Here is a 57,671-nt window from a genome sequence, read left to right on the forward strand (position 1 = left end):
GGCGCAGGCCTATAAGCTCAATCTTTCGCTGATGCGGACCGCACAGGCCATGGAAGCGCTGCTGATCGACGTCAGCGCCTGAACCGGCAACGTCGCTGCGAAGACGGGTCGTTACGTTAGAGAAGCGCGACCGCCGCGACGATGCCCCAGATCATGATCGACAACCCGCCGGCGATGACGATCTCGCTGCCCGGCGGCAAGGTGTTCTCGCGTCGTCGCAGCGGCACGGCGCGTTTGAGCGACAAGGACTTCATGTTCGGCTCCTCAACGGGAACGACGACTATTGTCGTCATGCCCGAATAGTCTTTGCAAATCATAAACCATCACGGACACAACCATCGAACGCCGCCTTGGTTCAAAAGCGCGACACTTGCCGCGCGCACGCGGCGTGGATAGAAGCGACGTCGAGACGGGTTCCCGGAGACGGGATCCAAGGGAAAGCGGTGCGTTGGCGCAAGCCGGCAAAGCCGCTGCTGCCCCCGCAACTGTAACCGGATAGCCGGCGCCTCATTCAGCCACTGGGTCTCGACCTGGGAAGGCGAGGTGCATCAGGCCGTGACCCGGGAGCCAGGAGACCTGCCTGTCCCATGTCGATCCACTGCGCGGGCGGGGTGCACCGGGCGGACGAGGGGATTCCTTCGAGCGAGCGACGTAACCGGGCCATGTGGCCGGGTGTCGCGCCGTTGCGTCATCCGGTGACAAGGTCCCTCGCACAGGGACGTTACCTATGACCATCTTCAGAACCGCACTCTTCGCCACCGCCGCGTTCGTCGCGGCACCGGCCTTCGCCCAGACCACGCCGCCGGCCGATCCGCCATCCGACAACCGCGACGTAATCACCGTGAACGAACCGCCCATGTCCGGCAACCAAGGCGAAATTCTCCTCGTCGAGCCGCGTAACCCCGACATTGTCGTCGCAGCCGGTGTGCCGCAATATGCCCGCGAGGTGGGGCAGGCCGTTACTGTGCTGACCCGTGCCGATATCGAGCGGCGCCAGGCGGTGTCGATCGCCGACCTGCTCGCCACCACGCCGGGCATCACTGTCTCGCGCAACGGACCCGTTGGCGGCTTCACCGCGCTGCGTATCCGCGGCGCGGAGGGCGAGCAGACGCTCACCATCATCGATGGCGTGCGTGTCAACGATCCGTCCTCGCCCGGCGGCGGATTCGATTTCGCCAACCTGCTGTCGGGTTCGGTCGATCGGATCGAGGTGCTGCGCGGGCCGAATGCGGTGCCATGGGGCAGCCAGGCGCTCGGCGGCGTCGTCAACATCGTCACCGCCGCGCCGAGCTATGGCGTGCAGGGCCGGGGCAATGTCGAATATGGATCGAACAACAGCCTGTTTGCCAATGCCGCCATCGCGGGTGCCAATGATCGCTTCTCGGGCGCGCTGACCGCGGGTTATCTGCGCAGCGACGGCATCTCGGCGGCGGCCAGCGGCACCGAGCCCGACGGCTATCGGCAATATGGCGCGAGCGGTCGCCTTGGCGTCACCATCGCCGAGGGCATCGGCATCGATCTGCGCGGCTATTATGCCCATAGCCGCGTGGAGCTAGACGGATATGCCTCCTCGCCGCCCTATGCCTTTGGCGATGATCCGGAATATTCGACCACGCAGGAAATCTATGGCTATGTCGGCGCGCACGCCGATCTCGCCAATGGTCGTTTCAAGAACCGGGTTGCCTTCACCATCGCCGATATCAATCGCGACAATTTCGATCCGACCTATGGCAGCGCGGTCAGCTTCTTCGCGCGCGGTCGGACGCAACGCTACGAATATCAGGGCGATTTCCGCGTCGTCGATCAGCTTCGCCTCGTCGCCGGTGCCGAACATGAGGACAGCCGCTTTTTCGACGGCAAGGGCCAGGCGACGGGTGTGACCAGCTTCTACGGCGAAGCGATCGTCACCCCGATCCGGCAGTTGACGGTAACGGGCGGCATCCGCCACGACCAGCACCGCGCTTATGGCAGCCACACCAGCTTCGGTGCCGATGCCGCACTGGCGCTCGATAGCGGCACGACGTTGCGCGCCAGCTATGGCGAGGGCTTCAAGGCGCCGACCTTGTACCAGCTCTACGCTCCTTTTTATGGCTACAGCGATCTCCAGCCGGAGACCGCGCGCAACTATGATGTCGGCGTATCGCAACGCTTTCTCGGCGGTGCGGGCACCGTCGGCGTGACGTATTTCCACCGCGATACGACCAACCAGATCGATTTCGATTCGCTGCTCTTCGCCTATCGCAACATCGCCCGGACGCGCGCGCAGGGCATCGAAGCCGAACTGTCGCTGCGTCCGATCCACGACCTGACCTTCACCGCCAATTACAGCTACATCCATGCCGAGAACCGCGTCGTCGGTGCCAATTTTGGCAAGGATCTCGCCCGGCGGCCACGCCAGACGGTCAATGTTTCGCTCGACTACAAGCTGCCCTTCGGGCTCTCGATCGGCGGCACGATCAGCCACGTCGCCGACAGCTTCGATAATGCTGCCAACACCAAGCGGCTCGACGGTTATGTGCTGGCCGGCATCCGTGCCGAAATGCCGATCGGCGCGCATTTTGCCATCTATGGCCGCGTCGATAACCTGTTCGACGAGCGCTATCAGACCGTGTCGGGCTATAATACGCTTGGCCGGGCGGCCTATGGCGGCGTGCGCGTGAAACTGTGATGAAACGGGCGATCCCGCTGCTGCTCGTCGCGCTGGCCGGCTGCGCCGGCCCGGTTGCGCCGGGCGGCGGCGGGCCCGCTCCCCGAACCATCGTCTCGACCAACCCTTGTGCCGATGCGATGCTGGTCGAGCTCGTCGCGCCGGAACGTATCGCGGCGATCAGCCACTATTCGGTCCGGGCCGAGGCGAGCTCCATGCCACTCGCCGTCGCACGGCGCTTCGCCACCACCGCCGGCACCGCGGAGGAGGTGATCGGGCTCCACCCCGATCTGGTCGTGACCTCGAGCTTCACCCCGCCGGCGACGCTTGCCGCCTACCGGCAGGCGGGACTGAAGGTGCTGACGCTCGATTCACCGACGACGATCACCGCGAGCGAGGCGCAGATACGCGTGCTGGCCGCCGCAGTCGGCGCGCAGAGCGAGGGCGAGGCAATGGTGGAGCGGATCGAGCGCGCAGTCACTGCATCTTCCCTTCCCCGGCGAAGGCCGGGGCCTAGTATCGGGCCGGACGTAGCTGGGCTCCCGCCTTCGCCGGGGAAGGGAAATGAACCCACCGCCCTTCTGTTCATCGCCGGCGATCTCGCCAATGGTTCGGGCACCTTGCTCGACGAACTCATGACCCGCGCCGGCTTGCGCAACGCCGCCGCCGATTACGGCCTGCGCTTCACCGGCACGCTGCCGATCGAGACGATCGCCGCGCACCCGCCGCGCGTCATCCTCGCGCCCGACGCCTCGCGCACCGCAACGCTGCGCAGCCGCGTCCTCGCCCGCACCGGCGCGACCGTCGCGCAGGAGTATTTCCCGCGCAAGCTGGTCAATTGCGGCGGCCCGAGCATCGTCCCGGCGCTCGAGCGTCTCGCCCAGGTCCGTCGGAGTCTGACCTCGTGACGCGCCGCCTTACGTTGCTGGTCGTGCTCGTCGCGCTGGCCTTCCTGCTGTCGCTCGTTGCCGGCAAATACTGGATCCCGCCGTCGGTGTGGTTCTCGGCCGATCCACGCTGGGCGATCGTCACCGAACTGCGCCTGCCGCGTGCCGTTCTCGGCCTCGCAATCGGTGCCGGGCTCGGCCTGTCGGGTGCGGTGCTGCAGGGGTATCTGCGCAACCCGCTCGCCGATCCGGCGGTGGTCGGCGTATCGTCGAGCGCCGCGCTCGGGGCGGTCGCCGCGATCGTGCTCGGTGTCGGCGGCGGCACCTTCGGCATGTTTGCCTGTGCGATGCTCAGCGCGGCGGCCTCGATGGCGCTGCTCGCCGCGCTGACCTGGCGCGCGCAGAGCAGCGTGCAATTCATCCTTGCCGGCACGGTGCTCGCCAGCCTGTCGGGCGCACTGACCGCCTTTCTCATCTCGCTCGCGCCCAATCCCTATGCCGTCGCCGAGGCGATCGAGTGGCTGATGGGCGCGCTGACCGATCGCAGCGCCGATGACGTCCGCCTCGCCGTGCCGTTCATCGCCCTCGGCTCGCTGCTCCTGCTGTTCACCGGCCGTGCGCTCGACGCGCTGACGCTGGGCGAGGCTGCGGCGCGCTCGCTCGGCGTGCGGCTTGGTCGCGTCCAGGCGCTGATCGTGCTCGGCACCGGGCTGACGATCGGTGCGAGCGTCGCGGTCACCGGCGTGGTCGGCTTTGTCGGGCTCGTCGTGCCGCATCTGCTCCGGCCGGTGTTCGGCCATCGGCCCTCGGCGCTGCTGCTGCCGAGCGCGCTCGGCGGCGCGGCGCTGGTGCTCGTCGCCGATAGCCTGTGCCGGCTCGCGCCCGGCGCGGGCGAGGTGCGGCTCGGCGTCGTGATGGCACTGATCGGCGCGCCCTTCTTTCTCGTACTGCTGCTGCGTGGCGGAGGACGGTCATGGAACTGAGCGTCACCGATCTCGGCGTGGTGCTCGGTCGGCGCCAAGTGCTCGACGCCATTTCCGCCATGCTCGTGCCGGGGCGCATCACCGCGATTCTCGGCCCCAATGGTGCCGGCAAGTCGAGCCTGATCAAGGCCATGGCGGGCTTGCTTCCGGCGCATCGCGGCTCCGTGACGATCGCCGGCCGGGCCGTTGCCGACATCGAGCCGCGCGAGCGCGCCCGGCTGATCGGCTATCTCCCGCAGGACGGCACGGCTGCGTGGAACATCCGTGCCGCCGAGCTCGTCGCGCTCGGCCGCCTGCCGCACCGCGCACCCTTTGCCGGCCCGTCGCCGCACGATTTCGATGCGGTGATGCTGGCGATGGAAGCGACCGAAACCGCCCATCTCGCCGATCGCCCGGTCGGCGAATTGTCCGGCGGCGAACGCGCCCGCGTGCTGCTTGCGCGCGTCCTCGCCGGCGAACCGCGCTGGCTGCTCGCCGACGAGCCCCTCGCCAGCCTCGATCCGGCGCATCAGCTCGACATACTCGACCGGCTACGCACCGTGGCGAAAGGCGGGGCAGGGGTGGCGATCGTCCTCCACGATCTCGCCCACGCCGCACGCATCGCCGACGACGTGTTGCTGCTCAATCAGGGCCATGTCGCCGCCTTCGGCCTGGCGGCGGAAGTTCTCACCGAGGCGCGCGTCGCTAAGGTGTTCGCGGTGAAGGTGCGCTGGATCGACACCGAGCATGGCCGCATGCTGGTGCCGGTGGGACGGGGTTGACCCTTGCGGTCTCATCCATAGGCCCCTGATCCGAGGGCTTTCGCCGCTCTGGTACTTTCAAACAAGATTGCGCGTTGGTGTCCGGTCTGCGGCCCAGCGGCTTTTAAAATAAAGGAAATTACGGGCGGCGCGCAAAATGATGCAACCAAAATACAAGATCAAGAATACCAGGATTCCCCAGTATAGCGAAGAAGGTCTGCTTATGACGAAATGAGGCCCGAAGGAACTGGGATATTCCTCTAGATAATCGAATACAGATATATGAATTGTCGTCAATAAGAGGCAAATCATTGCCAGTGACGCTAGGCCAATTCGATATGAAATTAAATCTACCACGCTGTCCTTTGCGGCATGGAGAGTAATATTTTTTATATCAGAATAATTCCAAATTATTATAAGCAGAAATGGCGCTAAGTAAATTAGCAGACTTTCCCCATGGCTATTTAGATTCGAATCCGTGATGTTTGTATAAGACTCAACTGGCCAAATCCACCGAGACTCATAACCAATTCCCCAATATGGTGTTATGAGATTAAAGACGAAGAAGAATAAAACGATAAATAGCGAGGAAAACCAATGTCGCAGCCATATCGTTATGCCAGGCGTCGGGGGTTGCTCGACCGCTGAGATCGAACGCCATAGGTCCATGGCTGGCTTCTTAAGCGCCATTGGAAGCAGCTGACGTTGCATGAATGCATTGCCCCGCAATCGTTTGATCGACGATATGCCCGTGATGATGTTGGGCAGCAATACGACTTGGCCGGTAACCTATCTTCTCGCCACGACCTCGCACCGTTCCGTCGAGCTCCGCAACCCCGCGTCGAGCACCGCCATCACCGCCAGCGCTTCGCGCGCTGGCACCGGGTTCGGCCCCTCGCCACGGATCGCCGCCGCCAGCGCGGTCCAGAACAGCCGATAGTCGCCGCGCTCATTGATCAAGGGTGCGCTCGATCCATCGCCCCGCGTCAGCACCCCGTCACCCGCATCCAGTCCCCAGCCGTCGCCGCCAGGCACGGCACCAGCGACGGTCGCCGCCTCCTGCGGATCGACCCCGTGCTTGATCCAGCTGCCGCGCGTGCCGTGTACCGCGAAGCGCAGGCCGTTGGCCGCGACCAGCTTGCTGGCATGCAGGATGACCCGCCGCGTTGGATAACGCAGCACGGCGTGAAAGTAATCGACCGCCGGCGCGCCATCGCGCAACGTCGCCAGATCGGCGTTGATCGCTTCCGGCATACCGAACAGTTGCAGCGCCTGATCGACGAAGTGCGGCCCGAGGTCGAGCCACGCGCCGCCCTCGCGCGCCTCCTTCCACAGCGCGGCGGGTTTCGGGCGCCAGCGGTCGAAATGACTTTCCATCTGCACGATGTCGCCGAGCGCGTCTTCGGCGATCAGTCGGCGCAGCGTCAGGAAGTCGGCATCCCAGCGCCTGTTGTGGAATATTGTCAGGATACGTCCGCCCGCTTCGGCCGCCGCCGCGACGCGTCGCGCATCGGCCAGCGACGTCGCGAACGGCTTGTCGACCAGCACATGCTTGCCCGCCGCAATCGCCGCCAGGGCATGTTCGGCATGGAGCTGGTCGGGGCTCGACACGATCACCAGGTCGATCCCCGGCAGCGCGAGCAACGCCGCGACATCGGGCACGACCTGCATGCCGGGCAGGTCGGCGTGCACCTTGGCCGCGTCGCGCGACACGACCGCGCGCAGCGCCATGCCCGGGGTCACGCCGACATAGGGCGCGTGGAAGGCGCGGCCGCCCAGGCCATAGCCGATCAATCCGACGCCGATCTCATCCATCATCTTGCCTCGCCAGCTCTTCCGTTGTGCTTGCCACCAGTTCGCTGGCGACCGCCACCGCTAAACGCACTTTTTTCGGCGCCCGTTTTGCCACATTTCTCCATCAAGCCGACGCTCTGGCCCGGAGAGCGAAATGGAATTGCTGCAGCCGCTGCTTGATCCACCGGTGGCACTCGTGCCGTTCGAGGATCGCCATATCGAGCCGCTGCGCGCGGCCTGTGCGGAAGATCCCGACATCTGGGAGATCTATCCGATTTCGCTGTATGGCGCGCATTTCGATCCATCGCTTGCCATGCTGGGGGCACTGCCGCGCTGGCAACGTTTTGCCGTGCTGAACGGATTGATCGTCGTCGGCATGACCAATTTCATCAATCTCGATCCGGTCGCCGGCGTGGTCGAGATTGGCGGCACCTATATCGCGCCGTCGGTGCGCGGCACGACGTTCAACGCGCGGATGAAGAAGCTGCTCATCGAGCATGCCTTTGCCAACGGGATCGGCACGGTGGAATTCCGGGTCGACACGCGCAACGCCCGGTCGTTGCGCGCCGTGGAAAAGCTCGGCGCCCGGCGCATCGCGACGCTTGAGCGCAACCTCATCACCTGGACGGGCTATGTCCGCGATACGGCGCTTTTTGCGCTGACTCCGGCCGATTGGCAGCGTAGCACGGGTGCGCCCGGCTGACGCGCGCTGCGCGCTTTCCTCTCAGACTTCACCAAGGTGCAGATTGTCCGGCCACCGCGCTGCTGTACTTTTAGCCACGTTGCGGCGTCGATCGGCAAGCGCTGGCCCCCCAATGCCTTGCCCGCTACCGGCCGACGCCGCGGCACCGGAGTAGTCGGTCAGGCCTTGCCGACCCCACGGCGCACCGTGACTTCGGTCGAACTGCCCGGGGTCGGCACGACGACGAAGCCGGCCTCGCGTTCGAGTGCGAGCGCGGCGTGGTTCTCGCGGCTCTCGATCGATTCGACCATTTCGATGCCCTCGGCGGCGGCATAACGCATCACGTGCTCGACCAGCGTCCAGCTGACGCCGCGATTGCGGAAGCCGGCGTGGATCGAGATGGCGAGCTCGCCGCGCACATGGTCGGGGTCGGACGCGAGCATCGCGCTGGCGATCAGCGTGCCGTCCTCGGTAAAGGCGAGGAAGTTCATCGTCCGCCGATAATCGACCTGGGTCATCGCGACGATCTGCGCGTGCCCGACCTCGCGCGCTGCGGTGAGGAAGCGAAAGCGCAGATCCTCGGGCGCGACCTGATGGAAGAATTGCGCGAGCGCGCCTTCGTCATCGGGCAGGACCGGCCGGACATGGATCTTGAGCCCGCTGCGCGTGACGAGATCCGCCGCCCATTCCATCGGTACGGGCCGGATCACCAGCCGCGACGCGCGCGGCGCCTCGCTGAGCCGCGCGCGGGCATCGACCGCGATCACCCCCTGCGGCGTCGCCAGCATCGGGTTGATGTCGAGTTCGACGATGTCGGGGAAATCGACCGCGATCGCCGACAGCGCTTCGAGCGCCGCCACGATCGCATCCATGTTGCAGGCCGGCACGTCGCGATAGCCGGCGAGCAGCCGCGCGATCCGCGTCTTGCCGATCATCGTGCGCGCGAGGCTGTCGTCGAGCGGCGGCAGGCCGAGCGCCCGATCGTTGAGGACCGCCACGGCCTTGCCGCCCGCGCCAAAGGCGAGGACCGGGCCAAACGTCGCGTCATCCGCGATCCCCAGCAGCAGTTCCTGCCCGGCGCCGGACACCATCGCCTCGACCTCGAAGCCCGTGATCGCCGCCTCGGGATGTTCGCGCCTGATCCGCGCCTCCATCGCCTCGGCGGCAGCCACCGCCTCCGCCGCGCCGGCAAGGTCGAGCGCCACGCCGCCGACATCGGATTTGTGCGGCAGCTGCGGCGACACCAGCTTGACGGCATAGGGCGCGGGCAGGGCGTCGCACGCCGCGGCGACTGCCGCCGCATCGGGCGCGAACCGGCCCGGCGCGACCGGGATGCCGTAGGCGGCGAGCAGGTCCCGCGTTTCGAGCGCGCTGAGCGCGTTCCTTCCCTCTGCGCGCGCATTGGCGATCACGGCATCGGCGCGTGACCGGTCGGCTGTCGGGATCGTCACGCGCGACGGCACCCGCAACAACGCCTGTCGCGCCCTCGCCGCCTGGAGGAGATAACCAAAGCCGCGCACGGCATCGTCGAGATTGTCGAACAGCGGCACGCCCGCCGCGTCGAACAGGAAGCGCACCGCATCGGCATTTTGCGGCCCCATCCAGCAGGCGATGACCGGCTTGGCGCGGTCCTCCCCGCCTTCGTCGAACGCGGCGATCACCGCATGGGCGATGTCGGTGCCGGCGGCGACGGCGGTCGGGCAGTGCATCACCAGCAGCGCATCGACGCCGGGGTCGGCCAGCATCGCGCGGGTCGCCACGGCAAAGCGCTCGGCATGCGCGTCGCCGACGACATCAACCGGGTTGGCGCGCGACCAGCCGGGCGGCATTTGCGGGTCGAGCGCGGCGATCTTCGCGTCCGACAGCGTGGCGAGCGTTCCGCCGGTCGTCAGCAAGGCGTCTGCCGCAAGCACGCCGGCGCCTCCGCCATTGGTGACGATCGCCAGCCGATCCCCGCCGCTCGGGCGATAGCGGCACAGCACCTGCGCGGCATCGAACAGATCGGACAGGCTGTCGACGAGCACGATCCCGGCACGCTCGAACGCGGCGGAATGGACGTCATAGGCGCCGGCCAGCGCACCGGTGTGCGAGAAGGCCGCCCTGACGCCGGTCGCCGAGCGCCCCGCCTTGATCGCGATCACCGGTTTGATCCGCGCTGCCGCGCGCGCCGCCGACATGAACTTGGCAGGGTTGGTGACGCCCTCGATATAGAGCAGGATCGCGTCGGTCCGCGCGTCGCTGGCGAGCATGTCGATGACGTCGCCGAGATCGACATCGGCCATGTCGCCCATCGAGATGACGCTCGAAAAGCCGATATGGCGGTCGGCCGCCCAGTCGAGCATCGAGGTGACGAGCGCGCCGCTCTGCGACACCAAAGCGAGCCGGCCGGCTGCGGCGCGACGCGGTGCGAACGAGGCGTTGAGCGCGGCATAGGGCATCAGCACGCCGAGGCAGTTGGGGCCGATGATACGCAATTGATGCGGTTGCGCCGCTTCGAGGATCGCCGCTTTCGCTGCGGCATTCTCGAAGCCGGCGGTGATGACGACGGCGACCTTCGTGCCGAATGCACCCAGCGACGCGATCACCTCCGGCACCGTTGCCGCCGGTGACACGACGATCGCCAGGTCGGGAACCTCCGGCAGCGCGGCGATGCTGTCGACCCAGTGGACGCCATCGATCGCGACGGGCCTTGGATTTACCGCGAACACCGTGTCGCCGAACCCGCCAGCGAGGATGTTGGCGAGCACGCGCTCGCCGAGCGAACCCGCGCGACTCGAGCCGCCAATCACGACGACGCTGCGCGGGTGGAAGAGCGACATGAGGTTGCGAATGGACATGACAGGGTTTCCCGCGACCGGGGCGAACGCGCCCGGCGATGGTCGGGACTTCACGCCAAAGCGCGGCGCTGGGCCATTAGTATAGAACCGTATGTCCGTCGCCGGACGGTTCGCTATCCTCGGGGCAGAAAGTCAGGGATCCACTTGGGAGCGAACAATGGCACGGACGATGGTCGCAGCTTCGGCACAGTTCGCATCCTTCGCCATGCGCCAGCCGCGCGTCGCGATCGGCGGTGCCGGTCTGGGAAGCCTCGTATTGATCGAGCTGATCGCCACGATGCTGGCGGGTTCTCCGCTGGGCTGAAGGCTTCGAGCATTAAGTCTTAAGCACCCTATTCCCGCCCTCCCTGAGCTTGCACCGCAGGCGCAGGGCTACCCCTATCGTTACGCGGGCGGCGAATCTTCCGGTACCAGCACCGCAGCGCCCTCGAGCCGCCCCGCGCGCAGATCGCGCAGCGCCTCGTTCGCCTGGCCAAGGGGATAGATGGTGGTCGTCGTACGCACGGGCACCTGTGCCGCGATATCGAAGAACGCCTTGCCGTCCTCCCGCGTGAGGTTGGCGACCGAGAGGATCGAACGCTCGCCCCACAGATCGGCATAGGGGAAGGACGGAATGTCGCTCATATGGATGCCCGCGCACACCACGCGGCCGCCCTTGCTGACCGCGCGCAGCGCCGCGGGCACGAGGTCGCCGTCCGCCGCGAACAGGATCGCGGCATCGACCGCGACCGGCGGCGGCTCGTCCGACCCGCCCGCCCAGACGCAGCCGAGCGCGCGTGCGAAGGCCTGAGTCTCGGCATCGCCGGGCCGGGTCAGGGCATAGACCTCGCGGCCCTGCCAGCGCGCGACCTGCGCGACGATGTGCGCGGCGGCGCCGAAGCCGTAGAGGGCGAGGCGGCGGCCTTCGCCGGCCATGGTCAGCGCACGGTAGCCAATCAACCCTGCGCACAGCAGCGGAGCCGCTTCGACATCGCCGAACGCGTCGGGGATCGGGATGCAGAAGCGCGCGTCGGCCGCGACGTGCGTGGCATAGCCGCCGTCGCGCGACGCGCCGGTGAAGACCGGATGGTCACAGAGATTTTCCCGCCCCGCGCGGCAGAAGGGACACTGGCCGCAGGTGCTGCCCATCCACGGCACGCCGAGCCGATCGCCCGGCGCTATGCCGGTGACGCCGGCCCCGATCTCGATGGCGCGGCCGACGATTTCATGCCCCGGCACGATCGGGAAATGCGCCGGCACCTCGCCATCGAGGAGGTGGAGGTCGGTACGGCACACACCGCAGGCCGCCACCGCGAGGACGACCTCGCCGGGGGCGGGCTGCGGGATCGGGCGCGCGACCGGAAGGAGCCGTTGGCCGACCGCGTCGAGCTGCATGGCATATCCCTGGGTCATGCGGACGACCGTGCCAGTCGGGCGGCGCGCTTCCCATCCGGGAAACCCCGCACGCCGCGCGGCGCTGGAACGGCATGCGCGAAATCCGAACCGCGAGACGCGTAGCAGCGCTATCTTCCTTCCTTCCCCGGCGAAGGCCGGGGCCCAGTTGGGGGCCGCTGCGACGGGCGTTGCCGCTCATCATTTCTGCCATCCCAGCTGGGCCCCGGCCTCCGCCGGGGAAGGGGGAGGAGATGCGACGAAATGGGTCAGATCTTCAGCAGAAGCGTTAGGTACACTTCCCGATAGGAGCGCCGGCACGCGGCTCCTAGCGTCCATCATGGTCGTACGAAGGACGTGCTCATGGCGCGCGAGCAGCCTTCTCACCAAGCAGGAGTAGCCGCGATGAAACCTGCCACGGCGGCGCGCCCCAGCGACACCATCGCGACCGACGTCGTCGCCTTTCTCGAACACCGCGCCTTCGGCGCCGATGCGTTTGTGCGGCGCATCGACACGCATGCCGCCAGCATCTTCCTCACCGGCGAACGTGCCTGGAAGCTCAAGCGCCCGGTGCGGCTGGGCTATCTCGATTTTTCCACCCTCGCGCGCCGGCGTGCGGCGCTCGCGGCGGAACTGCGGCTCAACCGTCGCACAGCACCTGATCTCTATCGCGCGCTGCACGCGATCACGCGCGAGGCCGATGGCAGCCTGGCGATCGACGGGCAAGGCGAGGCGATCGACTGGCTGCTCGAAATGCAGCGCTTCGCCGACGACGCGCTGCTCGATGACTGCGCGCGACGCGGCGCGCTCGATCCGGCGCTGCTCGCCAGCCTCGCGGCGCGCATCCAGCTTTTCCACGCCGCCGCCGAGCCGGTGAACGACGGTAATGGCGCCGGGCGCCTCGCTGCGGTGATCGACGGCAATGGCGTGGCGCTGGCGGGCTTTCCCGCGTTGTTCATGCCCGAGGCCGTGGCGGCGCTGCTGCGCCAACAGCGCGAGCGGCTGGGTGCCTGCCGCGACCGGCTCGATCGGCGCGCCGCACGCGGGCGGGTGCGCCACTGCCATGGCGACCTGCACCTCGCCAATATCGCGCTGATCGATGGCGCGCCGACGCCGTTCGACTGCCTCGAATTCGACGACGCGCTGGCGACGACCGACATCCTTTACGATCTCGCCTTTCTGCTGATGGACCTGTGGCATCGCGGGCTGCACGGCGCGGCCAACCTGCTGTTCAACCGCTATCTCGATCTGTCGGGCGACGATGAGGACGGTCTCGTCGCGATGCCGCTGATGCTTTCGGTACGCGCCACGATCCGCGCGCATGTCTCGGCGAGCCGCGCGCGGCACTCGGGCCTGGACGCGGATGCGATGCTGGCGCGCGACTATTTTGCGCTGGCGCAGCGGATGCTGGTCGCCGTGCCGCCACGGCTGGTCGCGGTCGGCGGACGGTCGGGGACGGGCAAGTCGATGCTGGCGCGCGCGATTGCCGGCGCGATCGGCGTGGCGCCCGGCGCGCGCGTCCTGCGCTCCGACGTGGTGCGCAAGCGACTGGCGGGGGTGTCGCCCGAGACGGCGCTGGCGCGCGGCCGCTACACGGCGCAAAGCGCGGAAGAGGTTTACACGGCGCTTGAAGGGCAAGCCCGTTTGCTGCTCTCCGAAGGAACCAGCGTGATCGCCGATGCAGCCTTCCTCCTGCCCGAGCAGCGCGCTGCGATCGCGCGCGTTGCGGCGGTGGCGGCCGTGCCGTTCGCCGGGCTGTGGCTTGCCGCGTCGGAGGCGGTGCGCGTCTGGCGCGTGACGGGGCGCAGCGGCGATGCCTCGGATGCCGACGCGACGATCGTGCGGCGCCAGTCGCGCCAACCGGTCGGCCCGATGCTCGCCTGGCACCGCCTGTCCGCCGGGCGCGACGCGGCGACGGTCGTGCGATCGGCAAGACGCGCGTTGCGGTCGGCGCTGCGGGTGCCGGCATGATCCCCGATCCCTTCTGGGCCGCCGCGCCCGACCAATTGCTCGCCGCGCTGGCTGCCAGCCCTGACGGGCTCTCGGCGGGCGAGGCGGCCGCGCGACTGACACGCGATGGTCCGAACCAGCTCGCCACCGCGCCACGTCGGCGCATCCTGATCGACCTGCTGCGTCGGCTCGCCAACCCGCTGGTCGCGATCCTGCTTGTCGCGGCAGGCATCGCCGGCGCGACGGGCGACGTGCCGAGCTTCGCGATCATCGTGCTGGTGGTGCTGCTGTCGACCGCGCTCGATCTGATCCAGGAGCATCGCGCCGAGGCGACCGCCGAGGCGCTCAAACGCTCGATCGCGCTGCGCGCGACGGTGCGGCGCGACGGCCAGCCGATCGATCTTCCGGTGCGTGAGATCGTCGCCGGCGATGTGGTGATGCTGGCGGCGGGCGACCTCGTCCCGGCCGACGGGATCGTGCTCGCCGCGAACAGCGCGCAGGCCAATGAGGCGCTGCTGACCGGCGAGCCCTATCCGGCCGAGAAGCGTGCCGACCCATCGACCAAGGCCACCGCGATGGCCGACGCGCACAATGCGCTCTTCCACGGCACCTCGCTGATCGGTGGCACCGCGACGATGCTTGTCGTGGCGACTGGATCGCGCACGCGCTTCGGCGCGATCGCCGGGTCGCTTGCCGGGGCGCAGCCTCCCAGCGCGTTCGAACGCGGCATCCATCAGCTCGGCTTCCTGATCGTGCGGCTGACTTTGTTCCTCGTGCTGTTCGTGCTGCTGACGCACCTCGCGCTCGGGCGCCCGCCGCTGCAATCCTTCCTGTTCGCGATGGCGCTGGCGGTCGGGCTGACGCCCGAGCTGCTGCCGATGATCATGACCGTGGCGCTGTCGCGCGGCGCGCAGCGCATGGCGCAGGCCAAGGTGGTGGTGAAGCGGCTCTCCTCGATCCACGACCTGGGCCAGATGGACATTCTCTGCACCGACAAGACCGGCACGCTGACCGAGGCGCGGATCGCGCTGGTCGGTCATCCCGGTATCGACGGCGCCGACGACGAGCGCGTGGTCGAGCTGGCGGCGGTCAATGCCCGCTTCGAGACCGGCCTGCGCAGCCCGCTCGACGAGGCGCTGCTCGCGCATGTCGCCACACGGTCGCTCGACGGCTGGGCCAAGCTCGACGAGCGGCCGTTCGATTTCGAGCGACGGCGGGTTGCGGTACTGGCGGAAAAGGCGGGCGAGCGCGTCGAGATCGTCAAAGGCGCGCCCGAGACGTTGCTCGCGCTGTGCACGCAGGCGCAGGACCGCAGCGGCGCGATCGTGCCGCTCGACGATGCGCTGCGCAGCCAGCTCGTCGCCCTGCATGACGATCGCGCGGCGCAGGGACTGCGGTTGCTGGCACTCGCCTGGAAGCCGGCCGCAGGGCAGGTCCGGATCGGCAGCGATGGCGACGATGCGCTGATCTTCGCCGGTTACTGCGTGTTCGTCGATCCGCCCAAGCCCAGCGCGACATCCGCCGTCGCGCGGCTCGAAGCGGCGGGAATCCGGGTGAAGGTGATATCGGGCGACGCCGCCGCGGTGATCGAGCATCTCGTCGCCGCGCTGGCGCTGCCGGTCGATGGCGTGCTGACCGGCGAGGAGATTGCCGCGCTCAGCGACCAGGCGCTGGGCGCGCGCGTCGAACATGTCGATCTGTTCGCGCGGGTCACGCCCGACCAGAAGACGCGCATCGTCCGCGCGTTGATGGCGCGGGGGCACACCGTCGGCTTCATCGGCGACGGGATCAACGACGCGCCCGCGATCCGCGCCGCCGATATCGGCCTGTCGGTCGATGGCGCTACCGATGTCGCGCGCGAGGCCGCCGACATGATCCTGCTCGATACCGATCTCGGCGTGCTGGCCGACGGCGTCGCCGAGGGGCGGCGGACCTATGCCAACATCATGAAATATATCCGCATGGGCACCAGCTCCAACTTCGGCAACATGCTGACGATGGCGGTCGCCTCCTTATGGCTGCCCTTCCTGCCGCTGACGGCGGTACAGGTGCTGATCAACAATCTGATCTACGACATGTCGCAGATCGGCATCCCGTTCGACAATGCCGATGCCGGCGATCTCGCGCGGCCGCATGGCTGGGACATGCGCGGGCTGGTGCGCTTCACCGCGATCATGGGGCCGCTCTCCTCGCTGTTCGATATCGCGACGATCCTGCTGCTGGTGCGTGTCTTCCATGTCGACGTCGCGACCTTCCGCGCGGCGTGGTTCGTCGAATCGATGGCGACGCAAATCCTCGTCGTGTTCGTGATCCGCACGGCGCGTCCGGTATGGCTGAGCAAGCCGAACATCGCGATGACCGCGACCGCGCTCACCGGCCTTGCCGTCGCGCTGGCGCTGCCGCTGCTGCCCTGGGCGGGGGTGCTGGGGTTCGCGCTGCCGAGCGGCGCGGTGTTCGGCACCATCGCGCTACTGGTGCTGGGCTATCTCGCCAGCGCGGAGCTGCTCAAACGCTTTGCGCTGCGCGCCGGTTGAACGCGCGGCCGGACGCGCCCTTGGTATCAATACGCAGTGCCGGAGCGATGCGCGCGTCCTAGGCGCTCGGGACAGGCCGCAGCGGCCGCGAGCGAAGGACGAGACCATGAACGACATCGCATCGCGCGGATACGTATCCGGCGCCAATTCATCTTCTCTACAAACCGCCTGGCGCTGGTTCGCCGGGCTTGGCGTCGCGCTGATCCTGCTCGGCCTGTGCGCTTCCGCCAACCTGTTCCTCGCGACCGTCGCGACGATCTATTATGTCGGCGCGCTGATGCTGTTCGGGGGCGTGCTCCAGATCTTCCATGCCGCGGCCGCGCGAAACTGGGGCGTATGGTTGTTCGGCGGCATCCTCTATCTGCTCGCCGGGCTGGCGGTGTTCAACGATCCGCTGTTCGCGGCGGCGTTCCTCACGCTGTTGCTGGCGGTGTCGCTCGGCCTGTCGGGCATGGCGCGCTTGTGGTTCGGGCTGCGCGTCGACTTGGCGGGGCGCGGCTGGCTGATCGCCTCGGGCGTCGCGAGCATCGCGGCGGCGGTGCTGATCGGCCTGGGCTGGCCGGTCAATGCGATCTGGATTCTCGGGTTCGTGCTGGCGATCGACCTGCTGTTCCAGGGCGTCGCGCTGCTTGGGACCGGGCTGGCGATGCGCACCGCACTGCGCGGCTGACCGCGCGTCAGCTTGCCGCGTCGAGCGCCTGCTCGACCGCGGCGAGCTGGCGCAGCGTCGGCACGAAGCTGTCGGGATTGAGCGAGATCGAGTCGATCCCCTGTTCGACCAGGAAACGCGCGAATTCGGGATAGTTGCTCGGCGCCTGGCCGCAGATGCCGACCTTGGCGCCGCAGATATGCGCGCGCCGGATGAAGTCGGCGATCAGCTGCGTTACCGCCGGGTTGCGCTCGTCGAACAGCGGCGCGAGCACGTCGGAGTCGCGGTCGATGCCGAGGACGAGCTGGGTCAGGTCGTTCGAGCCGATCGAAAAGCCGTCGAAGCGGGCGGCGAATTCCTCGGTGAGCACGATGTTCGAAGGAATCTCGCACATCATATAGACTTCGAGCCCGTTCTGACCGCGGACCAGCCCGTTGGCCGCCATTTCGGCGAGGACGAGGCGCGCTTCCTCGGGCGTGCGGCAGAACGGCACCATGACCACGACATTGTCGAGCCCGATCGTCTCGCGCACCTGTTTCAGCGCACGGCATTCGAGCGCGAATCCCTCGCGGTAGCGCTCATGATAGTAGCGCGACGCGCCGCGAAAGCCGAGCATCGGGTTTTCCTCGGCCGGCTCGAAGTCCGCGCCGCCGAGCAGACCGGCATATTCGTTGGTCTTGAAGTCCGACAGCCGGACGATCGCGGGGTGCGGGTGGAATACCGCGGCGATCCGCGCGATGCCGAGCGCCAGCGTCGACACGAAATAGTCGCGCGGGTCGGCAAAGCCCTGCGTCAGCGCGGCGATCCGTCGGCGTGTTACCGGGTTCGATACGCGCTCGGGATGGACCAGCGCCATCGGGTGAACGCGGACATGGTTGCTGACGATGAATTCCATCCGCGCCAGGCCGACCCCCTTGGCGGGCAACCGCCACCAGGCCAGCGCGGCCTCGGGATCGGCGAGGTTGAGCATCAGCTCGGTGCGCGTTGTCGGCAGCGCGTCGACCGCGATCTCCTCGCTGCTGAACGGAAGCAGCCCGGCATAGACCCGCCCTTCCTCGCCCTGCGCGCAGGAGATGGTAATCTGGTCGCCATCGGCGAGCACGCGCGTGGCGCTGCCGGTGCCGACCACGGCGGGCACGCCGAGCTCGCGGCTGACGATCGCGGCATGGCTGGTCGCGCCGCCATGGTCGGTGACGATCCCGGCGGCGCGGCGCATCACCGGCACCCAGTCGGGATCGGTCATCTCGGTGACCAGGATCGCGCCATCGACGAAGCGCTCGATGTCGCGCGCGTCGCGGATCAGGCAGACCGGGCCGGACGCGATCGCCTGGCCGACCGCCGACCCGGTGGCGACCAATGGACCCGCCCCGTCGAGATGCCAGCGGCGCAGCGTCGAGGCGGCATGCGCGGCATGGACGGTTTCCGGCCGCGCCTGGACGAGGAACAGTTCACCGCTCTCGCCGTCCTTGGCCCATTCCATGTCCATCGGGCGCCCGTAATGCGCCTCCACCGCGACCGCCCAGCGCGCCAGCATCAGGATCTCGTCATCGTCGAGCACCAGCGCCGGGCGTTCCGCCTTGCTCGTCCGGACGATCCGTGTGCCGCCGCCGCGCTGGGCGTAGCGCATCTTGCGCGCCTTGCCGCCGCATTTGCGCTCGATGATCGGGCGCAGGTCGGGATTGGCCAGCAACGGCTTGAACACGCGATAGAGATCGGGATCGACCGAGCCCTGGACGACCGGTTCGCCCAGCCCCCAGGCCGCGCTGATCGACACCATGTCGGGAAAGCCGGTCTCGGTATCGAGCGAGAACATCACGCCCGACCCGGCGAGATCGGCGCGCACCATGCGCTGCACCCCGATCGACAGCGCCACGTCGAGATGGTCGAAGCCCTTGGCCTCGCGATAGCTGATCGCGCGATCGGTAAAGAGCGAGGCGTAGCAGCGCCGGCAGGCCGCGAGCAGCGCGGCTTCGCCGCGCACGTTGAGGAAGGTTTCCTGCTGGCCGGCGAAGCTGGCATCGGGGAGGTCCTCGGCGGTGGCGCTCGAGCGCACCGCGACGGCGATATCGTCCTTGCCCACGCGCCGGCAGAGGTCGCGATAACCCTGGCGGATCGCCTCGGCCACCGCGCAGGGAAGTGCTGCATCGCCGATCATCGCACGGATCGCTGCGCCGCTATCGTGGAGCAGCGCGGCGCCGTCGCGGTAGCGCGCAATCGCCGTGCGAATCGCGGGGGCGAGTCCGGCTTCGGCGATCAGCGTGCGATAAGCGCTCGCGGTGATCGCGAAGCCCTCGGGGACGCGCACGCCAGCCGGCCCGAGCCGCCGCACCATCTCGCCGAGCGAGGCATTCTTGCCGCCGACCTGGGCGACATCGCCGATGCCCATCGCATCGAAGGGCAGGACGAGCGGCGCTGTCGCGGACGGTGGTGTCGCCGCCTCGGCGAGGTCGCTGCCGTGTTGAACGAGTCGATCGTGCTGGGTCATGACCACAGCATGCCCACGCGGCGACGCGGGGCGATACGCAATGTCCGCAGCCGCCCGCTTGCGCCGGCGGCTGCGATGCCATGTTACTTCGGTGCGGCGAGGCCGAGCTTGGGACGGCCGGTGCTCTTGCGGCCAAGGCCGATCTTGACGGCCATCGCCTTGCGACGCTCGGAATAGGCCGGCGCGGTCATCGGGTAATCGGCGGGCAGATTGTAGCGCGCGCGATATTCCGCCGGGGTCAGGCCCTGCGTGGTGAGGTGACGCTTGAGCACGCTATAGGGCTTGCCGTCGATCATCGAGATGATCTTGGTCGGGTCGGCCAGGCTCTTGCGCGCCGTGACGGCGGGGACGAACGCTTCTTCTTCCTGCACCGGCTCACCGCCAAGTTGCGCCAACGTCGAGTGAATCAGGTTGATGACGTGTTTGATCTCGTCGATGCTGACATGGTTATTGGCGACGTAGTTCGACGTGATCGTGCCCGTCAGGTCCAATAGTGTTTCGTCGATAGCCATGAATAATCTCCGATTGCGACGTGCTGTTTTTTTGGGATGGCTGGCTGATACCGATCAGGAGACTTTTTTCAATACACTTGTCGGGCAATGTGCAAAAAATAAGATCGCGCGAATTCACCCGCGCGAGGGGGTTGGGCATTAACATCACGTTACGAATCGCCGGTTTATGTTACGGTAGCGCAACCATGACGACAGATTTTCGATGTCGTGCCAATATTCGCCGGCGGCACGACATGCATGTTTCCCCGCCGCTACTGCCGGATTGCGCCGGCCGCCCGCACATCGGCGATGGTCGGATAGCCGTTGACCGCCATCAGCAGGTCGGCCTCGGCGAGCAGGCATTTCAGCACATGCGCCGCGCCCGCCGCGCCGCCCAGCGCCAGGCCATAGGCATAGGGTCGCCCGACGCCGACCGCCGTCGCGCCGAGCGCCAGCGCCTTGACCACATCGCTGCCCGAGCGGATTCCTGAATCGAACAGCACCGGCGTCTTGCCCGAGGCGGCGACCACGCCGGGCAGCATGTCGATCGCGGCAATGCCGCCATTGGCCTGGCGTCCGCCATGGTTCGAGCAATAAATGCCGTCGGCGCCCTCGTCGATCGCGCGGCGCGCATCGTCGGGGTGGCAGATGCCCTTGAGGATGATCGGCAGCTTGGTCATCGAGCGGAGCCACGCCATGTCCGCCCAGGTCAGCACCTTGCCGAAGGTCGCCGCCCAGGTGCCGATCGCCGTTGCCGGATCTTCCTCGGGCGGCCTGGCGAGCAGCGCGCGAAAGACCGGATCGCTGAAATAATTCATCAGCACCGCGCCGCGCAGCTGCGGGAAATTGGCGGCATTGAGGTCGCGCGGGCGCCAGCCCGTCACCCAAGTGTCGAGCGTCACGACGATCGCCTTGAAGCCGGCCGCCTCGGCGCGGTGTACGAGGCTCTCGGCGAGCGCCTTGTCCTTGGGGGTGTAGAGCTGGAAGAAGCCCGGCATGTCGCCCAGCGTCGCCGCGACCTTTTCCAGCGGATCGTTCGACAGGGTCGAGGCGACCAGCGGCACGCGCGTCATCGCCGAGGCCTCCGCCGCCGCAAGGTCGCCATGCCCGTCCTGCGTGCAGATGCCGTTGATGCCGACCGGCGCCATGAACAGCGGCGAGGGCAAGGTGAGCCCGAACAGCTCGATCGACAGGTCGCGCTTGGTGCAGTCGACCATCATCCGCGGTGTCATGCCCCAGTGGCGGAACGCCTCGGCATTGTGGCGCTGGGTGAACTCGTCGCCGCAGCCGCCCTGCAGATAGGACAGGATCGCCGGCGGCATCGCCGCGGTCGCGCGCGCCTCGAGCAGCGCGAAATCGACCGGCAGCGTGGGGATCGTGCCGCGTACGCCGGCGCCATAGATCTCGTTCTGGAAGTCGCCATAATGGGGCATCGCGCATTCTCTCCTTCTTGCGGCAGGGTGCGACAGACGGGGCGGGGCGGCAAGGGGGGACTGCCGGAGCGATCTTGTGCTCCTGCGAAAGCAGGAGCCCAGGGCCCCAAATGTCGCGCTTGCAATCCTGGGTTCCTGCGTGCGCAGGAACACGATGACTTGGTCTGCTCGCTTATGCGATCAATCCCACGGCGCCACCGGCGACCACAGCGTCCCAAGATAATTGAGCAGTGCGCGCGCGCCCGACGACAGCCGCCCGCGCGGATGCACGGCATAGATGCCGACATCGGCCGACCCCTCCAGCGCCGGCAGCACGCGCACCAGGTCGCCACGCGTCAGATGCTCGCCGACGTCCCATAAGGAGCGCAGCGCGATGCCGACGCCCGACAGCACCAGTTCGCGCGCGACCTCGCTCGAATTGGTCCGCACATGGCTGGTGCCGTCGATCGTCACGTCGCCGTCCGGTCCGGTCAGCCGCCACGGTAACTGTCCCGCGGCGGCGAGCAGGCGGTGACCGGCGAGTGCGGCGACCGTCTCCGGCGTTCCCGCTTCGTCGAGATAGGCCGGCGCCGCGCACAATACGCGGCGGCTGTCGCCGAGCCGGTGCGCCGCCAGCTCGGGCGCGACGGCGGGGGTGATGCGGATCGCGAGGTCGATGCCGTCGCGCGCCACGTCGACGAAATCGTCCGACAGCAGCAATTCGAGCTCAACGAGGGGGTAGCGGTCGAGAAACGGCTTGAGCTGCGGCGCGATGTGCAGCCGCCCGAACGAGGTCGGCGCGCTGACGCGCAGCGCGCCCTGCGGCGTCGTGTCGCGATCGGATACGCGCGCCTCGGCCGCGCCGAGCGCGGCGAGGATCGTCGTCACGTCGCGGTAGAACAGCGCGCCGCGGGCGGTGGTTTCCAGCCGCCGCGTCGTGCGGTGCAGCAGCCGGACGCCGAGCCGCGCCTCGAGCCGCGCGATCCTCTTCGACACCATCGCCGGCGAGATGCCGCGCGCGCGCGCCGCGGCGCTGAGGCTGCCGGCCTCGACAACATGCGCGAACAGGGCGACGTCCGGGTCCATCATTGTTTCTTCATATGAACAACAGCTTTGCTTTTTGATCGTCTAGCGATGAAGCCGGGAGACGTCTATAAGCGCCGCCATGACCAGCATCACTTTGGCCCAGGCCAACGCCATCATTACCGCCGCCTTCGCTACGGGCGCCGAACGCGGCTTCAAACCGCTCGGCATCGCGGTGCTCGACGCGGGCGGGCATCTCATCGCCTTTGCGCGTGCCGATGGCACCTCGACGCTACGGCCGCAGATTGCGATGGCCAAGGCCGGCGGTGCGCTCGGCATGGGCATGTCGTCGCGCAAGATCGGCGAGATGGCGCTCGAGCGCCCGACCTTCGCCGCATCGCTCGGACCCATCGCGCCGCATGGCGTGGTGCCGGCGGCGGGCGGGGTGATCGTGGTCGACGCTGCCGGCCGGCCGATCGGTGCGGTCGGCGTGACCGGCGACACATCGGACAATGACGAGATCTGCGCGTTGGCCGGCATCGCCGCCGCCGGGCTGACGGCACAGGGCTGAGGACGAAGCATATGACACCGACGATCGACAAGCACGGCCTCGCGGTCGCCGCCGAGCTCGCGCAGTTCATCGACACCCAGGCGCTGCCCGGCACCGGGCTCGACGCCGATGCCTTCTGGCGCGGCGCGGCCGACATCTTTGCCCGCTTCGCGCCCGAGAACACCGCGTTGCTGAAGGTGCGCGACACGTTGCAGGCGCAGATCGACGCCTGGCACATCGCGCGCGCCGGCACGCCGCTCAACATGGCCGCCTATCAGGCATTTCTGCGTGAGATCGGTTATCTCGTCGAAGAGCCGGCGCCGTTCAGCGTCGCGCCGACCGGGGTCGATAACGAGGTCGCGCGGCTCGCCGGTGCGCAGCTCGTCGTGCCGGTGCTCAATGCGCGCTTCCTGCTCAACGCCGCCAATGCGCGCTGGGGCAGCCTGTACGACGCGCTCTACGGCACCGACGCACTGCCCGGCGCGGCGGCCGGCAAGGGTTATGATCCGGTGCGCGGCGGCCAGGTGATCGCCTGGGCCAAGGCATTTCTCGACCGGTCGGTGCCGCTCGCCTCGGGCAGCTGGACCGACTGGACCGGCGGCACCCCCACGCTGGCAGATCCGGCGCAGCTGGTCGGTCATGCCGGCGCCAATTTCCTGCTGCGCCATCACGGCCTGCATATCGAACTGGTGATCGATCCGACGCATCCGATCGGCAGGGACGATCCCGCGCATATCGCCGATGTCGTGCTCGAATCCGCGCTGTCGACGATTGTCGATCTCGAGGATTCGGTCGCCGCGGTCGATGCGGAGGACAAGGTCGCCGCCTATGCCAACTGGCTCGGGCTGATGAAGGGCGATCTCGTCGCCAGCTTCGACAAGGGCGGCCGCACCATGACGCGCGCGCTGGAGGCCGACCGCGGCTACACCGCGCCCGACGGCACGGCGTTCACGCTGCCCGGCCGCAGCCTGTTGTTCGTGCGCAATGTCGGCCATCTGATGACCACGCCGGCGGTGCTGCTGGCGGACGGCGGCGAGGCGCCCGAGGGCATTCTCGACGGCATCGTCACCAGCCTGATCGCGCTGCACGACCTGAAAAGGACCGGCAGGTTCGTCAACAGCCGCGCCGGATCGATCTACATCGTCAAGCCCAAGATGCACGGCCCCGACGAGGCGGCGTTCACCAACCGGCTGTTCGACGCGATCGAGGATCTGCTCGGCCTTGCGCGCCACACCATCAAGGTCGGGGTGATGGACGAGGAGCGCCGTACCTCGGCCAATCTCGCGGCGTGCATCCATGCGGTGAAGGACCGCATCATGTTCATCAACACCGGCTTTCTCGATCGCACCGGTGACGAGATGCACACCTCAATGCGTGCCGGCCCGATGATCCGCAAGGGCGACATGAAGAACGCCGACTGGATCAAGGCCTATGAGGATCGCAACGTCCAGATCGGCCTTGCCTGCGGCCTGTCGGGCAAGGCGCAGATCGGCAAGGGCATGTGGGCCGCGCCCGATCGTATGGCCGACATGCTCGAACAGAAGATCGCGCATTCCAAGACCGGCGCCAACACCGCCTGGGTGCCGTCACCGACCGCCGCGACACTCCACGCGACGCATTACCACGTCGTCGACGTGTTCGCGCGCCAGGCCGAACGGGCGGGGGAGGGCATCGCGTCGCTCGACCGCTTGCTCGCCATCCCGGTCGCGCAGGGCCATAACTGGCAACCGGACGAAGTGCGCGAGGAACTCGACAACAATGCGCAAGGCATTCTCGGTTATGTCGTGCGCTGGGTCGACCAGGGCATCGGCTGTTCCAAGGTGCCCGACATCCATGACGTCGGCCTGATGGAGGACCGCGCGACGTTGCGCATCTCGTCGCAGCACATGGCCAACTGGCTGCTCCACGGCATCGCCACCCCGGCCGAGGCCGACGCCGCGCTGGCCCGCATGGCGGCCAAGGTCGACGCGCAGAATGACGGCGATCCGCTCTACCATCCGATGGCCGGCCATGCCGACACCAGCCTCGCCTTCCAGGCGGCGCGGGCGCTGGTGTTCGAGGGGGTGGAACAGCCCAATGGCTATACCGAACCGTTGCTGCACCGCTTCAGGGCGCTTGTGAAGGCTGAGGCGGAAGCTGAAACCTAGGGTGTCGTCCGGCCACTCTCGACGGTTGACCCACCCCTAACCGTCATGCCGGACTTGTTCCGGCATCCACCGGGCCATGTTCTCCAGCCTATCGGACTGCAGCGCTTGTGGGCCGGTGGACCCCGGAACAAGTCCGGGGTGACGGATTTTAGCCCGATTGCCCCGACCACAGCCCCTTTAGCGACTTGCCGACAACCCCCTTGCGGACGACCACCGGCCCGTGCTGATCTCGTCATCACCGAAACCGGACTCGATCCGACCCGCGACGAAAGGCCTGTCATGCGCGCCCTGTTCACGCCCTTGACGCACTGCCTCCAGTTTCACGGGCGCGCGACGCGTCGCGAGTTCTGGCCGTGGATCCTGTTCCTCGGTGCTGCCTTCGTTTCGCTGATCGAGTTCCAGCGACCGCTGGACGGTCTGGCCGTGGCGTTGCTCGACGGGAGCCCGCTTCGCTTCGGCACGCTGCTGGTCGCCTTCAACATCATCGCCTTGCCGGTCGCCATTTTCGCGACGGCCGCCATTACCGTCCGGCGCCTTCACGATACCGGTTCCCCGGGGGCTTGGGCATTGCTTGCGTGGCTGCCGGCGACGGTGAGCCTGTCGTTATACGGAGTGTACCACGCGGGCGCAGGCGACATTGCCGCGCTCGTTGCTCTGACCGGTTTGCTTGTCGTTGTCGCCCGATGCGCGCTGCCCGGCACGGTCGGCGAGAACCGCTATGGTGCCGATCCGCAGGACGATGGCCTGGACCGCCTGGCCGCGACCTTCGAATAGCCGCTAAAGCGGGATGCGTGAAATCTGAACCGCGAAACTCGTAGCAGCGCCATCTTCCTGACTTCCCCGGCCTTCGCCGGGGAAGTGGTAAGAGATGTGACGATATAAGTCAGATTATCTGCAGCATGCTCTAGCCGCCCGGCTCACGCCGCCTCTGACTCCAGTGCCTCGCTCGCCGCCATCCATGCCGCCTCGGCCGTCGCCAATTGCGCGTCGAGTTCGGCGCGGCGTTTCATCAGCTCGCTCATGCTCATCTTGCTCAGCCAGATCTCGGCGGTCGAGGGATCGAACATCGCCTTGTCGACCGCGCTGCGCTTGGCGGTGAGCTTGACGACCTCCGCCTCGGCCTGCTGCGTGGCGCGGCGCAGCGCCTGGTCCTTCTCGCGCGCCTCGGCCGCGGCCTTGCGGTCTTCCTTCTTGCTCGCCTTGCTCTTGCCGCCGCCCGCAGCGCCGGTCGCGCCGTCGCCGGCAAGGACCATCGCGATATAATCTTCCATGCTGCCCGAATATTCGGTCGCGCGCCCGCCATCGACCAGCACCAGCCGGTCGGCGGTCAGCTCGATCATGTGGCGGTCGTGGCTGACGATCACCACCGCGCCCTCATAGGCGTTGAGCGCCTGGACCAGCGCCTCGCGCGCATCGACGTCGAGATGGTTGGTCGGCTCGTCGAGGATCAGCATGTGCGGCGCCTCGCGCGTGATCAGCGCCAGCGCCAGCCGCGCGCGCTCGCCGCCCGACAGCTTGCCGACCAGCGTCGTCGCCTTGGGCCCGGAAAAGCCGAAGCGGCCGAGCTGCGCGCGCACCGCGGCGGGCGACATGCCCTTCATCATCCGCGTCATATGTTCGAGCGGCGTGTCGGTCGTGTCGAGTTCCTCGACCTGATACTGGGTGAAATAACCGACGCGCATCTTGCCCGACACGGTGATCTCGCCGTCCATCGGCGCCAGCTGCGCGGCGAGCAGCCGGGCGAGCGTGGTCTTGCCGTTGCCGTTGCGCCCGAGCAGCGCGACGCGGTCGGTCGGGTCGAGCCGCAGGTTCAGCCGCTGCAAAATCGGCTTGCCCGGGGTGTAGCCGACGCTCGCCATGTCGAGCGTGACGAGCGGCGGCTTGAGTTCGTCGGGGCTGGGGAAGTCGAACGACAGGCTCGGATCTTCGGACAGCGCGGCGATCGGCTGCATCTTGGCGAGCATCTTGGCGCGCGACTGTGCCTGCTTGGCGGTCGAGGCGCGCGCGCTGTTGCGCGCGACATAGTCCTGCAACTTGGCGCGCTGCGCATCCTGCGCCGCCTTGGCGGCCGCCAGCTGCGCGACACGCTCGGCGCGCTGGCGCTCGAAGCTGTCGTAACCGCCGGTATACATCGTCACCTTGCCCTGTTCGAGGTGCAGGATGGTGTCGACGACATTGTTGAGCAGGTCGCGCTCATGGCTGATCACGACCATCATCGCCGGATAGGCCTTGAGGAAATTCTCCAGCCACAGCGTCGCTTCGAGGTCGAGATGGTTCGAAGGCTCGTCGAGCAGCAGCAGATCGGGCTCGGAGAACAGCAGCGAGGCGAGCGCGACGCGCATCTTCCACCCGCCCGAATAGCTGTCGAGCGGCCGGTTCTGCATCTCCTCGTCGAACCCCAGCCCGACCAGGATGCGCGCGGCGCGCGCGTCGGCGGTATAGGCGTCGATCGCGATCAGCCGGTCGTGGATCTCGCCGATCCGATCGGGGTCGTGGCACGTCTCGCTCTCGGCGAGCAGCGCGGCGCGCTCGGTGTCGCCGGCCATCACCGCCTCGATCGGCGTGGTGTTGCCCGAGGGCGCTTCCTGCGCGATATAGCCGATGCGCGTCTTGCGCGGCATCTCGATCTCGCCGTCATCGGCCTCGAGCGAGCCGATCATGACCTTCATCAGCGTCGACTTGCCGGCGCCGTTGCGCCCGATCAGCCCGACGCGGCTGCGCGGCGGCAACGCCGCCGTCGCACGGTCGAGGATCGTGCGCCCGCCAAGGCGCACCGTGATGCCATTGATATTGAGCATGCCGCCGCCGTTATCATGCAGTGCAGCATAAGCAAAGAGGGCGGGCGAAAGTCTGTCGAGTGAGTCAATTCCGGATGGTCGCATGGGTAGTGTAAAATCAAGCGCTCCCCATAGCTTGGTGCTTTATTGGGGCCGTGCCGTCAGGGGCGACGCAGCACCGGCAAGCCGGGGCACGGCGCGTCGCTCCGCCCGGAGGCGCGGTACAGGCTCCAGCCGTCGAACACCGACGGGTCGAAGATCGTCCAGCAGACACCGTCGCACGCGCTCGATGCCTCGAGCACCAGCCAGGCATCGTTGCCGCCGATCCGCAGCCGTTCGGCAAACAGCATGATGTGGTTCGCCCCCGGCGCGGTGGCGATGGCGTCGCCAGCGCGCAGCCAGGCGGGCGAGGGCAGCGGCCGGCTGCACTGCGCATGGTCCTGGCGCTGCCGGATCGTCGCCACCGTCCAGCGCGTCGGCGCCTGCGGGCGCCCCCAGGCGATCTGCACCAGCGCCGAGCAATCGATCCCGAGATCGCCGACCAGTCCGTCGGCGAGGTTGCCGGGCCAGCCGCGCCCGCCGCGCTGCACCGCGCCAAGCGCGCGCGACAGGTCGGCCGGGCTGGCGCTAAGAAATCGGCCCAGCGCGGCGAAATCGCCGGTCTGCGCATAGGGAATGCCGCGCCCGGCATAGACCCCGCGCGTCAGCCTGATGCCGCGCAGCGCAACGAACCGTGCGGTCTGTCCCGGCACGGCGCATCCCGCCGCCGAGCGGCATGCCGCCGGCAGCGCGCGTGTGTCGACCGACCAGCGGGCATCGCCGAGCGGTGTCGCCGCGGCGAAGATCGCCCGCGCCGACAGCGGCGCGCGCGACGGTTCGTGGCGTGCCGGGCGCGGCGCGGCGAGAGCCGGCCAGCGCGGCACCGGCGTGGGCAGGCATGCCGGCGATATCGCGCCACCCGCGATGTTGCCGCAGTCGAACAGATCGAAGCCAGACGCGCCGCGCGGCCCCGGGCGTTCGCCGAGTTTCACAATCTCGCCGCTCGGCAATACCGCGAACGGCCGGGCGACGATCTTGCCCGAGCGCGTCCGCCCGTCGAGCGCCACGCGCCGAACGACGCGGCCATGGGCGATAACCAGCAGGCTCTGCCGGACCTGCATCGCGCCACCGTCGCCGGGGAGCAGTTCGGATGTCTGGACGATGCGTCGCCTCAGCGCCGGTTCGAGCTCGCGCGCGCTCAACAGGCGGTAACGCGTTGCGTCCGCGCTCCGCACGCTCAGCGGCGAGGCTGGCGCCAGCGCGGCGCGGCCGTTGCGCAGCGTGATCGTGCGCGCGGACCGTCGCGCGCCGCGCAATGAGGTCGCGCCCGCATCCAAGCCGATCGGCCGGCGCGCGCCCGGCACGCCGCACGGATAGGCGCTGGCCGGATCCCAGCCGGGCGTGTCGATCGTCCCGAGCCCGGCCAGCAACGCGCGCGCTGCCGCAGGGCGGAAAAGGTCGCGCCGAATTGTGTAGCTTCGGCGCGTTAGTTCCTGCGTGGTCGCCCGGTACCCGGCTGCGCCCGGCTCGGGCATCGACTCGATGACGACACGGTGTTTCAAGTGATGCACGCGCCACGGGCGCAGCGCGACGGGCAGGGCGCAGGCGCCGATTGCGGTCATCCGCGCGTGCAGTGCCGCGTGGTCCGGCCCCTGATCGGCGATGCGATACCATCTGATCGCCGCGAACAGCGGATCGATCACCCCGACGATCTCGCCCGCGCCCGCGCGGTCATGCGTCAGCCAGAAAACATGGCTCGGCGCGGCGCCGTCGGCCATCGGCCGAACGGCAAAGGACCCGCCGGTCGACAGCCCGCGATCGCCGCCCGCCGCCGTCGCGCCCGCCAGCGCCGCCACGGTGACAAGGCTTAGCAGGGCATGGCGCATCGCCGGCATGCCCCCGTCTGGACCGGTCGCATCGCGCCGCGCAACCGGGAAATAGCGGCGACGATGTGGCTCGGCCGCAGCGGTACCCGCCGGGCTGCCAGAGCACGATGACGTTACCTCACCCCGTTCGTTTCGAGCGCAGTCGAGAAACGGCAACAGGCGCTCCGCGAGGTTTCTCGACTTCGCTCGAAACGAACGGGTGGGGGCCGATTCGTACCGATGTCATCCCAGATCTAGCGCATCAGCCCCGCCGCGCGCAGCGCATCCTCGATCACCTTGCCCACCGCATCGAGCGCCGGCTTCGGCGCGGCTTTCCGCTCGGGCGGCAGGATCGTTGCGCGGGCGGCGGCCGCAGGCGGCTCGCGCCGCGCCCGCGCCGCGTGCGGCGGTTTCGCCGCCGCGATGCCGCCCGGCGCCAGTCCCCATGACGCGGCGATGTGTCGCGTCGAGGAAATCGCGACCTCCAGCATATAGGCACCGCTCACCCCGCAGCCGTCCTCGCCCAGCGTCGCGAGCGGCGTGCCATGCCCCATGCCGGTAATCTCATAGCTCTCGATGACCGGGCGGCCGCGCGGATCGCGCCATACCGTGTGCGGATAGCCGTCGACCGCGCCTTCATGGTCGGGCGCGTCGGGCAGGCCGTGCACGCCGCGCCACTGCGCAACGATCGCGTCGGCGTTCGCGGCGACGACGGTCTGGTCGGCGCTGCCATGCCATACCGTGACGCTCGGCCACGGCCCGCGATGCGGCGACGCCGCGCGCACCGCCGCGGCCAGCGCGGCGGCATCCGGCCCGCCAACCCCACGCATCCGGTCGAACGCCTCGGGCACGTTGCGCGCCGCGCCATAAGGCAGCCCGGCGATGATCGCCCCGCCGGCAAATATCTCGGGATAGGTCGCCAGCATCACCGATGTCATCGCGCCGCCCGCCGACAGCCCGTTGATATAGATGCGCGTCGGGTCGACATCGTGCCGCGCGATCATCGCGTCGATCATCTGCCGGATCGACAAGGGCTCGCCCGCGTCGCGCTGGCTGTGCGCCGGCTCGAACCAGTTGAAGCACAGGTTCATGTTGTTGGCGCGGCGCTGCTCGGGGAACAGCAGGACGAAGCCCTGTTCCTCGGCGAGCTGCGACCAGCCGCTGCCATGGTCGTAACCGGCGGCGGTCTGCGTGCAGCCATGCAGCACGACGACGAGCGGCGGTTTCGCGCGCACGTTACGCGGCACGTGATACCACGCCCGCAGCTTGCCGGGATTGGTGCCGAAATTGCTCAGCTCTTCCAGCGGCGCGGCCGTCGCGGGCGGCATCGCTGCCGACGCGGCGCCGCGAAATGCCGCCAGGCGCGCGATCGTATCCGACAGGGTCCTCATGCACTGGCTCCTTGGGTCGAACGGCGCCGTGCCGACCCGACCATCGTAAAATTCATCATAGCGCGATTCGTTGCTGCACCGCAGCAATTATTGACCATGACGAGCCTCACAGCGCCCCTTCTCGGGCAATCGTCGCCCAAGCCGGCAGTGGGATGTAACCTTTCCGCGTCTCACGCATTCCTGCCGCACATGTCAGACCGCACCTCCCTGTTTACGCCCGACGACAATTGCTGGCGCGTCGCGCGCGCCGGGCAGGCCGCCGTCATCGTCGATGCCGCCGACTATTTCCGCTTCGCCCGCGCCGCGATGCTGACGGCGAAGCGGCAGATCCTGCTGATCGGCTGGGATTTCGACGCGCGGATCGAGGTCGAGGCGCAGCCCGGCGATAAAGGCCCGGCGCGGATCGGCGATTTCCTCGCCTGGCTGGCCGATCGCACGCCCGGGCTCGATGTCCATCTGCTGCGCTGGGACATGGGCGCGCTCAAGACGCTGACGCGGCTCAGCACGTTGCTCTCGGTGCTGCGCTGGCTGCGGCGGCGCAACCTCCATATCCGGCTCGACATGCGCCACCCGACCGGCGCCTCGCACCACCAGAAGCTGATTGTGATCGACGATTGCATCGCCTTTTGCGGCGGCATCGACATGACCGCCAATCGCTGGGACACGCGCGAGCATCGCGACGACGATCCGCGCCGCATCCAGCCCGACGGCAGGCCCGCCCCGCCGTGGCACGACGCCGCCTGGGCGGTCGAGGGCGACCTCGCCGCCGCGCTCGGCCAGCTCGGGCGCGATCGCTGGCGCCGCTCGGGCGGCAGGAGGTTAAAGGCGCCGGCAACGGGCGACGCCTGCTGGCCAGAGGGGCTGCCGGTCGATTTCACCGACATCGACATGGGCATTTCGCGCACCATGCCGGTGATGGACGACGAGGCGCCGGTGCTCGAGATCGAGCAACTCTATCGCGACCAGATCGCCCGCGCGACGCGCCACCTCTATATCGAGAGCCAGTATTTCGCCTCGCGCAAGATCGCCGAATGGATCGGCCTGCGGCTCGACGAAGATGATCCGCCCGAGATCGTCATCATCAATCCGGTCGCGGCCGAGGGCTGGCTGCAGCCGCTGGCGATGGACAGCGCCCGCGCGCGGTTATGGGATGCGCTCAAGGCGCGCGACCACAAGGACCGGCTGCGCATCTATCACCCGCTCACCGCGGGCGGCACGCCGATCTATGTCCATGCCAAGATCCTCGTCGCCGACGACCGCATCCTGCGTGTCGGCTCGTCCAACATCAACAATCGCTCGCTGCGCCTTGACACCGAATGCGACCTGTCGATCGACGCCGCCACCGCGGCGGATCGCGCGCGGATCGTCACGGTGCGCAACGAGTTGATCGCCGAACATCTCGGTCTCGACGCCGACACCGTCACCGCGCGGATCGACGCCAGCGGCTCGCTGATCGCGACGATCGAGGCGTTGCGCGGCGCGGGCAAGACGCTGCGGCCGTACGAACGTCCCGATCTTTCGGAGGCCGAGAAGTGGCTCGCCGACAACGAGGTGCTCGATCCCGAAGGGCCGGAGGAAATGTTCGAGCCGCTGGCGAAGCGCGGGCTGTTCCGGCGTGGCTGGTTTCGGCGGCGGCGGACGCGGGGCTAGGCCGTAGGCTCATAAAGCGGCTGTTCCGCTTGCGCCCCACTTGCGGCCATTTGGCTTAGCTACGAAGAGCCTCGATTGGTGACGTTCAAAGTGCCATAACGAGGCAGCGGGTTAGGAGTGGCAGTATGGCGAGGGACAAACGCCTCTTAGCATCCATTGTATTCTTGACCGGCTCGGCCGTTGCGGGTGTGGTCCAAGCGGCTATTATGCAAGCATATGTCGATGCGGCGGTAATGGGCAATTGGACCCATTTTGCTAGGACGTTCGGGGTTCAGGCTCCAGCCAATGGCCCTGACCGATATTGCTTTGACTATTGTGCTGCCCATCTCCCGTTCATTGCCGGTTGGATTAGCATAGCTTGTTTCATATTTGGGCTGGCGCTGGTGTCTCACTCTTGGTTGAAGCCTGTTCGATGACCGATCCTGCTCTGTAACGCCGGGAAGCGGACCGGCAGGAATCCACCAACTTTTCCCCGTTCCGGCGCCGTCGATCGACGCGACCAGCCCGATAGCCGACCGGCAGGTATCGGTACACAAAGCTGCCGGGCGGAAAGCGCCCCAATAGCGGCCGTTACGATCTCGCTCGCGCAATCCCGATGGCCGTCATTGTTAAGCGTAAGCGATGTGCTCAGCCCACGGCTGTCCACGGCATGAGGCTGCCGACGTCGTTGGCGGAATGACCGTTGGCGAGTTTGGTGAGAGTGCGGGTCAACCAGTCGTGCGGATTGATGCCGCTGAGCTTGCAGTTCTCGATGAGCGTCGCGATCACCGCCCAGTTGTCGCCGCCCTCGTCAGAGCCGGCGAATAGCGCATTCTTGCGATTCAGGGCGATCGGTCTGATCGACCGCTCGACCGTGTTGGAGTCGAGATCGATGCGGCCGTCGTCGAGGAACCGCGAGAGGCCATCCCAGCGGCTGAGCGCATAACGGATCGCCTCGGCGAGCTTGCTCTTCGCGCTGACCTGACGGAGCCTGGCGCTGAGGTAATCGCGAAGGTCATCGATGATCACGCGACTGCGTTCCGCGCGCAACGCTTGCCGTTCGTGTGCCGACGAACCGCGCACCTGGTCCTCGATGGCATAGAGAAGAGCGATGCGCCGCAGGACCTCGGTCGAGACCGGTGAGGTGACGGCCAGTTCGTAAAACTTGCGCCGCACATGCGCCCAACAGAAGGCGAGCCTCACCTGCTGGCGCCGCCTGGTGAGCGCGGTGTAGCCGCCATAGCCGTCGACCTGCAGGATGCCTGCGAACTCCCCGAGATGCGCCTCGGGCCGTTCGGCCTTGCGGACGGGGGCGTAGACATAGGCGACCATCGGCGGGTCGTCACCGCCCCACGGCCGATCATCACGAGCATAGGCCCATAGCTGACCCGTCTTCGTTCGCCCGCGTCCGGGATCAAGCACCGGCGCGGTGGTCTCGTCGGCGAACAGCCGCTCGGATCTTCGCAGCTTCTCGAGAACATGATCGCGCAGCGGGCGAAGATACCAGGCCGCTCGACCGACCCAGTCGGCCAGCGTGGAGCGGTCGAGCCGGATATCCTGACGGGCGTAGATCTGAGCCTGCCGGTAGAGCGGGACATGGTCGGCGTACTTCGCCACCAGGACCTGGGCGATCAACGCCTCGGTCGGGATGCCGCCCTCGACGATCCGGGCGGGTGCCGGCGCCTGCACGACAGCGCCCTCGCAGGAACGGCAACCATAGCGCGGCCGACGCGTCACCAGCACGCGGAACGTGGTCGGCACGACATCGAGGCGCTCGGCGACATCCTCGCCGATCTGATGGAGCGCACCGCCGCAGCACGGGCAGGCCTTGTCCTCGACATCGACAACCTGTTCGATCCGCTCGAGATGGGCAGGCAACGAGCTGCGGTTGGTCTTGCGTGGCCGCTCGTTGGCGGAACGGTCCGACATCGCTTCGCGGGCCGCTCGGGCGTGCCCCAGCGCCGCCTCGATGTCTTCCAGACCGAGCTGGAGCTGATCGGGGTCGAGTTGCTCGGAGCGGGACCCGAAACGGTGGCGCATGAACGCGGTGATGATCGACTGGAGCCGCTCGACCTCGGCATCGGCTTCGCTCTTGGCGACCGCCAGATCGGCGGCCGCGGCGCGTTCTTGCGCCAGCATCCGGGACTGCTCGAGGACCAATGCGCGGAGCGCATCGATGTTCTCGGGAAGGTCCGCCTCCATGAGCATGACGAGAGTGAATCAGGAGCGGAAACGCTCGTCAACCGGCAATCTGCGGGGCTTGCGGACGCCGCCCACCATGCACGCGGCGCCAGTCCAGACCCTCGAGCAACGCGCCGAGTTGCGCCGCTGTCAGCCGTATCACACCGTCCTGGATGCCCGGCCATTTAAAGCCGCCCTGTTCGAGCTTCTTGGCCATCAGACACAGGCCCGTGCCGTCCCACCACACCAGCTTGATCCGGTCGCTGCGCTTCGCCCGGAAGACGTAGATCACGCCGGAATAGGGATCGCCGCCATAATCGGCGCCGACCAGCGCCGCCAAAGCGTCCGGTCCTTTGCGAAAATCCACCGGGCGCGTCGCCACCATGACGCGAGCGCCAATACCGGGACCGATCATCGCGTCTGCCTGAGTGCCTGCACCACTGCGGTGATCTGCCTGGCCTCGGCGGTCCGGGAGATCCGCACCACGGCGCCGTCGACTTCAACCTCGATCGCCATAGCGTGGCGCCTGGGGCTCTCCTCGCGATGCGCCACGACGGGAACGAAGTGCGGCTCGATGATGGTGTTCTTGGTCCCGGCCGCTTCCAGCGCGTACCGCAGCTCGCGACGCCAGGTGTAGAGCTGCGAGGTTCGAATATCGTGGCGCCGCGCCAGCTCGGTCAGGTTATCGCACCCTTGGGCCTCCGACACGATCGCCAGCTTCTGTTCCAGACTCCAGGAGCGCCGGCGTCCGGCCATCCCAGTCAGCAGCTCAACGCGCCGCACCGGCTCCGGACCAACTCCAGTGCGCGTGTCCAGTGCGCTCATAGGCATGACGTCTTCCACGCCGCCTAGTCTGCCCGAACAGCCAGCCCCGACAAGGTGGGTGCGGAACACCGCTTACCGTGATCTGCGAATTCCGGCCGTTCATTCAGAGTGAGCGTAACGGCAGCTCCGCGCCCAGTTGCTGCCGTTCCAAGACGGAAGGGTTGTTACTAATTGCCGCCGGTCCGTTTGGTGAAGGCTAGCGCATGTTTCATCGGCCGGGTGGCTTTGCTTAGCCGGTCAGGGCCGGGAGCCGATATGCGGCAGGTTTGTCAGTGCGACGATGTTCGGTCCCGGGAACCCGTAGGACCCCTTGAACTGGTCCGCACAGGCCGTGACAGCCGCTTGAAACTCGCTCACCGTGATGCGACCGAACACCTTGGGCGCCCAATCATTGAAGAAAGATAGCGACTCCGACCTCGCCCACAGGCCCGTGGTGGCGAAGCGCGGCGCATATATGATCATCCGCGGCCGCCCCGGCGGATGCCTCGGCCCGCCCCTCACGCCACCGGCGTAAAGCGGAGATCCTGATAATCGAAGCTGAAATCCGCGAGCGGCGAGAGCGCCTTGGCGGTAATCTCCGTTATCGCGCCATCTTTCACGGCGAAGCTGAAGACCGCATCCTCCCACCCGTTGGAAAACCGCGTCCGGAACGCGTCCTGACCCCATGGTTCCAGCACGCTGGCGGCCGAGGGCGCCTTGACCAGATCGAGCATGAGGCGATTGTCGGCGACCTTGATCACCGCATCGCCGAACCACGGATCGCGGTAACGCCCGGCATAGCCGCCAAGGCGCAGCGACGGGCCGCCGGGCGGCGCGGCGGGGCTGGCCCCGCCCATCGCCTTCAGCGCCTCGCGCTCCTGTTTCGCGATCAGCCCGCGCGTGACGGCGATCCAGTCGACCGATGTCGTGCCGATCGCCAGGTCGAGCAACGCGTTGCGCAGGCCCGCGGTCACCAGCCTTTCCTCCTGGTTGGTGTAGACCGCCACGGCGCAGCCGAGATCGGGCAGCAAGGCGTGCGCGCTGGTCTGCCCGTCGAGCATGCCGCCATGCGATATCAGCCGATGGCCACGATAATCCTGCACGTTCCAGCCGAGCGCATAGCTCGACAGCACGGGCTGCGCCGGGTCTGCCGGTGTTGGGCCGGCACCGCTGCTGGTGATGATCTGCGGCTTCCACATCTCGGCCTGTTGCTGTTCGCTCCACAGCCGGCGGCCATTGGGCAGCGCGCCATGGCTTAGCTGGACACGCAGCCAGGCGAGCGCATCGTGCGGGCTGGCCATGACGCCACCGGCCGAGCCGATCTTGTCCTCGGTGCCGGGGGAAATGACCTTGAGCGCGCCCATGCCGCGCACCGGCGGCCCCATCCGCGCGTGGCGACCCGCGACATTGTCGCCGCTGATCCCGGCGCGCGAGGCCCCCGATTCCCGCATGCCGAGCGGCACGAGCAATTGCCCGGTGACGAAATCCTCCCATGTGCGGCCCGACACCCGTTCGGTGAGCATGCCCGCGACGAGATAGAGGATATTGTCATAGGCATAACCGCTGCGGAAACCGCGATACGGCTTCAGATACGCCAGCCCCGCCAGAATCTCCTGCAGCGAATGCGTCGTGTTGAACAGCATCAGGTCGCCCTGACCGAGCCCGAGCCCCGAGCGGTGCACCAGTAGATCCCGCACCGTCATCATCTGCGTGACGGCGGCATCATACATGCGGAATTCGGGCAGGTAACGCACGACCGGCTCGTCCCAGCCAAGCTTGCCCTGCTCGACCAGCAGCGCGAGCGCCGCGGCGGTAAACGCCTTGCTGTTGGAAGCGATGGCAAAACGGGTATGCGCATCGACTTGTCCCGGCTGGCCGAGCGTCGCGATGCCATATCCCGCGGCAATGTCGGTTGCGCCGCGCCGTATCAGGGCGATGCCGACGCCGGGTAGGGCAAAGGATTCGAGAAAGCGGCGCGCGGCGGCATCCACGGTCGCCGCGCCGTGCGTCGCCGGTGTGGCACGCGCCGGCACGGCGGCGCTCAGCAGTGCCGCGCCGCCGGCCATCATCATTTCCCGCCTGTTCGCCGCAATTTCGCTCACATCGCACCCCGCATTCCAGACTGTGGCAGGCTAGCGCTCGGGCGGGCGATGTCCACGGCTTTGGTTTGAACGCATGCGCGACGACGGTTCTCGTGATTGCCCATGCGAGGCGGGCGGCAAATGTGGGACGCAAACCTCATCACCGCCGCACGCAACGCGTTGATTCAACCAAATCCCGAGCCGCGCTACCCCCGCGCGCATGAAAAACACCGGCCGCCCGAGCAGCTATACCCCGGATCTCGCCCGTCAGGCTGAGCTCATCTGTCGCCTCGGCGCGACCGATGCGCAGCTCGCCGAGATTTTCGCTGTGCATCCCGAAACGCTGCGCCGCTGGCGTGCGCGCCATCCCGCTTTCGCCGAGGCGACGCGCGCCGGGCGCGCGATGGCCGATCTGCACGTGACGATGGGCCTTTACCGCGCGGCGGTCGGTTACGAGCGTAAGGAGACGCGCGTCGCGCTGCATCGCGGCAAGCCCGTCTCGATCGAGATCACGCGCCACCAGCCGTCCCAGGTCGCCGCCGCGCTGCAATGGCTGCGCGTCCGCGATCCCCAATGGCGCATGCCTTATCGCCGCCGCGATGACGGCACCGATCGCTGATCCCCACCGCACGGTCTCCGTGCTCCTGCGCAGGCAGGAGCCCATGCTTACCTGGCACACCGGTCGTGGCTCTGGGTTCCTGCGTGCGCAGGAACACGGGCGATGGCTGCGGCGCGATGCCACTCGCCGGCGCGACGACGGCATCGGCTGCCGATCTCAAGCAGGCTCTCTCCGTGCTGCTGCGCACGCAGGAGCCCAGGGTTTCCCGGCGCCCCGCTCGTGGCTCTGGGTTCCTGCGTGCGCAGGAACACCAGGCTTGGCTGCGGCGCGGTGCCATCTCGCCAACGACCCCCCGATGCGCTCTACTGCCCCGATTTCGCCCACCATCGCGGCAGCGCGCCCGACGCGAACAATGGCAATTATATACTTGACGTACCGAGGGGCGAGTCGCATTTATGAACGGGACAGGCCGGCACTCTATCGATGATATCGAGATTACGCCCGAGATGATTGGCGCCGGGAGGGGTGTCCTGACCGATTTGATTAGCTGGGGCGGAGACGAGAGCGGATTCTTCGACCGCAATGGCTTCGTTGAAGGCGACGAAGTCATTCGCCGGATTTATCTCGCGATGGTAGCCGTGGAATTGCATCCAGAGCCGGCCTGATTGCCTCTTCGATACGGTCATCGGCTGAATCGATATGATCGACAACACGCGCCAATTTTTCGAGATCAACCTTCTTGTAGCCGTAGCTTAGGCGTCGATCGGCCTTAATCTCCAAGCGATAGACATGACCGTCTTTGATGTGGACAGGATCGTGGACGAGCCGATTGCGGATGTCGGATAACCCTTTGGTGTCAGCGATGACCTCGCCGAGCTTCTCAGCTTCCTTGTCATACCCTCGCACACGCAAAATCGCCTGCAGCGCTTTGACCTTCCCATCGAGCGTGTAAATCTGAGACGTGATCGACGCCCCGAAGTCGTCTGGGATTTCTCCAATCCGCCAGATCGCAGAAGCGAGGCGCGCTTCTAACATGGACCAGTTCGTGATGACCTTACCCACGAGCAGATAGTATGTTTCCAGGCTTTGGCCGCTCATGGTATTCACCCCGCATGATTGAAAATGAACGCCCCTCGGCAGAAGCCGACCAGCGGCGCGACGCCATCCTGCGCCGAGCCCTCGCCACACCCCCGATCAGCAACGACGATATCGTGAAGCGGTCGAAGGAGTCTCGGGGGAAATAGCCGCCCATCGGCGGCTCAATCCGAAGGAGAGCTGCCGTGGAAATTTGGCCGGTTGGAGCTAGCGAGCCGCTGGCTTTTCGTACGCCATCCGCAAAGTATCTACCTCATAAATCCACTGGCGCAGTACGTTCGTCATTTCGCGATGGGCGTCCGCAATCATCATGTCTACGCTGCCACGCTCATTTGGCGCGATTGGAATGTTGAACGTGGCGAGGTAGCCTCCCTGCTCGTCGTAGATATCGAACCGCATATTGGCGAAACCGCTATCGGGGGTTGTATCCAAGCCGCCAAAGCGAATGAACGAGTTTGTAAGCCCATCCGTGGGGACGAGATGTTCGGGAACCTCGGGCATCAATTCTCTCCTGCGCCAAGCTGGCAGCAAATGCGCCTAGGCCCCTATTGAGTCCAGCGCTTCCGCCCCTCGCCAATCACACGGGGCGGCTTGTAATATTCAAGCAGCGAGCGAACTAGGCTGCCGGTACATCAGGCGCTTGCCACGGGCGCCCTTCACTGCGAGCACAGTGCGCTCCGTGTCGCTGATCTTGCGGGTGTTGTAGCGGAAATCGAACTCACGGCAGTAGCGTGCAAGGTGCGCCTCGCTCATGTGGTGATAGGTGCCGATGACGCCACGCTTGAAGATCGAGAAGAAGTTTTCCGCCGTGTTGGAATGCTTGAAGCCGCCCGTGGTGACGTACTCCTTGGCGCTGTGATTGACGACCGAATGACCGTTAAACTCGCGGCCAACGCGGGTGTAGACCATGCTCTCGTCGGTCATCAGGTGCGAGGCGCGATCGACGTTGGTGACGATCAGCGGACGCAGGGTTTTCGCGTTGACGTTGGCAACGTGGAACGAGCGGGCCATGCCGTCGCGGGTGACGAGCGCTACGACCGCCTTCTTCGGTGCCGGGGCACGGGTTGCACGGTTCTTTGCCTTGCCGCCCACATAGGTTTCGTCGGCTTCCACGACCATGTCAGGACCGCCTAGCGGGCTGTCATCGCCTGCCATCGCTTCACGGATGCGGTGCGCGAGGAACCACGCCGACTTGTAGGTGATGCCGAGCGCGCGGTGCAGTTCGTGGGCGCTGAAACCCTTCTTGCCGCCGTTGATGAGGCGGAACGCGAGCAGCCACTTGTTGAGCGGGATCTTACTATCCTCGAAGATGGTGCCGACAGTGACCGAGAAAGGCTTGGCGCAGGCGTTGCACTTGTAGACGCCGGGGCGGGTCGATTTGCCCGCCAGCTTCGTGATCCGGTCGGTGCCGTTGCAATGCGGGCAGACTGGACCGTTCGGCCAGTGCAGGGCTTCAAGATGCTCGCGGGCTTTGTTCGCGTCGCTGTAGATCGGATCGGTGATGTTCATGCATTCTGGCTACGCCGATACGTCTAGTACGTCAAGTATATAATTGCCCGAACAATTGAGAGAAAACATGCAATATTCCAATAAATATTCGCATAAGTCCAAAGTAACAGCGCCGCGCATGGATCGAAACGCTGCGCCGACAGAAGCGCTGCTCGATGATATGGCCATGTCCCCATCGCGCGCGCCGACCTCATCGTTGCGTTGTTACTTGATGCCCAAATCCCTCGCCGGTCAAAAAATCCGCGCTAACTCACCCCGCAAAACGCCTGCAGCGTTCCGCCGTTACTGGCGCGGTGCGCTCGCTTCATTGCCGCTGTTCCTGCTCGCCGCCACCGCACCCGCCGCCGATACTTTACCGGCCGTCACCCCTTATGACGCGGTCGATCCCTTCATCGGCACCGGTGGGGAAGGGCACACCTATCCCGGCGCCGTCGCGCCGTTCGGCATGGTCCAGCTCTCGCCTGATACCGACACGACCTGCGTCATCCGCGCCTGCTACAGCCACGCCGCGGGTTATCGCTACGAAGACCCGACGATCCAGGGGTTCAGCCACACCCATTTCTCGGGCGCGGGGCACAGCGATCTCGGCGATATCCTCGTCATGCCCGCGATCGGCGACGACGCGACCGTGCCGCTCGAACCCGGCGACGCGAAGGTGCCCGGCAGCGGTTATCGCTCGCGCTTCAGCCACGCCGATGAAGTCGCGCATCCCGGTTATTACGCCGTCACGCTGACCGATCCGGGCGTCCGCGCCGAGCTCACCGCCGGCACGCGGATCGGTGTCCACCGCTACTCCTTTCCGACGGGCAAGGCCGCGCATCTCGTGCTCGATCTGCGCACCTCGCTCTACACTTATCCCGGCAAGATCCTGTGGTCTTCGGTCCGCGTCACCCCCGACGGCCTCGTCACCGGCATGCGCGAGACGCGCGGCTGGGCGCCGGCGCGCAAATTGTGGTTCGCGATGCGCTTCTCCGCGCCGCTCACCGGTCATGCCTTCAAAAGCACCGAGAGCGATGTTGCGTATAAGGGTTTCCAGGGCCCGGGCCGCGGTGACGAGGGTCTCGCCATGCTCGCCGGCCGCGCGCTCGTCGCCCGGCTCGATTTCGGCCAGCTCGCCGCACCGCTCGAGGCCAAAGTTGCGCTGTCGAGCGTCGACGAGGTCGGCGCGATCGCCAATCTCGCCGCCGAGCCCGGCGATTTCGACACCATCCGCGCGCGCACCCGCGCTTCCTGGGAGCAAGCGCTCGGCGCGGTCTCGCTAAGCGCCGCGCCGGCGACGCGCCGCACGCTCTACACCGCGCTCTACCACAGCCTACTCGCGCCGAGCGTCGCCGGCGACGCCGACGGGCGTTATCGCGGCACCAACAATGAGGTGCACATGGCGACGGGTTTCACCTTCCGCTCGACCTTCTCGCTCTGGGATACCTTCCGCGCCGAGCATCCCTTGCTCACGCTCGTCCAGCCCGATCGCACCAATGCCGATATCGTCAACTCGCTGCTCGCCAGCCAGCACGACAGCCCGTTCGGCATCCTCCCCGTCTGGCAATATCAGGGTCGCGAGACCTGGACGATGATCGGCTATCACGCCGTCCCGGTCATCGCCGATGCGTATCTCAAGGGCGTGCGCGGTTTCGATGCCAACAAGGCACTCGACGCGATGGTCGCCAGCGCCAGCTACGCGCCGTACGGCGGCTTAAGCGACTATATAAAGCTCGGTTACGTGCCGATCGACCGCGAGCCCGAGGCGGCGTCGAAGACCGTCGAATATGCCTATGACGACTGGACCATCGCCCGCATGGCGCGCGCGCTGGGCCGGCTCGACGTGGCTGCAACCTTCGACAAGCGCGCCGCCAACTGGCGCAACAGCTTCGATGCGAAGACCGGCTGGCTCCGGGCACGCAGGGTCGATGGCAGTTTCCGCGTGCCGTTCGATCCCACCGCGATCAATTACGGCAGCGACTATACCGAGGGCAATGCGTGGCAATATTCGTGGTTCGCGCCGCAGGATCAGGGCGGGCTGGTGCGCCTGCTCGGCGGCGATGCGGCGACGGTGAAGAAGCTCGACGCGATGTTCGACTTCGATAATTCCAAGGTCGATTACAGCCATGCCGAGGACATTGCCGGGCTGATCGGCCAGTATATCCATGGCAACGAACCGAGCCACCACGTGGCCTATCTCTACACTTATGCCGGCGCGCCGTGGCGCACGCAGGAGCGCTTGAAGCAGATCGTCGACAGCCAGTACAAACCGACCCCCGATGGCCTCGCCGGCAATGACGATCTCGGCCAGATGTCGGCCTGGCTGTTCTTTACGTCGCTCGGATTTTATCCCGTTACGCCGGGCTCGGGCGAATATGTCATCGGTCGCCCGTTCGTCGATTCAGCGACGTTGAATCTGCCCAATGGCAAGCACTTCCATATTGTCGCTGACGGCCTGTCCGAGGGCCGTCGCTACATCGGCAACCTCACACTCAATGGCAGGACTCTGCCGCACGGCTTCATCCGCCACAGCGACATCATGGCCGGCGGCGAGCTGCGCTTCACCATGCAGGCGACGCCCAACCGCAGCTGGGCCACCGCCCCGGCCGACCGCCCCTATTCGATGACGCCGTACCGGTGAGAGGTGCTTCCCCCCTCCGTGTTCCTGCGCACGCAGGAACCCAGAGCCACCAGCGCTGCGCCCCGAACCCTGGGCTCCTGCGTGCGCAGGAGCACATGGAGGGTGATGGCTTCAGTTTAACCCGTTCGTTTCGAGCGCAGTCGAGAAACGGCAACACGCGCTCCGCCAGGTTTCTCGACTTCGCTCGAAACGAACGGGCTGGGGGCAGATGTCCTCCCGCACGAGTCCTTCATCCGCGCGGCAACACGATCCGCGCCTCGAGCCCACCCGCCGCCCGGTTGGTCAGCGTGATGTCGCCGCCCGCCTCGCGCACGATCGCCCCTGCCAGCGCCAGCCCCAGGCCGATCCCGCCGGTGTCCTTGTTGCGCGATGTCTCGATCCGCGTGAACGCCTCGAACACATTGGCCATATGCTCTTCGGGAATACCCGGCCCATTGTCCGACACGATGATCGCGACGCTGCCCGCCGCGCTCTCCAGCGCAACCTCGGCGCCGCCGCCATATTTGATCGCATTTTCGATCAAGTTGCGGATCGCGCGGCGCATCAGCGACGGGCGCAGCCACATCCTCAGCCGCGGTGCTTCGGTAAAGCTGACATCGGCGTCGAGATCGCGGAAATCCTCGACCACCGCATCGACCAGTGCCGCCAGATCGACCTCGGTCAGCGGCTCGCTCGGGCGGCCGAGACGTGCCAGCGACAATATGTCGTCGAGCGTACGGTTCATCTCGGCGATCGTGTCGGCCATTTTGGCGCGATCCTGTTCGTCCTCGACCGATTCGATCCGCACGCGCAGCGCCGCCAGCGGTGTACGCAGGTCATGGCCGATCGCGCCGAGCATGCGGTCCTTCTCGTCGAGCATCGCCGTCACGCGCAGCCTGAGCGCATTGTACGCCGCGATCACCGCGCGCACGTCGGGCGGGCCGCGCTCCTCGACCGGCGGGCCCTCGCCGCCGGGGCGGAAGCGCCGCGCGTTGCTCGCCAGTTCGCGCAAGGGGGCGGCGAGCCGGCGCGTCACGATCACCACCGGCACCAGCACGATGACGTACAGCACCAATGTCTGCCAGATCAGCCGCCACACGATCAGCGCGTCGCTCCGCGCCCAGGGCGTCGAGGTGACGAGCCAGCCATGGCCCGGCTCCTCGACCGCGATGATCAGTTCGCCGCCGACGCGCATCATGCGCTCGACGCGGCGCGGCGGCAGGTGGCGCAGCCGCGGGTCGTCGGGACGGATCGGCCGCACCTCGGTCTCGATGCGCCCGGCCTTGACCCCCGCCTCGGCCAGCGCGCCGACCAGCGCGCGCTCGACATCGACACGGTGTTCGCCGCCCGGCAGCACCGGTGAGGTGGTCGCGCGCTGCACGCGCCCGCCCTCGACGCGGATCGGCCGGCCCGCCGCCTCGCGCTCGAGCGCATCGGCGATCCGCGCCACCGCCGGTCCGGTCGCCGCGTCGATCTGCGCATTGCGCCGCTCGGCCAGCAGCAGCGTGAAGTTGATGCCCTGTGCGACAAACAGCGCGACGGCGATCAGCAACGCCATCTGCCCCGAGAAGCTGCGCGGCCACAGCCGGATTTGGTTCACAGCCGCTTGACCTCGGCCGCCAGCGTATATCCGCCGCCCCACACTGTCTTGATCAGTTCCGGCACCTTGGGGTCGGCCTCGATCTTGCGCCGCAGCCGGCTGACCTGGTTGTCGATCGCACGGTCGAACGCCGCCGCCTCGCGGCCCTGCGTCAGGTCGAGCAACTGGTCGCGCGTCAGCACCTGGCGCGGCCGCGTCACCAGCGCGAGCAGGAGGTTATACTCGCCCGTAGACAGCGGCACCGACACGCCCTCGCGGTCGATCAGCGCACGCTCGCCCGATTTGAGCAGCCAGCCGGCAAAGCTGTACGAGGCGCTGTCGGGGGCATGCTGACGCACACCGCCATTGGCCGCGCGGCGCAGCACGACCCGCGCGCGTGTCGCCAGCTCGCGCGGCGAGAAGGGCTTAACGACATAGTCGTCGGCGCCCATTTCGAGCCCGACGATGCGGTCGGTCTCCTCGCTTCGCGCGGTGAGCAGGATCACGGGGATGTCGCTCGTCTCGCGGATGTGCCGCGTCAGGCTGAGCCCGTCCTCGCCCGGCATCATGATGTCGAGGATGACGATGTCGATGGCATAGGCCGACAGCCGTGTACGCGCGGCCTCGGCGTCGCCCGCCTGCGTCACGCGGAAGCCCTGCTTGCCGAGGAACATGGCGAGCGGTTCGCGAATCGAACGCTCGTCATCGACCAGCAGCAGATGCGGCATGTCTCCCATCGTCGGGGCGTCTAGCATGCGGGAATGCTCATGGGGATATGCCGGGCGGGCGAGGAGGGGGGAGTGCCCGCCCGGCTACCTGACCAGGGGGATTACTGGCCAGGATTCTGTGGTGGCGGCGGTGGTGTGTCGCCGCCGTGCTGCATCATGCCGCCCATGCGATCGCGCATCGCCGCGCGCTCGCTCGCGTCGACAAAGCCGTCATGATTGCTGTCCATATGGTCGAACCGTTCGGCCGCCTGGGCGCGATATTCGTCGCGGCTGATCATGCCGTCATGATTGGTGTCGAGCCGGTCGATCATGCGGCTGCGCATCTTCTCGCGCATCGGGCCGCCGGCGCCAGGAGGCGGCGGTGGCGGCGGGGCGTCGGCGCCGGGCGGCGGGGCAGGCGGCGCCATGGCGGGGCGCTGCGGCATCTCGTCAGGCGAGAGCTGGCCGTCGCCATTCTTGTCGAGCTTGGCGAAGCGCGTGTCGGCGCGCGCAATGAATTCGGCCTTGGAGATGCGGCCATCGCCATCGCTATCGGCACGCGCCATGCCACGCGCCGCCGGCGCACGCGGCGCTTCGGGCGCGGTCTGGGCATAGGCCAGGCCGGCGATCGTCGTGCCGGCAAGCGCGGCGGCGAGCAGAAACTTCCTCATGCCAAAAATCCTCATGGGATGGGCGCGGCCGTTCCGCGCCTCATGCCATGTCGCTCTGCCGCCTAGCTGTCGCTGGCCTGTGTCATCAACCCGATAAAGTGTCGCAAAGTGTCGCGCCGTGCCATGACGGCGATGAACCGTTCAGCCGAACAGGGCGACGCTCTGCATGCCCTGCGCGACCGGCTCGCCATCGGCATTCCACATCGTCATCACCTGGCTCGAACAGCCATGCTGCGCGCGCTCGGTGACGGCGGAGAGCAGCCACCAGCCATCGGTCGTCGCCGGGGTCGGGGTCAGCAGGTTGACGATCCAGGTCAGCGAGCTGATCGGCACCGGCTCCTTACCGAACAACCGGAACGCCGCCGGCGGCAGCGCGTCGCCGACCGCCAGCAGCTCGACCATCGGGTCGAGCCCGGCATGGTCGCGCAGCCGCGCCCAGCGCAGCCACTCGGCCTCGCTTTTGGCTTCCGCCTTGAGGTCGAGGAAATTGAAGTTGCCGGTGAAGAATTCGTCCGGCCCGGTATAGACCTTGGTGTCGGGCGACGGTGGCCGCAAGGGATGCGCCGTGCCGCCGTCGAAATCGACCCTAGACGCCTGGTCGGCCATGAACACGAAGGTCGCGCGAAAACCGAGCCCGGCCTCCGAGACGATATCGGCCTGGATGAAGGCGGCGTTGCGCCCGCGCCGCAGCTTCGTTGCGGTGACGCTGATGTCACCCGACAGCGGGCCGATGAACGATACCTGCGCACTGCGCAGCGGCGGCAGGTCGGGCTCCACGGCCTGCGCGGCATGCAGCGCCAAGGCGCTCGATAGCCCGCCATAGGCGGTGCGGCCCTGCAGCCAGTCGGCCGGGATGGCGGTGCGAAAGCCGCCCTCGATCGGCGTTGCTTCGGCAAGGATGTCACGCAGCGCGGTCATGCGGCCTCCGTCAGCATGTCGCGCAGTTCGCGCTTGAGCACCTTGCCGATCGCGCTGCGCGGCAGCTCGGCGATCGCATGCAAGGCCGACAGCCGCTGCGTCTTGCCGAGCTGGGCATTGACCCAGGCGAGGATCGTCGCGGCATCGTCGCTCGCCTCGGCATGCGCGACATAAAAGCCGACCGGCGTTTCGCCCCATGCCTCGGACGGCACGCCGATCACGCTGCAATCGGCGACCGCCGGATGCTGCGCCAGCACGTTTTCGAGATCGACCGGGTAGATGTTGAACCCGCCCGAGATGATCAGGTCCTTCTTGCGGTCGAGCAACGTCAGGAAACCGTCCGCGTCGAAGCGGCCGATATCGCCGTGGCGGATATAGCGGTTGCCGTCAGCGTCGAACCATTCCGCCGCCGCGGTCGCCTCGCTGCGGCCGTGATAGCCCGTCATCATCGCCGGCGATCGGCCGACCACCTCGCCGGTCTCGCCCTGCGCCACCTCGTTGCCGGCCTCGTCGATCAGCCGGATGTCATGGCCCTCGACCGGGCGGCCGACGGTGTGGAGCTTGTCGGGGAACTGGTTGGCGACCAGCAGGCAGGTCCCGCCGCCCTCGGTCATGCCATAATATTCGATCAGCAGCCCGGGCCAGCGCGCCAGCACATCGGCCTTCAACGCGGCGGAGAAGGGCGCGCTGGTACAGCTTTTGAAGCGGAAGCTCGACAGGTCAAAGCTGGCGAAGTCGGGCAGTGCCATGATCCGCTGATATTGTACAGGCACGAGCATGGTGTGCGTCGCGCGGTGGCGCGCGGCGAGCGTGAGATAACCGCGCGCATCGAACTTGTTCATCAGCACCGCGGTGCCGCCCCAGCCGAGCGTCGGCAGGAAGCTGACCAAAGTGGTGTTCGAATAGAGCGGCGTCGCGATCATCGTCACCGCCTCGCCGAAGCCGGCATTGGCGTTGCGGCTGATATGCGCCCAGCGCATCGCGTGGCTCTGCACGATGCCCTTGGGCGTCCCCGTCGTGCCCGAGGAGTAGATGATGTTGAAGCCGTCTTCCGGCGCGATCGTCACGGGCGCGGGGCGTGCCCCCTCGGGCGCGAGCCACTTGGCGAAGGCGTCGGTGTCGAGCCGGATGACGCGCGTGTCGAGCGTGAACGGCTTGAGCGTCTGTGCGGCGTCGCCGTCGAGGAACAGGATCGGCGCGCCGCAATCGGCGATCATCGCCGCGATCGCCGCGCCCGTGGCGGACGGCGCCAGCGGTGCGGCGACGCAGCCGGCACGCAGCGCGCCGAGGAACACAGCACCATACTCGATTCCGGAACCCGCGACGATCGCGACGGCCTGGCCCTGCGCCACGCCATCGCGTTGCAGCGCCGCGGCGATGCGATCCATCAGCGCGTCGAGCGCGGCATAATCGAGCGCGCCGTCTTTCGCGACAAGCGCCTCCTTGGTGCCGCGCTCGCGCGCGTACGCCCGGATCAGGTCGGGCAGGGTGGCGAAATCACCGGCGAGCATGGTCGCGGAATCGAGGTCGGACATGACAGTCCGCTAGGCGAGCCGTCTCCGAAATGCCATACGCGATGTTCGAAAATTCACGTTCGAACGATAGCGAGAGGGTCGCGATGCTCTTATATAATTCCGCCAATCCGGCGCCCAATCCGCGCCGCGTCCGCATCTTCCTGGCGGAAAAGGGCATGCGCGTGCCGACCGCGCAGGTCTCGATACCCGCCGGCGAGCATCGCGGCGAGGATTATCTCAAGGTCAATCCGCTAGGCCAGACGCCCAGCCTCGCGCTCGACGACGGTACCGTGCTGACCGAGAGCATCTCGATCTGCCGTTATTTCGAGGCGCTGCACCCCGAGCCGCCGCTATTCGGGATCGGCGCGCAGGACATTGCCGAGGTCGATATGTGGACCCGCCGTGTCGAGATGCGGTTGATGGTCCCGGTCGGGCTGGTCTGGCTCCACACCCACCCTTTCACCGCGCGCGTCGTGAAGCCGCAATTTCCCGAATTCGGCGAGACGCAGCGCCACCGCGCGCACGCCGTGATGGGCGAGTTCGACGAGGCGCTCGACGGGCAGGAATTTCTCGACGGGCGGCGCTATTCGATGGCCGATATCGTGCTGCTGACGACGATCGATTTCGCCGCCTTTATCGGTCTGGCGGTGCCGGAAGAATATGAGGCGCTGCGCGCGTGGCACGACCGCGTCTCCGCCCGGCCGAGCGCCGCGGCATGAAGGGCGCCGTCGCCATCGTTACCGGGGGCGGCACCGGGATCGGTGCCGCGGTGGTGCGCGCGCTGGTCGCGCGCGAGGTGCGCTGCGTCGTCAACTATGCCTCGAGCCGCGAAGACGCCGAGGCGCTCGTCGCCGAATTGGGCGACATGGCGATCGCGGTCCAGGCCGATATCGTCGAGAACGATGCATGCCGCGCGCTCGCTGCTGCGGCGGAGGCGGCGTTCGGGCGGGTTGATTTCCTGGTCAACAATGCCGGCCGCACGACCTTCGCCAACCATGAGGACATGGATGCGCTGCAGGCCGAGGATTTCATCCATATCTACCGGCTCAACACGATCGCGCCGTTCCAGATGATCCGTGCCTGCGCGCCGGCGCTGCGCGCGAACGGCATCGGCGCGGTGGTCAACGTCGCTTCGGTTGCCGGCGTGTTCGGCATCGGCTCGTCGGTCGCCTATGCCGCGTCGAAGGGCGCGCTGATCACCATGACCAAGAGCCTCGCCCGCGCGCTCGCCCCGGCGATCCGCGTCAATGCCGTGGCGCCGGGTTATGTCGGCACCGGCTGGTTCGAGAAGCGCCTCGGCGAGGAGGGTTTCGCGAAACTCAACCAACGCATCGCCGCTGCGACGCCGATGGCGCTGGCCGCGGGTCCGGACGACATTGCCGGCCCGGTGACGATGCTGCTCGACCCGGCGATGCGCGCGGTGACCGGCGAGGTGATGCTGGTCGACGCCGGCGCGCATCTCGACGTTGGCCTGTCGCGCCGCCCGGGGCGGGAGATTTAGCGCGCAGGGCGTGAATCCTGGATCAACCTCTATCGCCGTTCGCCCTGGTGAATCAGGTCGCCAAATCCCCCGGATTTGGCTGGAAACATCCGGGGGATGTTTCCACCTGATCACTGTCGAAGGGCTGTTCTTCTCTCCGACCGTACAGAGAAAAAAGCAGTGCTTCGACGGGCTCAGCACGAACGGTTTAGATGTATCGTTAGATGTCCTACGCCGGCGCCGTCGCTGGCGGCGAGACCTGGCGCAGCACGCGCGTGACGACGATGACCAGCGCGATTCCCGCCAGCAGCGAGGCGAGCAGGAAGGCCGCGCCGGGGAAGCCGTGCCGCGTGCCGATCGCCAGCGCGTTGGTCATCATCAGCGGCGTGACGATCATCACGATGCTGCCCATGCTCGATACGCCGCCCTGCAGCGCGCCCTGCCGCGTCGCATCGACCATCCGCGACAACAGCCCCTGCATCGAGGGAAAGACGAAGCCCGAACAGGCGCCGAGCAGAAACAGCGCATAGGCCTGCCACCCGGCCCGGGCGAAAGCGAAGAGCAGGAACACGCACGTGTCCGAGGTCAGCCCGACCACCAGCGCGCGTCGCTCGCCGATCCGCGCGATGACCTTGCCGCTGAGCCCGCCCTGGACGACCGCCATGACCAGCCCGGAAAAGGCCAGGCTCCAGCCGATCGCCGTGCTGTCCCAGCCGAAGGTGATCGCCGCCCAGAACGACCAGGTGGCGTAATAGACATTGTGCGCCAGCTGCCAGAGCAGCCAGGCGAGCAGCAACGGCCCGGCCTTGCCCGCCGCGAACAATGGGCGGAACGCACCGACGATATGCGCATCGCGCAAGCGAAACGGGCGACGATTCTCGCGCGCCAGCGTTTCGGGCACGATCGCCGTCATCACCGCGGCATTGACCAGCGCCATGGCCGCCGCCGCGATGAATGGCGCGCGCGGCCCGAACTGGGCGATCAGCCCGCCGAGCCCGGGGCCGAGGATGAAGCCGATGCCGAACGCTGCGCCGATCATGCCGAAGGTCGCGCTGCGCTTTTCGGGCGGGGTCACGTCCGCAATCATCGCCGCGGCGGGGGCGTAGATCGCACCGGCAACGCCGGCGATGGCGCGCCCGACGAACAGCCAGGCGAGCGTCGGCGCCCAGGCCATCAGCGCATAGTCGATCCCGAAGGCGAGCATCGCCGCGATCAGCACCGGCCGGCGCCCGAACCGGTCGCCGAGATTGCCGATGATCGGCCCGGCAAAGAATTGCGTGATCGCAAAGGTGGCGAGCAGCCAGCCGCCGATCGTCGCGGCGTGCGCCAGATCGACATGGCCGAGCCGCGTGACGAGCGCCGGCAATACCGGAATCACGACGCCGAAGCCGATCGTGTCGATCAACACCGCGGCAAGCGCGATCGGCACGGCGGGGTGCGAGAAGCGAGGCATGGGCAGGTGTGTTGCACGGCTTTTCCGACCGTGCAAACCCACCCGCCACCGCGCGCCTTCCGGCTAGCGGCGGTGCGTCACCCCAGCCACGCGCACACCGCCTCGATCACGCGCTTGGTCTCCTCGACGTCGCGGACGCGGACCGTGTCGATGCCGGCCGCCTTGACCGGATAGTCGTTGCCGCCGGGGAAGATCGCGTCGCCGAGGAACAGCATGGCGCTACGGTCGATGCCGGTCGCCTCGGCGAGCTTGCCGATCGCATAGGCCTTGTCGACACCCTCGCGCGTGATGTCGACCGACGACGACCCGCCGATGTTGATCGCAAAGCCCGGGAGCATCGGATGGAGCAGCGCCTTCAAGGTCTGGCGCTTGGCGGCGTCGGGATCCCATTTGTCCTTGACCGCGAGCGGTGCCTGCTGGCCCAGCGCGGAGAAGGTGATCTGGCTGCCGCGATCCTCGATCTGCTCGCCATAGGGCTCGGCGACGCGCATGCCGGCCTCGTCGACCGCCTTGTTGAGGCTGTCGAGGATGCGCGCGCGCTCGGCGTCGCTGAACAGTTCGGCATAGACGCGCGTCCATGCATCATTTTCGAAACGGAACAATTTGGTGCCCGTGGTCGGCATGACCATGAAGTTCTCGCGCACCGCATCGGCGGGCAACGCGCCGACCAGCTGCTTTTCGAACTGCGGCCAGTCGCCGCCTGAGATCACCGCGACGGTCGTCAGGCGGGTGAGCCGCGCGAGCAGCGCACCCATCTCGTCGTCGATACGCTGTTTGCTCTCGGCCAGCGTGCCGTCCATGTCGAAGGCGATCAGTTTTTTCATTGCGGTTGGTTCTCACAGATGGGGAGGGCGAACGCCAGCCCGAACGTACGACGCGCATGGGCGTTGCAATGCGACGACGATAAGTTCAGCCTGACATCATGTCGCAATGGATCGCCCTCCTCGCGCTGGCCTTGATGGCGCCCGGCAGCGCATCTGCGGCAGACCCGACGAATGATCCGGAAATCGAGCGGCAGATATATCAGGTGGTGCTGGGCAGTTTTGCCGGAAGCCCCGGATTGTGCGTTCGACAGAAGCCGGACGACTTTGCGCCGACGATTGCCGCCGATGGCATTCGCGAGTCTCTGATCGAAGGCACCGATTGGATCGGCGCGGGGAAGGACAAGGCTGCCTTGCGCTTGATACAAGGTGACTGGCGCTCGCTGATCAGCAATCTTCGCCGGCCGATCGTCGGACACTATATCCCGCCCGAAAGCCTTTCTCCGGAAATGAGCCTGGTCGATCATGACCGGTCATGCTCGCGTACGCTGGTTGTTTCAGCGCCCGCTTTTGCGAGCCAAACGGTGTTTATCGACGTGAACGACATTTGTCCCCTTTGTGGCAGCGGCCAGACGCTAGCCCTCCGCCATGTGGGTCAGCGCTGGAAAATCGTCGCGTCTGTCATGCGATGGATGAGCTAGCTCGACCTGAGACGGGGCTTTCCGCGCGCGGCGATTTGTGCAATGGCGCCACCATACCCGATATTCAGAATCGGATTCCTCGCAGGAGCTGCCCATGGCGACCGCCGCCGATCTCGACCGCCCCGCCGACGCCCTTGAGAGCTTTCGCGCCGACGTGCGTGCGTGGCTCGAAGCGCATTTCCCACCCGCGCTGAAGGGCAAGGACAATGCGATGTCGGCAATCGAGGGGCCGACCGACCTCTCCGCCGACGAGGCCGCGTGGAAAAAGGCGATGGGCGACAAGGGCTGGGGCGTGCCAACCTGGCCGGCAGCCTATGGCGGCGGCGGGCTCGACCGCGCGCAGGCCCGCGTGCTGCAGCAGGAGATGGACCGCATCGGCGCGTGGAACCCGATCGGCGGCATGGGCGTGATGATGTTCGGCCCGACGCTGCTCGAATACGGCAACGAGGCGCAAAAGCAGGAGCATATCCGCGCCATCGCCAGGGGCGAGGTGCGCTGGTGCCAAGGTTATTCCGAGCCCGGCGCGGGATCGGATCTGGCGAGCCTGCAGATGTTCGCCGAGGACAAGGGCGACCATTATCTCGTCAACGGCCAGAAGACCTGGACCTCGGGCGGGCAATGGGCCGACAAATGCTTTGCGCTGGTGCGGACCGACAAATCGAAAAAGCATGAAGGCATCAGCTTCCTGCTGATCGACATGACCTCGCCGGGCGTCGAGGTGAAGCCGATCCGGCTGATCTCGGGTTCGTCGCCCTTCTGCGAGACCTTCTTCACCAATGTCGCAGTCCCCAAGGAAAATCTCGTCGGGCGCGAAGGCGAGGGCTGGACGATCGGCAAGCGCCTGCTCCAGCACGAGCGGCAGAATCTGTCGGGCGGCGGGTCGACCGCGGCGCGGCTGTTCGGCGGTACGCCGCTGGCGCAGCTCGCCAAGCAATATCGCGGCGAGGAGGACGGCAAGATCGCCGACAGCGATCTGCGCATGCGCATCGTGCGGCAGGACATGGACAGCCGCGCCTTCGCGCTGACGCTGCGCCGCGCCGCGCTGGAGGCAAAGTCGAACCAGGGCCCCTCGGCGACGACCTCGATCATGAAGAATGTCGGCGCGCGCATCACCCAGGACAAAGCCGAGCTCGGGATCGAGATCATGGGCATGAACGGGTTGGGCTGGGAAGGCGAGGGCTTCAGCGAGGCCGAGCTGGCGCAAACCCGCACCTGGCTGTGGGGCAAGGCCGTCTCGATCTATGGCGGGTCGAGCGAAATCCAGAACAATGTGATCGCCAAGCGCATCCTCGGGATGCTCGATCACCAGTAATCACGGTTAGCCCTCGCAGGAGGAGGGCGGAGAGGGGGTGGCGTGGGGACCGGTCGCAGAGCCGGCTCCACGCGCCTTTCCCCGACACAGCAAGAGATTTGGGCAGGGAAACGACGATGGCCGTACTCAACGACGAACAGGTGATGCTGCGCGACATGGCGCGCGAATGGGCCGACAACGAGGCGCCCGTCACCGCCTTTCGCAAGCTGCGCAATGCCGCCGTGCCGGCCGGATACGATGCCGATGCCTGGCGCGCGCAGGGCGAAATGGGCTGGGCCGGTGTCGTCGTGCCGGAAGCCTATGGCGGTTCCGAGTTCGGCTTTCTCTCGCTCGGGCTGGTGCTCGAACAGCTCGGTCGCAATCTCGTCGCCACGCCGCTGGCGTCGACCGCCGTCGCGGCGATCGCCATCGCGCTGGGCGAGGATGCGGCGGCGAAGCAGCAATGGCTGCCCGGCATCGCCTCAGGTGAGGTCGTCGCGACGCTCGCGATCGACGAAGGGCCCGTGCACAACCCGGCCAAGATCGCCGCGTCGGTGACGGGCGGGAAGCTCAGCGGCACCAAGGCGTTCGTCGCGGAAGGCGACAGCGCCCAGCTGTTCGTCGTGGCGGCAACCGACGGGCTTTACCTCGTCGCCGGCGACGTGGGCGTGACGCGTTCGACACGCCATATGGCGGATGCGCGCAGCCACGCCGCGATCAGCTTTGCCGACGCGCCGGCGACCCGGCTGGGCGGCATCGACCTGACCGCGAAGATCATCGATCGCGCGACCGCCGCGACCTGTGCCGAGATGCTCGGCATGGCGCTGCAGGCGTTCGATACGACCAACGACTATCTCAAGACGCGCGTCCAGTTCGGCCAGACTTTGGCCAGCTTTCAGGCGCTGCAACACCGCATGGCGAAGATCTTCACCGAGCTCGAACTGCTGCGCTCGGCAGTCGAGGGCGCGCTGGAGGCGATCGATGCCGGCCGCTCCGACATCGACCAGGCGGTGAGCCTGGCAAAGGCGCTGGCCGGCGACACGCTGCACCTCGCCAGTCGCGAGATGATCCAGCTGCATGGCGGCATCGGCATGACCGACGAGCATGATGCGGGCCTCTATATGAAGCGTGCGGCGGTGCTGCAGACGATGTGGGGCAACGCGGCCTATCACCGCGAGCGCTTCGCGCGCCTGAATGGGTATTGAATCGTCTTTCTTTCCCGGAATTTGAAAGTGCGTTCTGGCCGATCCGGAGCTTTTAGGATGTTGTCATTTTGGCAACAGCCCAAAAGATACGGTCTTAACGCGGCGGTTCGGCGCTTGACGCTAGGTCAATAGCGCGGCAATTCGATCCTTCGGTACGGTGGCAAGCAATGTCACGCCCGTGGGGAGAGGATCATGCTGAACTCGCGTTTTCTTTCGATGTGTGCCCTGTCGACGCTGGCGGTCGCGCTGGCCACTCCTGCGATGGCCAAGGAAGCCCCTGCTGCGCAGCCGGCGACCCAGCCCGCCGCGCAGGACGGGCAGGACACGCCCGACACCAGCCAGGATGTTATCGTGACGGCGCAGGGCCGCGCCCAGGTCCTGTCGAACGTGCCGCTGGCCGTGACGGCGATCAACGCCGCCAGCCTGGAGCGGTCGGGCGCCAGCGACATCCGCCAGCTCGCGCAGATCGCGCCGTCGCTGCAGGTGTCCTCGACCGGCAACGAAGCCAATGGCTCGGCCCGTCTGCGTGGTATCGGTACCGTCGGTGACAATCCCGGTCTCGAAAGCTCGGTCGCGGTGTTCATCGACGGCGTTTATCGTTCGCGGTCGGGCATCGGCCTCAACGAGTTGGGCGATCTTGAGCGAGTCGAAGTGTTGCGCGGTCCGCAGGGCACGCTGTTCGGTCGCAACGCCACGGCCGGCATCATCTCGATCACCAGCAAGATGCCCGATCTCAACCGCATCAGCGCGGGCGGTTCGGCGACCTATGGCAACTACAATTTCATTCGCGTCGACGGCAATGTGAACGTCCCGCTCAGCGATACGATCGGCGCACGGATCGACGGTGTGTACGTCAAGCGCGACGGTTTCTATCGCGACGTGACCAACAACACCGACATCAACAACCGCAACCGCTTCTTCCTGCGCGGCCAGTTGCTGTTTCAGCCGTCGAGCGACCTGACGATCCGTCTGCTGGCGGATTATACCAAGCGGAACGAAGATTGCTGCGCCGCAGCCTATATCGACCAGACGATCGCGCCGGCGAACCTGAACCTGCTGACCAATGCCAACTCGATCATCCCCGTCCTGACCCGGCTCGGCCAGCCGGTCGCGGCCTTCAGCAACCCCTATTCGCGCAACCTCTATGTCTCGCCGGGCCGCAGCTATAACGGCAAGACGCAGGATTGGGGCGTGTCGGGGCAGGTCGATTACACTATCGGCAGCGCCAAGCTGACCTCGATCACCGCCTATCGCGGCTATTATAACTATCAGGCGTCGGATACCGATTATAGCTATGTCGATATCTTGTACCGCGCCCCGGGGCCGGACGCGGGCCGTCGCGAATTCAAGACCTTCTCACAGGAACTGCGACTGCAGGGTGAGGCGATCGGCGGCAAGCTCGACTGGCTGGTCGGCGCGTTCTTCGCCAATGAAGATCTGCAGGTGCGCGACAATCTGCGCTTCGGTTCGCAATATGGCCGTTTCGCAACTTGCCGAATCATCAATGGCGGTAGCCTAGCCGGCGCGTTTGACCCGACCTCGTCCGGCTGCATAAGCCCTGCTGCGCGCGCCGGAATTATTGCCGCTAATGGTGGTGCGGGTCAGTTCGGGGGCGCGACGTCTACCATCCTTGCGGCGTTCGACCGCCTCGATACGATGAACAATGTCGGCGAGACGACC

47 protein-coding genes and 1 riboswitch (2 of these 48 only partly in view) are annotated in these 57,671 nt (G+C 67.0%); of the genes, 22 read left to right on the forward strand and 25 right to left on the reverse strand.

From position 1 onward, the window contains the following. A protein-coding gene (locus U1839_RS14445; RefSeq protein ID WP_332804312.1) for a flagellar basal body rod protein FlgC crosses the window boundary here: on the forward strand, positions 1 to 82 show its final stretch. The gene continues 332 nt to the left of window position 1, outside the view; 82 of the gene's 414 nt are visible here — the last part of the coding sequence; its start codon lies beyond the left edge, outside the window; it ends in the stop codon at positions 80 to 82. A gap of 34 nt (positions 83 to 116) precedes the next feature. Here the strand turns inward: U1839_RS14445 and U1839_RS14450 are convergent, their stop codons facing one another. Next, positions 117 to 254, reverse strand: coding sequence for a hypothetical protein (locus U1839_RS14450; RefSeq protein WP_281128769.1), 138 nt, complete (start codon positions 252 to 254; stop codon positions 117 to 119). A 139-nt stretch (positions 255 to 393) separates the two neighbouring features. After that, a riboswitch (cobalamin riboswitch) is annotated at positions 394 to 598 on the forward strand. Between the two features lie 129 nt (positions 599 to 727). Here U1839_RS14450 and U1839_RS14455 point away from each other — a divergent pair. From U1839_RS14455 to U1839_RS14470, 4 genes are read left to right on the forward strand one after another with little or no spacing between them, the layout of a single operon-like run. Then, entirely contained in the window at positions 728 to 2,668 is a 1,941-nt protein-coding gene (locus U1839_RS14455; protein WP_332804313.1) for a TonB-dependent receptor plug domain-containing protein, read from the forward strand. Beyond that, complete coding sequence (locus tag U1839_RS14460; protein WP_332804314.1) at positions 2,668 to 3,555, forward strand: ABC transporter substrate-binding protein; 888 nt, start codon at positions 2,668 to 2,670, stop codon at positions 3,553 to 3,555. The genes U1839_RS14455 and U1839_RS14460 overlap by 1 nt, the downstream gene beginning before the upstream one ends. Beyond that, entirely contained in the window at positions 3,552 to 4,517 is a 966-nt protein-coding gene (locus U1839_RS14465) for a FecCD family ABC transporter permease (protein ID WP_332804315.1), read from the forward strand. Before U1839_RS14460 ends, U1839_RS14465 begins: the two co-directional genes overlap by 4 nt. Then, positions 4,508 to 5,278 carry an ABC transporter ATP-binding protein gene (locus tag U1839_RS14470; RefSeq protein ID WP_332804316.1) on the forward strand — a complete coding sequence of 257 codons (771 nt, stop codon included), beginning with the start codon at positions 4,508 to 4,510 and terminating at the stop codon, positions 5,276 to 5,278. Before U1839_RS14465 ends, U1839_RS14470 begins: the two co-directional genes overlap by 10 nt. Positions 5,279 to 6,046: 768 nt before the next feature. On the opposite strand, the gene U1839_RS14475 is transcribed toward U1839_RS14470, so the two are convergent. Beyond that, positions 6,047 to 7,075, reverse strand: a complete 1,029-nt coding sequence (locus U1839_RS14475; protein WP_332804317.1) for an oxidoreductase — start codon at positions 7,073 to 7,075, stop codon at positions 6,047 to 6,049. A 130-nt stretch (positions 7,076 to 7,205) separates the two neighbouring features. On the opposite strand from U1839_RS14475, the gene U1839_RS14480 reads away from it, so the two are divergent. Then, positions 7,206 to 7,754, forward strand: coding sequence for a GNAT family N-acetyltransferase (locus U1839_RS14480; RefSeq protein ID WP_332804318.1), 549 nt, complete (start codon positions 7,206 to 7,208; stop codon positions 7,752 to 7,754). Positions 7,755 to 7,912: 158 nt separating this feature from the next. Here U1839_RS14480 and U1839_RS14485 read toward each other — a convergent pair whose 3' ends face one another. Next, positions 7,913 to 10,570 carry a bifunctional acetate--CoA ligase family protein/GNAT family N-acetyltransferase gene (locus U1839_RS14485; RefSeq protein WP_332804319.1) on the reverse strand — a complete coding sequence of 886 codons (2,658 nt, stop codon included), beginning with the start codon at positions 10,568 to 10,570 and terminating at the stop codon, positions 7,913 to 7,915. A gap of 157 nt (positions 10,571 to 10,727) precedes the next feature. Here U1839_RS14485 and U1839_RS14490 point away from each other — a divergent pair, with 157 nt between their 5' ends. Further along, complete coding sequence (locus tag U1839_RS14490; protein WP_332804320.1) at positions 10,728 to 10,874, forward strand: hypothetical protein; 147 nt, start codon at positions 10,728 to 10,730, stop codon at positions 10,872 to 10,874. 80 nt (positions 10,875 to 10,954) lie between these two features. Here the strand turns inward: U1839_RS14490 and U1839_RS14495 are convergent, their stop codons facing one another. Next, on the reverse strand, positions 10,955 to 11,962 hold the full coding sequence (locus U1839_RS14495) for a zinc-dependent alcohol dehydrogenase family protein (protein ID WP_332804321.1): 1,008 nt from the start codon (positions 11,960 to 11,962) through the stop codon (positions 10,955 to 10,957). Positions 11,963 to 12,346: 384 nt separating this feature from the next. On the opposite strand from U1839_RS14495, the gene U1839_RS14500 reads away from it, so the two are divergent. The 3 genes from U1839_RS14500 (at position 12,347) to U1839_RS14510 (ending at position 17,095) form a co-directional block, all read left to right on the forward strand. Further along, positions 12,347 to 13,912, forward strand: a complete 1,566-nt coding sequence (locus U1839_RS14500) for a bifunctional aminoglycoside phosphotransferase/ATP-binding protein (RefSeq protein WP_332804322.1) — start codon at positions 12,347 to 12,349, stop codon at positions 13,910 to 13,912. After that, a complete protein-coding gene (gene mgtA, locus U1839_RS14505) occupies positions 13,909 to 16,425 on the forward strand; it encodes a magnesium-translocating P-type ATPase (RefSeq protein ID WP_332804323.1) in 2,517 nt (838 codons plus the stop codon). Before U1839_RS14500 ends, mgtA begins: the two co-directional genes overlap by 4 nt. Before the next feature lie 106 nt (positions 16,426 to 16,531). Further along, on the forward strand, positions 16,532 to 17,095 hold the full coding sequence (locus U1839_RS14510; protein ID WP_332804324.1) for an HdeD family acid-resistance protein: 564 nt from the start codon (positions 16,532 to 16,534) through the stop codon (positions 17,093 to 17,095). A gap of 7 nt (positions 17,096 to 17,102) precedes the next feature. Here the strand turns inward: U1839_RS14510 and ppsA are convergent, their stop codons facing one another. From ppsA to U1839_RS14530, 4 genes are all read right to left on the reverse strand, one after another. Next, a complete protein-coding gene (ppsA, locus tag U1839_RS14515) occupies positions 17,103 to 19,559 on the reverse strand; it encodes a phosphoenolpyruvate synthase (RefSeq protein WP_332804325.1) in 2,457 nt (818 codons plus the stop codon). A gap of 83 nt (positions 19,560 to 19,642) precedes the next feature. Beyond that, positions 19,643 to 20,071: a Ros/MucR family transcriptional regulator gene (locus U1839_RS14520; protein WP_332804326.1), complete on the reverse strand. Its 429-nt coding sequence runs from the start codon at positions 20,069 to 20,071 to the stop codon at positions 19,643 to 19,645. A 251-nt stretch (positions 20,072 to 20,322) separates the two neighbouring features. Continuing rightward, positions 20,323 to 21,483, reverse strand: coding sequence for an alpha-hydroxy-acid oxidizing protein (locus U1839_RS14525; RefSeq protein ID WP_332804327.1), 1,161 nt, complete (start codon positions 21,481 to 21,483; stop codon positions 20,323 to 20,325). 180 nt (positions 21,484 to 21,663) lie between these two features. Continuing rightward, the gene (locus U1839_RS14530) at positions 21,664 to 22,548 is read right to left on the reverse strand and encodes a LysR family transcriptional regulator (RefSeq protein ID WP_332804359.1); all 885 of its coding nucleotides are present in this window, start codon (positions 22,546 to 22,548) and stop codon (positions 21,664 to 21,666) included. Between the two features lie 79 nt (positions 22,549 to 22,627). Here U1839_RS14530 and U1839_RS14535 point away from each other — a divergent pair, with 79 nt between their 5' ends. The 3 genes from U1839_RS14535 (at position 22,628) to U1839_RS14545 (ending at position 25,956) form a co-directional block, all read left to right on the forward strand. Then, a complete protein-coding gene (locus U1839_RS14535; protein ID WP_332804328.1) occupies positions 22,628 to 23,056 on the forward strand; it encodes a GlcG/HbpS family heme-binding protein in 429 nt (142 codons plus the stop codon). An 11-nt stretch (positions 23,057 to 23,067) separates the two neighbouring features. Then, positions 23,068 to 25,182: a malate synthase G gene (locus U1839_RS14540; protein WP_332804329.1), complete on the forward strand. Its 2,115-nt coding sequence runs from the start codon at positions 23,068 to 23,070 to the stop codon at positions 25,180 to 25,182. 279 nt (positions 25,183 to 25,461) lie between these two features. Next, a complete protein-coding gene (locus tag U1839_RS14545; RefSeq protein WP_332804330.1) occupies positions 25,462 to 25,956 on the forward strand; it encodes a DUF805 domain-containing protein in 495 nt (164 codons plus the stop codon). 143 nt (positions 25,957 to 26,099) lie between these two features. Here U1839_RS14545 and U1839_RS14550 read toward each other — a convergent pair whose 3' ends face one another. From U1839_RS14550 to U1839_RS14560, 3 genes are all read right to left on the reverse strand, one after another. Further along, the gene (locus tag U1839_RS14550) at positions 26,100 to 27,980 is read right to left on the reverse strand and encodes an ABC-F family ATP-binding cassette domain-containing protein (RefSeq protein WP_332804331.1); all 1,881 of its coding nucleotides are present in this window, start codon (positions 27,978 to 27,980) and stop codon (positions 26,100 to 26,102) included. Between the two features lie 140 nt (positions 27,981 to 28,120). Then, positions 28,121 to 29,893 carry a hypothetical protein gene (locus tag U1839_RS14555; RefSeq protein ID WP_332804332.1) on the reverse strand — a complete coding sequence of 591 codons (1,773 nt, stop codon included), beginning with the start codon at positions 29,891 to 29,893 and terminating at the stop codon, positions 28,121 to 28,123. A 224-nt stretch (positions 29,894 to 30,117) separates the two neighbouring features. Further along, positions 30,118 to 31,254, reverse strand: a complete 1,137-nt coding sequence (locus U1839_RS14560; RefSeq protein WP_332804333.1) for an extracellular catalytic domain type 1 short-chain-length polyhydroxyalkanoate depolymerase — start codon at positions 31,252 to 31,254, stop codon at positions 30,118 to 30,120. Positions 31,255 to 31,443: 189 nt separating this feature from the next. Here U1839_RS14560 and U1839_RS14565 point away from each other — a divergent pair, with 189 nt between their 5' ends. Then, complete coding sequence (locus U1839_RS14565; protein ID WP_332804334.1) at positions 31,444 to 32,904, forward strand: phospholipase D-like domain-containing protein; 1,461 nt, start codon at positions 31,444 to 31,446, stop codon at positions 32,902 to 32,904. 627 nt (positions 32,905 to 33,531) lie between these two features. Here U1839_RS14565 and tnpC read toward each other — a convergent pair. The 4 genes from tnpC to U1839_RS14585 all read right to left on the reverse strand — a co-directional run bounded on the left by tnpC (position 33,532) and on the right by U1839_RS14585 (position 37,940). Next, a complete protein-coding gene (tnpC, locus tag U1839_RS14570; RefSeq protein ID WP_332804360.1) occupies positions 33,532 to 35,022 on the reverse strand; it encodes an IS66 family transposase in 1,491 nt (496 codons plus the stop codon). A gap of 100 nt (positions 35,023 to 35,122) precedes the next feature. Continuing rightward, entirely contained in the window at positions 35,123 to 35,449 is a 327-nt protein-coding gene (gene tnpB / locus U1839_RS14575) for an IS66 family insertion sequence element accessory protein TnpB (RefSeq protein ID WP_332804335.1), read from the reverse strand. 26 nt (positions 35,450 to 35,475) lie between these two features. Then, on the reverse strand, positions 35,476 to 35,907 hold the full coding sequence (locus tag U1839_RS14580; RefSeq protein WP_332804336.1) for a transposase: 432 nt from the start codon (positions 35,905 to 35,907) through the stop codon (positions 35,476 to 35,478). 479 nt (positions 35,908 to 36,386) lie between these two features. Continuing rightward, a complete protein-coding gene (locus U1839_RS14585; RefSeq protein WP_332804337.1) occupies positions 36,387 to 37,940 on the reverse strand; it encodes a serine hydrolase in 1,554 nt (517 codons plus the stop codon). A 229-nt stretch (positions 37,941 to 38,169) separates the two neighbouring features. Here U1839_RS14585 and U1839_RS14590 point away from each other — a divergent pair, with 229 nt between their 5' ends. Beyond that, positions 38,170 to 38,568, forward strand: a complete 399-nt coding sequence (locus U1839_RS14590; RefSeq protein WP_332804338.1) for a hypothetical protein — start codon at positions 38,170 to 38,172, stop codon at positions 38,566 to 38,568. A gap of 546 nt (positions 38,569 to 39,114) precedes the next feature. On the opposite strand, the gene U1839_RS14595 is transcribed toward U1839_RS14590, so the two are convergent. The 3 genes from U1839_RS14595 to U1839_RS14605 form a co-directional block, all read right to left on the reverse strand. Beyond that, positions 39,115 to 39,606: a hypothetical protein gene (locus U1839_RS14595; RefSeq protein WP_332804339.1), complete on the reverse strand. Its 492-nt coding sequence runs from the start codon at positions 39,604 to 39,606 to the stop codon at positions 39,115 to 39,117. Positions 39,607 to 39,810: 204 nt separating this feature from the next. Beyond that, entirely contained in the window at positions 39,811 to 40,104 is a 294-nt protein-coding gene (locus U1839_RS14600) for a hypothetical protein (protein ID WP_332804340.1), read from the reverse strand. 99 nt (positions 40,105 to 40,203) lie between these two features. Further along, positions 40,204 to 41,112, reverse strand: coding sequence for an IS1595 family transposase (locus tag U1839_RS14605; RefSeq protein WP_332804341.1), 909 nt, complete (start codon positions 41,110 to 41,112; stop codon positions 40,204 to 40,206). 211 nt (positions 41,113 to 41,323) lie between these two features. Between U1839_RS14605 and U1839_RS14610 the strand changes: the two genes are divergently transcribed. After that, positions 41,324 to 43,732 (forward strand): GH92 family glycosyl hydrolase, encoded by a 2,409-nt coding sequence (locus U1839_RS14610; protein WP_332804342.1) that lies wholly within the window; start codon positions 41,324 to 41,326, stop codon positions 43,730 to 43,732. Between the two features lie 229 nt (positions 43,733 to 43,961). On the opposite strand, the gene U1839_RS14615 is transcribed toward U1839_RS14610, so the two are convergent. The 5 genes from U1839_RS14615 to U1839_RS14635 form a co-directional block, all read right to left on the reverse strand. Then, a complete protein-coding gene (locus U1839_RS14615) occupies positions 43,962 to 45,269 on the reverse strand; it encodes a sensor histidine kinase (protein WP_332804361.1) in 1,308 nt (435 codons plus the stop codon). A 38-nt stretch (positions 45,270 to 45,307) separates the two neighbouring features. Further along, positions 45,308 to 46,027 carry a response regulator gene (locus U1839_RS14620; RefSeq protein ID WP_332804362.1) on the reverse strand — a complete coding sequence of 240 codons (720 nt, stop codon included), beginning with the start codon at positions 46,025 to 46,027 and terminating at the stop codon, positions 45,308 to 45,310. A 92-nt stretch (positions 46,028 to 46,119) separates the two neighbouring features. After that, positions 46,120 to 46,668 (reverse strand): EF-hand domain-containing protein, encoded by a 549-nt coding sequence (locus U1839_RS14625; RefSeq protein ID WP_332804343.1) that lies wholly within the window; start codon positions 46,666 to 46,668, stop codon positions 46,120 to 46,122. Between the two features lie 141 nt (positions 46,669 to 46,809). After that, positions 46,810 to 47,586 carry a thioesterase family protein gene (locus U1839_RS14630; protein WP_332804344.1) on the reverse strand — a complete coding sequence of 259 codons (777 nt, stop codon included), beginning with the start codon at positions 47,584 to 47,586 and terminating at the stop codon, positions 46,810 to 46,812. Next, entirely contained in the window at positions 47,583 to 49,121 is a 1,539-nt protein-coding gene (locus U1839_RS14635; protein WP_332804345.1) for a class I adenylate-forming enzyme family protein, read from the reverse strand. The genes U1839_RS14630 and U1839_RS14635 overlap by 4 nt, the downstream gene beginning before the upstream one ends. 83 nt (positions 49,122 to 49,204) lie before the next feature. Here U1839_RS14635 and U1839_RS14640 point away from each other — a divergent pair, with 83 nt between their 5' ends. Together U1839_RS14640 and U1839_RS14645 are read left to right on the forward strand one after the other, a co-directional pair. Continuing rightward, positions 49,205 to 49,819 carry a glutathione S-transferase family protein gene (locus U1839_RS14640; protein ID WP_332804346.1) on the forward strand — a complete coding sequence of 205 codons (615 nt, stop codon included), beginning with the start codon at positions 49,205 to 49,207 and terminating at the stop codon, positions 49,817 to 49,819. Further along, the gene (locus tag U1839_RS14645) at positions 49,777 to 50,601 is read left to right on the forward strand and encodes an SDR family NAD(P)-dependent oxidoreductase (RefSeq protein WP_332804347.1); all 825 of its coding nucleotides are present in this window, start codon (positions 49,777 to 49,779) and stop codon (positions 50,599 to 50,601) included. Before U1839_RS14640 ends, U1839_RS14645 begins: the two co-directional genes overlap by 43 nt. Before the next feature lie 208 nt (positions 50,602 to 50,809). Here the strand turns inward: U1839_RS14645 and U1839_RS14650 are convergent, their stop codons facing one another. Beyond that, a complete protein-coding gene (locus U1839_RS14650; protein ID WP_332804348.1) occupies positions 50,810 to 52,033 on the reverse strand; it encodes an MFS transporter in 1,224 nt (407 codons plus the stop codon). A 77-nt stretch (positions 52,034 to 52,110) separates the two neighbouring features. After that, on the reverse strand, positions 52,111 to 52,857 hold the full coding sequence (locus tag U1839_RS14655) for an HAD-IIB family hydrolase (protein ID WP_332804349.1): 747 nt from the start codon (positions 52,855 to 52,857) through the stop codon (positions 52,111 to 52,113). Positions 52,858 to 52,955: 98 nt separating this feature from the next. On the opposite strand from U1839_RS14655, the gene U1839_RS14660 reads away from it, so the two are divergent. The 4 genes from U1839_RS14660 to U1839_RS14675 form a co-directional block, all read left to right on the forward strand. Further along, positions 52,956 to 53,495 (forward strand): hypothetical protein, encoded by a 540-nt coding sequence (locus U1839_RS14660; protein WP_332804350.1) that lies wholly within the window; start codon positions 52,956 to 52,958, stop codon positions 53,493 to 53,495. Positions 53,496 to 53,589: 94 nt separating this feature from the next. Then, complete coding sequence (locus U1839_RS14665; RefSeq protein ID WP_332804351.1) at positions 53,590 to 54,807, forward strand: acyl-CoA dehydrogenase family protein; 1,218 nt, start codon at positions 53,590 to 53,592, stop codon at positions 54,805 to 54,807. Positions 54,808 to 54,923: 116 nt separating this feature from the next. Next, positions 54,924 to 55,991 (forward strand): acyl-CoA dehydrogenase family protein, encoded by a 1,068-nt coding sequence (locus U1839_RS14670; RefSeq protein ID WP_332804352.1) that lies wholly within the window; start codon positions 54,924 to 54,926, stop codon positions 55,989 to 55,991. Positions 55,992 to 56,183: 192 nt separating this feature from the next. Continuing rightward, positions 56,184 to 57,671: the 5' portion of a TonB-dependent receptor gene (locus tag U1839_RS14675; protein ID WP_332804353.1), read on the forward strand. Its footprint extends 1,326 nt past the window's final position; 1,488 of the gene's 2,814 nt are visible here — the first part of the coding sequence; the start codon lies at positions 56,184 to 56,186; the stop codon falls past the right edge of the window.

The sequence above is a fragment of the Parasphingomonas halimpatiens genome (assembly GCF_036663795.1).
GTDB lineage: Bacteria > Pseudomonadota > Alphaproteobacteria > Sphingomonadales > Sphingomonadaceae > Sphingomonas.

Coding starts and splice junctions, on each gene's coding strand:
- U1839_RS14475 (WP_332804317.1), bottom strand. CDS start 7,075: ATGATGGATGAGATCGGCGTCGGATTGATCGGCTATGGCCTGGGCGGC.
- U1839_RS14635 (WP_332804345.1), bottom strand. CDS start 49,121: ATGTCCGACCTCGATTCCGCGACCATGCTCGCCGGTGATTTCGCCACC.
- U1839_RS14525 (WP_332804327.1), bottom strand. CDS start 21,483: ATGCCCCATTATGGCGACTTCCAGAACGAGATCTATGGCGCCGGCGTA.
- U1839_RS14610 (WP_332804342.1), top strand. CDS start 41,324: ATGCCCAAATCCCTCGCCGGTCAAAAAATCCGCGCTAACTCACCCCGC.
- U1839_RS14500 (WP_332804322.1), top strand. CDS start 12,347: ATGAAACCTGCCACGGCGGCGCGCCCCAGCGACACCATCGCGACCGAC.
- U1839_RS14665 (WP_332804351.1), top strand. CDS start 53,590: ATGGCGACCGCCGCCGATCTCGACCGCCCCGCCGACGCCCTTGAGAGC.
- mgtA (WP_332804323.1), top strand. CDS start 13,909: ATGATCCCCGATCCCTTCTGGGCCGCCGCGCCCGACCAATTGCTCGCC.
- U1839_RS14490 (WP_332804320.1), top strand. CDS start 10,728: ATGGCACGGACGATGGTCGCAGCTTCGGCACAGTTCGCATCCTTCGCC.
- U1839_RS14460 (WP_332804314.1), top strand. CDS start 2,668: ATGAAACGGGCGATCCCGCTGCTGCTCGTCGCGCTGGCCGGCTGCGCC.
- U1839_RS14555 (WP_332804332.1), bottom strand. CDS start 29,893: ATGCCGGCGATGCGCCATGCCCTGCTAAGCCTTGTCACCGTGGCGGCG.
- U1839_RS14520 (WP_332804326.1), bottom strand. CDS start 20,071: ATGGCTATCGACGAAACACTATTGGACCTGACGGGCACGATCACGTCG.
- U1839_RS14670 (WP_332804352.1), top strand. CDS start 54,924: ATGGCCGTACTCAACGACGAACAGGTGATGCTGCGCGACATGGCGCGC.
- U1839_RS14605 (WP_332804341.1), bottom strand. CDS start 41,112: ATGAACATCACCGATCCGATCTACAGCGACGCGAACAAAGCCCGCGAG.
- U1839_RS14455 (WP_332804313.1), top strand. CDS start 728: ATGACCATCTTCAGAACCGCACTCTTCGCCACCGCCGCGTTCGTCGCG.
- U1839_RS14655 (WP_332804349.1), bottom strand. CDS start 52,857: ATGAAAAAACTGATCGCCTTCGACATGGACGGCACGCTGGCCGAGAGC.
- U1839_RS14620 (WP_332804362.1), bottom strand. CDS start 46,027: ATGGGAGACATGCCGCATCTGCTGCTGGTCGATGACGAGCGTTCGATT.
- U1839_RS14630 (WP_332804344.1), bottom strand. CDS start 47,586: ATGACCGCGCTGCGTGACATCCTTGCCGAAGCAACGCCGATCGAGGGC.
- U1839_RS14540 (WP_332804329.1), top strand. CDS start 23,068: ATGACACCGACGATCGACAAGCACGGCCTCGCGGTCGCCGCCGAGCTC.
- U1839_RS14470 (WP_332804316.1), top strand. CDS start 4,508: ATGGAACTGAGCGTCACCGATCTCGGCGTGGTGCTCGGTCGGCGCCAA.
- U1839_RS14450 (WP_281128769.1), bottom strand. CDS start 254: ATGAAGTCCTTGTCGCTCAAACGCGCCGTGCCGCTGCGACGACGCGAG.
- tnpB (WP_332804335.1), bottom strand. CDS start 35,449: ATGGTGGCGACGCGCCCGGTGGATTTTCGCAAAGGACCGGACGCTTTG.
- U1839_RS14650 (WP_332804348.1), bottom strand. CDS start 52,033: ATGCCTCGCTTCTCGCACCCCGCCGTGCCGATCGCGCTTGCCGCGGTG.
- U1839_RS14530 (WP_332804359.1), bottom strand. CDS start 22,548: ATGGACCCGGACGTCGCCCTGTTCGCGCATGTTGTCGAGGCCGGCAGC.
- U1839_RS14660 (WP_332804350.1), top strand. CDS start 52,956: ATGTCGCAATGGATCGCCCTCCTCGCGCTGGCCTTGATGGCGCCCGGC.
- U1839_RS14550 (WP_332804331.1), bottom strand. CDS start 27,980: ATGCTCAATATCAATGGCATCACGGTGCGCCTTGGCGGGCGCACGATC.
- U1839_RS14585 (WP_332804337.1), bottom strand. CDS start 37,940: ATGATGATGGCCGGCGGCGCGGCACTGCTGAGCGCCGCCGTGCCGGCG.
- U1839_RS14625 (WP_332804343.1), bottom strand. CDS start 46,668: ATGAGGAAGTTTCTGCTCGCCGCCGCGCTTGCCGGCACGACGATCGCC.
- U1839_RS14640 (WP_332804346.1), top strand. CDS start 49,205: ATGCTCTTATATAATTCCGCCAATCCGGCGCCCAATCCGCGCCGCGTC.
- ppsA (WP_332804325.1), bottom strand. CDS start 19,559: ATGACCCAGCACGATCGACTCGTTCAACACGGCAGCGACCTCGCCGAG.
- U1839_RS14615 (WP_332804361.1), bottom strand. CDS start 45,269: ATGGCGTTGCTGATCGCCGTCGCGCTGTTTGTCGCACAGGGCATCAAC.
- U1839_RS14565 (WP_332804334.1), top strand. CDS start 31,444: ATGTCAGACCGCACCTCCCTGTTTACGCCCGACGACAATTGCTGGCGC.
- U1839_RS14495 (WP_332804321.1), bottom strand. CDS start 11,962: ATGACCCAGGGATATGCCATGCAGCTCGACGCGGTCGGCCAACGGCTC.
- U1839_RS14480 (WP_332804318.1), top strand. CDS start 7,206: ATGGAATTGCTGCAGCCGCTGCTTGATCCACCGGTGGCACTCGTGCCG.
- U1839_RS14595 (WP_332804339.1), bottom strand. CDS start 39,606: ATGAGCGGCCAAAGCCTGGAAACATACTATCTGCTCGTGGGTAAGGTC.
- U1839_RS14600 (WP_332804340.1), bottom strand. CDS start 40,104: ATGCCCGAGGTTCCCGAACATCTCGTCCCCACGGATGGGCTTACAAAC.
- U1839_RS14510 (WP_332804324.1), top strand. CDS start 16,532: ATGAACGACATCGCATCGCGCGGATACGTATCCGGCGCCAATTCATCT.
- U1839_RS14590 (WP_332804338.1), top strand. CDS start 38,170: ATGAAAAACACCGGCCGCCCGAGCAGCTATACCCCGGATCTCGCCCGT.
- U1839_RS14545 (WP_332804330.1), top strand. CDS start 25,462: ATGCGCGCCCTGTTCACGCCCTTGACGCACTGCCTCCAGTTTCACGGG.
- U1839_RS14485 (WP_332804319.1), bottom strand. CDS start 10,570: ATGTCCATTCGCAACCTCATGTCGCTCTTCCACCCGCGCAGCGTCGTC.
- U1839_RS14535 (WP_332804328.1), top strand. CDS start 22,628: ATGACCAGCATCACTTTGGCCCAGGCCAACGCCATCATTACCGCCGCC.
- tnpC (WP_332804360.1), bottom strand. CDS start 35,022: ATGCTGGCGCAAGAACGCGCCGCGGCCGCCGATCTGGCGGTCGCCAAG.
- U1839_RS14560 (WP_332804333.1), bottom strand. CDS start 31,254: ATGAGGACCCTGTCGGATACGATCGCGCGCCTGGCGGCATTTCGCGGC.